This window comes from Enterococcus gallinarum NBRC 100675 (assembly GCF_001544275.1).
Taxonomy (GTDB): Bacteria; Bacillota; Bacilli; order Lactobacillales; family Enterococcaceae; genus Enterococcus_D; species Enterococcus_D gallinarum.
Genome location: NZ_BCQE01000006.1, coordinates 115,343 through 173,013, shown reverse-complemented (window position 1 = coordinate 173,013; position 57,671 = coordinate 115,343). Strand labels below are relative to the sequence as shown.

58 protein-coding genes and 2 other annotated features (2 of these 60 running past the window's edge) are annotated in these 57,671 nt (G+C 37.3%); of the genes, 35 read left to right on the top strand and 23 right to left on the bottom strand.

The features are described 5' to 3' along the window. The 3 genes from EG2_RS04970 to EG2_RS04960 form a co-directional block, all read left to right on the top strand. Nucleotides 1-975: the 3' portion of a sensor histidine kinase gene (locus EG2_RS04970; protein WP_003129153.1), read on the top strand. It extends 210 nt beyond the left edge of the window; 975 of the gene's 1,185 nt are visible here — the last part of the coding sequence; its start codon lies beyond the left edge, outside the window; the stop codon is at nt 973-975. Nucleotides 976-1,015: 40 nt separating this feature from the next. Next, nucleotides 1,016-1,213, top strand: a binding site (T-box leader). Nucleotides 1,214-1,263: 50 nt separating this feature from the next. After that, nucleotides 1,264-2,541 (top strand): serine--tRNA ligase, encoded by a 1,278-nt coding sequence (gene serS / locus EG2_RS04965; protein WP_060813767.1) that lies wholly within the window; start codon nt 1,264-1,266, stop codon nt 2,539-2,541. 134 nt (nt 2,542-2,675) lie between these two features. Continuing rightward, a complete protein-coding gene (locus EG2_RS04960; RefSeq protein WP_060813766.1) occupies nt 2,676-4,226 on the top strand; it encodes a polysaccharide deacetylase family protein in 1,551 nt (516 codons plus the stop codon). 34 nt (nt 4,227-4,260) lie between these two features. On the opposite strand, the gene EG2_RS04955 is transcribed toward EG2_RS04960, so the two are convergent. Continuing rightward, the gene (locus EG2_RS04955) at nt 4,261-4,809 is read right to left on the bottom strand and encodes a TetR/AcrR family transcriptional regulator (RefSeq protein ID WP_082709513.1); all 549 of its coding nucleotides are present in this window, start codon (nt 4,807-4,809) and stop codon (nt 4,261-4,263) included. Between the two features lie 146 nt (nt 4,810-4,955). On the opposite strand from EG2_RS04955, the gene EG2_RS04950 reads away from it, so the two are divergent. Then, a complete protein-coding gene (locus EG2_RS04950) occupies nt 4,956-5,657 on the top strand; it encodes an ABC transporter ATP-binding protein (protein WP_060813764.1) in 702 nt (233 codons plus the stop codon). Nucleotides 5,658-5,667: 10 nt separating this feature from the next. Then, the gene (locus tag EG2_RS04945) at nt 5,668-8,370 is read left to right on the top strand and encodes an ABC transporter permease (RefSeq protein ID WP_060813763.1); all 2,703 of its coding nucleotides are present in this window, start codon (nt 5,668-5,670) and stop codon (nt 8,368-8,370) included. A gap of 85 nt (nt 8,371-8,455) precedes the next feature. Here the strand turns inward: EG2_RS04945 and guaB are convergent, their stop codons facing one another. The 11 genes from guaB to EG2_RS04890 form a co-directional block, all read right to left on the bottom strand. Beyond that, a complete protein-coding gene (guaB, locus tag EG2_RS04940) occupies nt 8,456-9,940 on the bottom strand; it encodes an IMP dehydrogenase (RefSeq protein WP_003129164.1) in 1,485 nt (494 codons plus the stop codon). Nucleotides 9,941-10,147: 207 nt separating this feature from the next. Continuing rightward, complete coding sequence (locus tag EG2_RS04935) at nt 10,148-10,840, bottom strand: DUF1129 domain-containing protein (RefSeq protein WP_003129165.1); 693 nt, start codon at nt 10,838-10,840, stop codon at nt 10,148-10,150. Between the two features lie 73 nt (nt 10,841-10,913). Beyond that, nucleotides 10,914-12,014, bottom strand: coding sequence for a redox-regulated ATPase YchF (ychF, locus tag EG2_RS04930; RefSeq protein WP_003129166.1), 1,101 nt, complete (start codon nt 12,012-12,014; stop codon nt 10,914-10,916). 8 nt (nt 12,015-12,022) lie between these two features. After that, nucleotides 12,023-12,211: a DUF951 domain-containing protein gene (locus EG2_RS04925; protein WP_021148890.1), complete on the bottom strand. Its 189-nt coding sequence runs from the start codon at nt 12,209-12,211 to the stop codon at nt 12,023-12,025. 10 nt (nt 12,212-12,221) lie between these two features. Continuing rightward, on the bottom strand, nt 12,222-13,112 hold the full coding sequence (locus EG2_RS04920; protein WP_003129168.1) for a ParB/RepB/Spo0J family partition protein: 891 nt from the start codon (nt 13,110-13,112) through the stop codon (nt 12,222-12,224). Next, nucleotides 13,102-13,866 carry a ParA family protein gene (locus EG2_RS04915; protein ID WP_003129169.1) on the bottom strand — a complete coding sequence of 255 codons (765 nt, stop codon included), beginning with the start codon at nt 13,864-13,866 and terminating at the stop codon, nt 13,102-13,104. Before EG2_RS04915 ends, EG2_RS04920 begins: the two co-directional genes overlap by 11 nt. A gap of 11 nt (nt 13,867-13,877) precedes the next feature. Continuing rightward, nucleotides 13,878-14,591 (bottom strand): 16S rRNA (guanine(527)-N(7))-methyltransferase RsmG, encoded by a 714-nt coding sequence (gene rsmG / locus EG2_RS04910; RefSeq protein ID WP_060813762.1) that lies wholly within the window; start codon nt 14,589-14,591, stop codon nt 13,878-13,880. Nucleotides 14,592-15,038: 447 nt separating this feature from the next. Then, on the bottom strand, nt 15,039-15,767 hold the full coding sequence (locus tag EG2_RS04905; RefSeq protein WP_060813761.1) for an Asp23/Gls24 family envelope stress response protein: 729 nt from the start codon (nt 15,765-15,767) through the stop codon (nt 15,039-15,041). 19 nt (nt 15,768-15,786) lie between these two features. Beyond that, a complete protein-coding gene (locus EG2_RS04900; RefSeq protein WP_003129173.1) occupies nt 15,787-15,972 on the bottom strand; it encodes a DUF2273 domain-containing protein in 186 nt (61 codons plus the stop codon). 11 nt (nt 15,973-15,983) lie between these two features. Next, nucleotides 15,984-16,553, bottom strand: a complete 570-nt coding sequence (gene amaP, locus EG2_RS04895) for an alkaline shock response membrane anchor protein AmaP (protein WP_060813760.1) — start codon at nt 16,551-16,553, stop codon at nt 15,984-15,986. A gap of 28 nt (nt 16,554-16,581) precedes the next feature. Next, a complete protein-coding gene (locus EG2_RS04890) occupies nt 16,582-17,475 on the bottom strand; it encodes an SDR family oxidoreductase (RefSeq protein WP_003129177.1) in 894 nt (297 codons plus the stop codon). A 248-nt stretch (nt 17,476-17,723) separates the two neighbouring features. On the opposite strand from EG2_RS04890, the gene EG2_RS04885 reads away from it, so the two are divergent. Continuing rightward, nucleotides 17,724-18,176: a DUF2188 domain-containing protein gene (locus EG2_RS04885; RefSeq protein WP_060813759.1), complete on the top strand. Its 453-nt coding sequence runs from the start codon at nt 17,724-17,726 to the stop codon at nt 18,174-18,176. A gap of 14 nt (nt 18,177-18,190) precedes the next feature. On the opposite strand, the gene mnmG is transcribed toward EG2_RS04885, so the two are convergent. Beyond that, nucleotides 18,191-20,092, bottom strand: a complete 1,902-nt coding sequence (gene mnmG, locus EG2_RS04880) for a tRNA uridine-5-carboxymethylaminomethyl(34) synthesis enzyme MnmG (protein ID WP_060813758.1) — start codon at nt 20,090-20,092, stop codon at nt 18,191-18,193. A 20-nt stretch (nt 20,093-20,112) separates the two neighbouring features. Further along, nucleotides 20,113-21,510, bottom strand: a complete 1,398-nt coding sequence (mnmE, locus tag EG2_RS04875; RefSeq protein WP_060813757.1) for a tRNA uridine-5-carboxymethylaminomethyl(34) synthesis GTPase MnmE — start codon at nt 21,508-21,510, stop codon at nt 20,113-20,115. 223 nt (nt 21,511-21,733) lie between these two features. Here mnmE and EG2_RS04870 point away from each other — a divergent pair, with 223 nt between their 5' ends. Then, nucleotides 21,734-22,063, top strand: coding sequence for a heavy metal-binding domain-containing protein (locus EG2_RS04870; RefSeq protein WP_060813756.1), 330 nt, complete (start codon nt 21,734-21,736; stop codon nt 22,061-22,063). A gap of 228 nt (nt 22,064-22,291) precedes the next feature. Here EG2_RS04870 and jag read toward each other — a convergent pair whose 3' ends face one another. The 4 genes from jag to rpmH all read right to left on the bottom strand — a co-directional run bounded on the left by jag (nt 22,292) and on the right by rpmH (nt 24,507). Continuing rightward, nucleotides 22,292-23,056, bottom strand: a complete 765-nt coding sequence (gene jag, locus EG2_RS04865) for an RNA-binding cell elongation regulator Jag/EloR (RefSeq protein WP_060813755.1) — start codon at nt 23,054-23,056, stop codon at nt 22,292-22,294. Between the two features lie 16 nt (nt 23,057-23,072). Continuing rightward, nucleotides 23,073-23,897 (bottom strand): membrane protein insertase YidC, encoded by an 825-nt coding sequence (locus EG2_RS04860; protein ID WP_003129186.1) that lies wholly within the window; start codon nt 23,895-23,897, stop codon nt 23,073-23,075. 18 nt (nt 23,898-23,915) lie between these two features. Continuing rightward, complete coding sequence (gene rnpA / locus EG2_RS04855) at nt 23,916-24,251, bottom strand: ribonuclease P protein component (protein ID WP_003129188.1); 336 nt, start codon at nt 24,249-24,251, stop codon at nt 23,916-23,918. A gap of 121 nt (nt 24,252-24,372) precedes the next feature. Further along, the gene (rpmH, locus tag EG2_RS04850) at nt 24,373-24,507 is read right to left on the bottom strand and encodes a 50S ribosomal protein L34 (protein ID WP_002356012.1); all 135 of its coding nucleotides are present in this window, start codon (nt 24,505-24,507) and stop codon (nt 24,373-24,375) included. Nucleotides 24,508-25,016: 509 nt separating this feature from the next. On the opposite strand from rpmH, the gene dnaA reads away from it, so the two are divergent. From dnaA to EG2_RS04780, 14 genes are all read left to right on the top strand, one after another. After that, complete coding sequence (gene dnaA, locus EG2_RS04845; protein WP_003129244.1) at nt 25,017-26,354, top strand: chromosomal replication initiator protein DnaA; 1,338 nt, start codon at nt 25,017-25,019, stop codon at nt 26,352-26,354. 159 nt (nt 26,355-26,513) lie between these two features. Further along, entirely contained in the window at nt 26,514-27,644 is a 1,131-nt protein-coding gene (gene dnaN, locus EG2_RS04840; protein WP_060813754.1) for a DNA polymerase III subunit beta, read from the top strand. 224 nt (nt 27,645-27,868) lie between these two features. Further along, complete coding sequence (gene yaaA / locus EG2_RS04835; protein ID WP_060813772.1) at nt 27,869-28,108, top strand: S4 domain-containing protein YaaA; 240 nt, start codon at nt 27,869-27,871, stop codon at nt 28,106-28,108. Further along, nucleotides 28,095-29,207, top strand: coding sequence for a DNA replication/repair protein RecF (gene recF / locus EG2_RS04830; protein ID WP_003129248.1), 1,113 nt, complete (start codon nt 28,095-28,097; stop codon nt 29,205-29,207). The genes yaaA and recF overlap by 14 nt, the downstream gene beginning before the upstream one ends. Before the next feature lie 5 nt (nt 29,208-29,212). Then, nucleotides 29,213-31,162: a DNA topoisomerase (ATP-hydrolyzing) subunit B gene (gyrB, locus tag EG2_RS04825; RefSeq protein WP_060813753.1), complete on the top strand. Its 1,950-nt coding sequence runs from the start codon at nt 29,213-29,215 to the stop codon at nt 31,160-31,162. 23 nt (nt 31,163-31,185) lie between these two features. Continuing rightward, on the top strand, nt 31,186-33,663 hold the full coding sequence (gene gyrA, locus EG2_RS04820; RefSeq protein WP_060813752.1) for a DNA gyrase subunit A: 2,478 nt from the start codon (nt 31,186-31,188) through the stop codon (nt 33,661-33,663). 223 nt (nt 33,664-33,886) lie between these two features. Continuing rightward, complete coding sequence (gene rpsF / locus EG2_RS04815; protein WP_003129251.1) at nt 33,887-34,186, top strand: 30S ribosomal protein S6; 300 nt, start codon at nt 33,887-33,889, stop codon at nt 34,184-34,186. Nucleotides 34,187-34,228: 42 nt separating this feature from the next. Then, on the top strand, nt 34,229-34,747 hold the full coding sequence (gene ssb, locus EG2_RS04810; protein WP_060813751.1) for a single-stranded DNA-binding protein: 519 nt from the start codon (nt 34,229-34,231) through the stop codon (nt 34,745-34,747). A gap of 23 nt (nt 34,748-34,770) precedes the next feature. Beyond that, entirely contained in the window at nt 34,771-35,007 is a 237-nt protein-coding gene (gene rpsR, locus EG2_RS04805; protein WP_003129253.1) for a 30S ribosomal protein S18, read from the top strand. A gap of 259 nt (nt 35,008-35,266) precedes the next feature. Next, on the top strand, nt 35,267-36,718 hold the full coding sequence (locus EG2_RS04800) for a GGDEF domain-containing protein (RefSeq protein ID WP_003129254.1): 1,452 nt from the start codon (nt 35,267-35,269) through the stop codon (nt 36,716-36,718). Nucleotides 36,719-36,731: 13 nt separating this feature from the next. After that, nucleotides 36,732-37,184: a 50S ribosomal protein L9 gene (gene rplI / locus EG2_RS04795; protein WP_060813750.1), complete on the top strand. Its 453-nt coding sequence runs from the start codon at nt 36,732-36,734 to the stop codon at nt 37,182-37,184. Nucleotides 37,185-37,305: 121 nt separating this feature from the next. Next, nucleotides 37,306-38,676, top strand: coding sequence for a replicative DNA helicase (dnaB, locus tag EG2_RS04790; protein WP_003129256.1), 1,371 nt, complete (start codon nt 37,306-37,308; stop codon nt 38,674-38,676). Between the two features lie 203 nt (nt 38,677-38,879). Then, nucleotides 38,880-40,172: an adenylosuccinate synthase gene (locus EG2_RS04785; protein WP_021148909.1), complete on the top strand. Its 1,293-nt coding sequence runs from the start codon at nt 38,880-38,882 to the stop codon at nt 40,170-40,172. Between the two features lie 152 nt (nt 40,173-40,324). Continuing rightward, nucleotides 40,325-41,200 (top strand): DegV family protein, encoded by an 876-nt coding sequence (locus EG2_RS04780; RefSeq protein WP_060813749.1) that lies wholly within the window; start codon nt 40,325-40,327, stop codon nt 41,198-41,200. A gap of 62 nt (nt 41,201-41,262) precedes the next feature. Here EG2_RS04780 and EG2_RS04775 read toward each other — a convergent pair whose 3' ends face one another. Further along, the gene (locus EG2_RS04775) at nt 41,263-42,885 is read right to left on the bottom strand and encodes an ABC-F family ATP-binding cassette domain-containing protein (protein WP_060813748.1); all 1,623 of its coding nucleotides are present in this window, start codon (nt 42,883-42,885) and stop codon (nt 41,263-41,265) included. 197 nt (nt 42,886-43,082) lie between these two features. Here EG2_RS04775 and EG2_RS04770 point away from each other — a divergent pair, with 197 nt between their 5' ends. Next, entirely contained in the window at nt 43,083-43,901 is an 819-nt protein-coding gene (locus EG2_RS04770; RefSeq protein WP_060813747.1) for a ZIP family metal transporter, read from the top strand. A gap of 41 nt (nt 43,902-43,942) precedes the next feature. Here the strand turns inward: EG2_RS04770 and EG2_RS04765 are convergent, their stop codons facing one another. Beyond that, nucleotides 43,943-44,146, bottom strand: coding sequence for a hypothetical protein (locus tag EG2_RS04765; protein WP_003129262.1), 204 nt, complete (start codon nt 44,144-44,146; stop codon nt 43,943-43,945). Between the two features lie 143 nt (nt 44,147-44,289). Between EG2_RS04765 and EG2_RS04760 the strand changes: the two genes are divergently transcribed. After that, nucleotides 44,290-44,685, top strand: coding sequence for a DUF4809 family protein (locus tag EG2_RS04760; protein WP_060813746.1), 396 nt, complete (start codon nt 44,290-44,292; stop codon nt 44,683-44,685). A gap of 90 nt (nt 44,686-44,775) precedes the next feature. Here the strand turns inward: EG2_RS04760 and EG2_RS04755 are convergent, their stop codons facing one another. Together EG2_RS04755 and proB are read right to left on the bottom strand one after the other, a co-directional pair. Further along, complete coding sequence (locus tag EG2_RS04755; RefSeq protein ID WP_060813745.1) at nt 44,776-46,020, bottom strand: glutamate-5-semialdehyde dehydrogenase; 1,245 nt, start codon at nt 46,018-46,020, stop codon at nt 44,776-44,778. Then, a complete protein-coding gene (proB, locus tag EG2_RS04750) occupies nt 46,017-46,826 on the bottom strand; it encodes a glutamate 5-kinase (RefSeq protein ID WP_060813744.1) in 810 nt (269 codons plus the stop codon). Before proB ends, EG2_RS04755 begins: the two co-directional genes overlap by 4 nt. A gap of 211 nt (nt 46,827-47,037) precedes the next feature. Here proB and EG2_RS04745 point away from each other — a divergent pair, with 211 nt between their 5' ends. The 12 genes from EG2_RS04745 (at nt 47,038) to EG2_RS04685 (ending at nt 57,357) form a co-directional block, all read left to right on the top strand. Beyond that, the gene (locus EG2_RS04745; protein WP_060813743.1) at nt 47,038-47,547 is read left to right on the top strand and encodes a dCTP deaminase/dUTPase family protein; all 510 of its coding nucleotides are present in this window, start codon (nt 47,038-47,040) and stop codon (nt 47,545-47,547) included. Between the two features lie 52 nt (nt 47,548-47,599). After that, nucleotides 47,600-48,970 carry a DNA repair protein RadA gene (gene radA, locus EG2_RS04740; protein WP_003129268.1) on the top strand — a complete coding sequence of 457 codons (1,371 nt, stop codon included), beginning with the start codon at nt 47,600-47,602 and terminating at the stop codon, nt 48,968-48,970. Between the two features lie 201 nt (nt 48,971-49,171). Then, nucleotides 49,172-50,299 carry a PIN/TRAM domain-containing protein gene (locus EG2_RS04735; protein ID WP_060813742.1) on the top strand — a complete coding sequence of 376 codons (1,128 nt, stop codon included), beginning with the start codon at nt 49,172-49,174 and terminating at the stop codon, nt 50,297-50,299. A gap of 177 nt (nt 50,300-50,476) precedes the next feature. Next, nucleotides 50,477-51,934 carry a glutamate--tRNA ligase gene (gltX, locus tag EG2_RS04730; RefSeq protein WP_060813741.1) on the top strand — a complete coding sequence of 486 codons (1,458 nt, stop codon included), beginning with the start codon at nt 50,477-50,479 and terminating at the stop codon, nt 51,932-51,934. Next, nucleotides 51,931-52,126, top strand: a binding site (T-box leader). It overlaps the preceding gene by 4 nt. Before the next feature lie 67 nt (nt 52,127-52,193). Further along, nucleotides 52,194-52,739 (top strand): serine O-acetyltransferase EpsC, encoded by a 546-nt coding sequence (gene epsC, locus EG2_RS04720; RefSeq protein ID WP_060813740.1) that lies wholly within the window; start codon nt 52,194-52,196, stop codon nt 52,737-52,739. Next, nucleotides 52,723-54,132, top strand: a complete 1,410-nt coding sequence (gene cysS, locus EG2_RS04715; RefSeq protein ID WP_060813739.1) for a cysteine--tRNA ligase — start codon at nt 52,723-52,725, stop codon at nt 54,130-54,132. The genes epsC and cysS overlap by 17 nt, the downstream gene beginning before the upstream one ends. Then, nucleotides 54,129-54,569 carry a Mini-ribonuclease 3 gene (locus EG2_RS04710; protein WP_003129275.1) on the top strand — a complete coding sequence of 147 codons (441 nt, stop codon included), beginning with the start codon at nt 54,129-54,131 and terminating at the stop codon, nt 54,567-54,569. Before cysS ends, EG2_RS04710 begins: the two co-directional genes overlap by 4 nt. Beyond that, nucleotides 54,517-55,344 (top strand): 23S rRNA (guanosine(2251)-2'-O)-methyltransferase RlmB, encoded by an 828-nt coding sequence (rlmB, locus tag EG2_RS04705; protein ID WP_060813738.1) that lies wholly within the window; start codon nt 54,517-54,519, stop codon nt 55,342-55,344. The genes EG2_RS04710 and rlmB overlap by 53 nt, the downstream gene beginning before the upstream one ends. Beyond that, nucleotides 55,341-55,859, top strand: coding sequence for an NYN domain-containing protein (locus EG2_RS04700; RefSeq protein ID WP_060813737.1), 519 nt, complete (start codon nt 55,341-55,343; stop codon nt 55,857-55,859). Before rlmB ends, EG2_RS04700 begins: the two co-directional genes overlap by 4 nt. Nucleotides 55,860-55,953: 94 nt before the next feature. Next, nucleotides 55,954-56,514: a sigma-70 family RNA polymerase sigma factor gene (locus tag EG2_RS04695; RefSeq protein WP_003128971.1), complete on the top strand. Its 561-nt coding sequence runs from the start codon at nt 55,954-55,956 to the stop codon at nt 56,512-56,514. Nucleotides 56,515-56,601: 87 nt separating this feature from the next. After that, nucleotides 56,602-56,847, top strand: coding sequence for a Veg family protein (locus tag EG2_RS04690; protein ID WP_003128972.1), 246 nt, complete (start codon nt 56,602-56,604; stop codon nt 56,845-56,847). 72 nt (nt 56,848-56,919) lie between these two features. Further along, the gene (locus EG2_RS04685; RefSeq protein WP_060813736.1) at nt 56,920-57,357 is read left to right on the top strand and encodes a GNAT family N-acetyltransferase; all 438 of its coding nucleotides are present in this window, start codon (nt 56,920-56,922) and stop codon (nt 57,355-57,357) included. Nucleotides 57,358-57,484: 127 nt separating this feature from the next. Here EG2_RS04685 and mscL read toward each other — a convergent pair whose 3' ends face one another. Continuing rightward, nucleotides 57,485-57,671: the 3' portion of a large conductance mechanosensitive channel protein MscL gene (mscL, locus tag EG2_RS04680; protein ID WP_060813735.1), read on the bottom strand. The gene runs 257 nt beyond the window's last position; only the last 187 of its 444 coding nucleotides appear in the window; the start codon falls outside the window, past its right edge — the gene reads right to left on this strand; the stop codon is at nt 57,485-57,487.

The following is a 57,671-nucleotide window of genomic DNA, read 5'->3' as shown; positions in this document are numbered from 1 at the left end:
ACGGATATTTTTCAAAGTGGCCGCAATTTCATTATTCCTTTGTTCTTTTTATTAGATGTGATTGTTTTGTATTGGCGTTTGATTCGTCGATACCGTCAAATGCAGCTACGGCATATTATTAGTGAGCTTCATTATATTGCAGAGGGAAATTATGATCATCGTATTCCATTTGAACTGCGTGGTGACCTCAATCGGATTGTTTCAAATATTAACGGCTTGGTAGATAGTACCGTCGCCGCCATTGAAGATGAACGAAGGATCGAACAGTCGAAGGATGAATTAATTACAAATGTTAGTCACGATATCCGAACCCCTTTAACTTCTATTATTGGTTATCTAGGCCTGATTGAAGATCGTCAGTATCATTCTGAAGAAGAGTTATTGAAATATACTCATACCGCTTATGTCAAAGCAAAGCAAATGAAATCTTTAGTAGACGATCTTTTCGAATACACAAAAGTAAGACAGCCTAGCGTCCCAATAAATGTCATTTCTTTTGATATGGCGCAATTAGTCGAACAACTAGCTGCAGATTTTGAATTAGAAGCATCTCGTAAAGGAATAAAGATTGAGACTCACACTCGCCCAGAGCACATTATTATGGACGGTGATACTGAAAAGCTTGTACGAGTTTTCAATAATTTATTATCTAATGCTTTAAAGTATGGAAAAGGCGCTGACAAAATCGTAATGGAAGTGGAAAAAGTAGGAACAGAAGCCATTCTAACAGTTAAGAACAATGGACAAATGATTCCCAAACATTCATTAGACTCCTTATTTGACCGCTTCTATCGAGTGGAGGAATCACGTTCGCAGGAAACTGGGGGAACTGGACTTGGTCTTGCCATTGCTCAAAGCATCGTTGCCTTGCATGGTGGCTACATTTTTGCAAAATCTACTCCTGATTGGACCTCCTTTATTATCCATCTCCCATTAAAGAGAAATGATTTATCAAATACCCAAAACTATGGTTGACGAACTAACGCTTTTTCGCTATTCTAGAGAAAATACTTACTAAAAAGCATAGAACCTAGTACATTTTTTACTTTTTCAGAGAACTGATGGTTGGTGAGAATCAGTAATGGAAAGAATGGAATCCAGTTCATTAAAAGTGTATCTTTTGAAAAAAAGATCGTGTGCTCACGTTACGGGCAACAAGGGCAGCGTTATGCTGAACTCGGGTGGTACCGCGAAAGATCTTTTCGTCCCAAGAATAGGGATGAAAAGGTCTTTTTTTATATGAAAAAACAAGGGGGAAGAATTATGTTAGATATTAAAATGATTCGACAAAATTTTGACAAAGTCCAAACAAAATTACAGACTCGCGGAGTAAAAAAAGAAGTATTAGAAGAATTCTTAAAGTTAGATGAGAGGAGACGACAACTCCTAGTAGAGACAGAAGAATTAAAAAAAGTCCGAAATGAAGTTTCTGCAGAAATAGCTCAACTAAAACGAGCAAAAAAAGCAGCAGATGATAAAATTGCCGAGATGAAAGAAGTCGGCACTAAAATCAAGTCTCTTGATGACGAGATTGCAAAAATTGATTCAGAAATCAAATTGATCGCAACGACATTACCTAATCTGCCTCATGACTCTGTCCCAGTTGGAAAAGACGAAGATGACAATGTTGAAGTAAGACGCTGGGCTACACCAAAAGAGTTTGATTTCGAAGCAAAGCCTCATTGGGATATTGCCGAAAACCTAGGAATATTAGATTTTGAACGAGGTGCAAAGGTAGCCGGTAGCCGGTTCGTCTACTATAAAGGATTAGGTGCCCGTCTTGAGCGAGCTTTATATAACTTTATGCTAGACCAACATGTTTATGAACATGGGTACACTGAAATGATTACTCCATATATTGTTAATAGCGATGCAATGTTTGGAACTGGACAGTTTCCTAAATTCAAAGAAGATGTTTTCCAATTAACGGAAACAGATCTTACCTTGATTCCTACTGCTGAGGTTCCTTTAACGAATTATTATAATGGAGAAATATTGGATCTTGACCAACTACCGGTTTACTTCACAGCATTAAGTCCTTCTTTCCGCTCAGAAGCTGGAAGTGCTGGTCGTGATACTCGCGGATTAATTCGATTACATCAATTCAACAAAGTTGAAATGGTCAAACTAAGTGAAGCAGAACACTCGTATGAAGAATTAGAAAAAATGACTGCAAATGCAGAAGACATTTTACAAAAATTACAACTGCCTTATCGAGTAATGGCATTGTCTACAGGTGACATGGGCTTCTCTGCTGCTAAAACGTATGATTTAGAAGTATGGATTCCAGCACAAGAAACATATCGAGAAATCAGTTCATGTTCTAATTGTGAAGATTTTCAAGCACGTCGAGCAATGATCCGTTATAGAGATAACGATGGCAAGATTCATTACATGCATACATTAAATGGTTCAGGACTAGCAGTCGGTAGAACTGTTGCTGCCGTATTAGAAAACTATCAAAATGAAGATGGTAGTGTGACTATACCAGAAGTACTAGTTCCTTATATGGGTGGAGTTACCCGAATTGAAAAAAATTGAAGAACAAGGTAGGATGAGAATTCCTACCTTTTTTCTTTAAATATTCTAAGAAATACCCCCCTATTGTTGAAACTATATTACAATTATGTTACGTTTATTTTACTTTATGATGATAAATGGAGGGATAAAGTCATATGTCTGACAAAAATACCTATGCACGTCGTAGCCAACGTCACAAACAAGAACCTAATACCTGTGAAAATACCAATCAATTGAATGAAGCTGTAAAGCCCAAAACCGGAAACGAAAACAAACAACCAAAAATACCGAAGAAAAAATCTAATTATAGCAAGTATATATTCGCATTGTTTACCGCACTTATTCTAGTAATTGTCGCTACTGGCGGCTATATTGTTTATACATTAAAACAGCAAGAAGCAGAAGCTCAAGCCAAATATGAAACTGCTGCAAAAAATCTCATGGCTTCAATTCAAGAAGAGCAAGACCAAAGTGGAATTTCAACGAAAATAGATACTATAAATGACGGAGAAAATAAGTGCATTGTTTACCGTCCAGTTGATGAAAATACTGTTCCTTTCAAAAATGCAAACCAGCTCTTAGACGAGCTTGCTCAAAAGCAACAAAAAAAGCATCGTGAAAAAGAAGTGCTTACAGTTGCCAGAATAAAAGCAACAGCAATATCTTCTAAAGTTAGTCAATATAGAATTGAAGCAGATAGTTTTATCTGGGATCGCAGTAAGGAAAATTTCAAAAAGCCAGATAGTATTTCTGAGAAAGATATCTGTATTTTCAAAAAAACTGGCAAAGAAATTACAAATAAGGATTTGATTCCAGATGAAGGAAGCCTTTTAGGTATTCAACAGGTAATTCAGCAATCCATACTTGATCAAGCCAAAGAACCTGAAAAAATCATTGATGCTGTATTAACAATGGATAGAATTTCTTATGATAGTAAAATGACTTATACACCTGATGAATTGACTATCGTCTTACCAAAAAATTCAACTGGAACTTCTAAAGTCACTCTAAAATATAAAGATATTGCGCCATTCATTGATACAGATCTGGTTTCGCAAGAAAGTATAAAAGATACATTACCTGCATTAGATGAAAATAAAAAGTACGTCGCTCTTACTTTTGATGATGGTCCAAATAATAGCTCAACACTTGATTTGTTGAATATACTAAAAACAGATAACGTGAAAGCTACTTTTTTCATGTTAGGACAGATGGTGGATCAAAATCCAGATGTTGCAAAACAAGTCCACGACGAGGGTCATGAGGTAGCAAGTCACTCGTATTCTCATCCACAATTGAATACACTTTCGACAGATGAATTACAAAGTGAAATGAATAAAACCAACAAAGCTATTTTCAAGGCTACAGGCGTCTTGCCTCGCAATATCCGTCCCCCTTATGGCGCTATTGATAAAAAAAGTGCTGAAACAATTGGCATGCCAATTATTCAATGGGATATTGACTCACAGGATTGGAAATCAAAAAATCCTGGAACAATCAATAATGTTGTCAAACAGAATGTCTTTAATGGCGCAATCATCTTAATCCACGATATCCATCCTGAATCAGTCAAAGCTGTACCAGGATTGATCACTATGTTAAAAAATGAAGGATACGAATTTGTGACGATCGATCAACTATTGTCAGGAAAACAAAAACCATTGCATCAATATTTTGGTATGAATGATGAACGACTAGTAGAATAAAAGAAAAGCGAACGTATTGGCGTTCGCTTTTCTTTTATTCATAAACATTTGTAGTAAATATTTGAATAAGTAAATCAGCAACTACTTTAGGCTGCATCTCAGAAAAATCTTTCAGCCAGCGTTCAATCAACCCGATCGAACCACAGACAAAATAACTCAAACATAACTCTAATTCTTCTCTTGTTGCATCTTCGAAATAAATAGTAAAGCGTTTAAACGTTTCCGGTCTGATTTTTTCCAATAACAAATCTAATAAATGACTGTTATTAAGCAGGATCAAATGACTTACACTAGGATTTTCTTGCAGTATAAGTAATAATTTTTCTAGCCATAGATCTAATGGGAGATTTTCTTGTTGCAAATTATCTGCAATTTGTTCAACGATTTCTTTCTCAATCTCCTCTAAAAGGTCTGCAGTATCTTTGTAATACTTATAAAAAGTTCCCCGATTGATATCAGCACGCTGGGCAATCTCTGTAATTGTGATTTTTTCAAATTCTTTTTCCATCAAAATCTCTTGAAATGCTTTTCGAATCACTTTTTTTGTATATTGTGTTCGGCGATTTCCAACTATTCCTACCATAACTTCAATCCTTTCTATACAAAAATAACTTAAATGTTTATTTAATAACAGATGAATAAGATTTGAGGATTGCCCCTTTTTTTCTTTCTTAGTATACTAACGCTATGTGATTAAATCAACAGGTGTTCAAAATATGGAGGCGTTATATGAGTTATGTAGAAGTAAAAAATACGTATAAAAGATATAAAATGGGCGAAACCACGATTACCGCTAATGAAGACCTATCCTTTTCAATTGAAGAAGGAGAACTAGTCGTTATTTTAGGTCCAAGCGGAGCTGGAAAATCGACTATTCTAAATATATTAGGTGGGATGGATTCACCTGATGAAGGTCAAATCATTATTGATAATATTGATATTGCACAATTTTCGGATAAACAACTTACAGAATATCGGCGCAAAGACGTAGGCTTCGTTTTTCAATTTTATAATTTAGTTCCAAATCTAACAGCAAAAGAAAATATCGAGTTAGCAACAGAGATATCACCGAACGCACTTGACCCAGCTGATGTGCTTAAGCAAGTAGGATTAGAAAATAGATCCAATAACTTTCCTTCTCAATTATCAGGTGGCGAACAGCAACGAGTGTCCATCGCCCGAGCGCTAGCAAAAAACCCGAAATTACTTCTTTGTGACGAACCAACAGGAGCATTAGATTTTGAAACCGGTAAACAAGTATTGAAGCTGTTGCAAAGCGCAAGCCGTCAAGCTGGAAATACTGTTTTAATCATTACGCACAACAGTGCCATTGCTCCCATTGCTGATCGCGTGATTCGTATTAATGATGCTACCGTGCGCTCTGTAGAAATTAATGACTCCCCTATTTCAATCGATGAGATCGTTTGGTAGGAGGAAATAAATGAAAAATAAGACGTATTTAAAAGCAAGCTTACGAGAAATCAAACAGTCTAAAGGAAGATTTATCGCTATTGTATTAATCATCTTTCTAGGTACTTTTTTGTATGTAGGTGTCAAAGCAACTGGGCCTATTTTGAATCATTCTGCAAGTACTTACGTTGATGAACATAACTTAGCCGATATGCAGGTTACATCAACACTAGGTATCACCGATCAAGATCTTAAAGTAGCTAAAGAGTCAGGGATTCAAGTGGAATCAGGCTACCAATTTTATTATGTAGCAGAAGCAGATGAAGTCGTCCAAATCAATTCTTACAACAAAAACCATGAACAAAACGCATTAATCCTTGAAGAAGGCCATTTACCAAAGAATAGCAATGAAATTGTCTTAGATACACAAGCGAAAGAATATGGCTATCAGTTAAACGATACTTATACTATCGACTCGCAGGATACTATAAAGGATAAAAACTTCAAAATCGTTGGTTTTGCCGACTCTCCCCTATTTATCAGTAAAGCTGAACGAGGCTATGCGAATGTTGGCAGTGGTACAGTAACATATTTTGCTTACCTTCCCGAAAATCAATTTCTGAGTGATGTCCAATCGGTGCTCTATCTGTCTTTTGATAATGTGAAAGATTTAGAAACTTACTCTGATTCCTATCAAGAAAAAATGGAAAAGAATCAAGAAAAAGTAGAAACGCTTTTTGCTGATCGTCCACAAGAACGTGTAGCAGAAATCAAACATGACGCAATGGAAGAATTGAAACCTGCTAAGGAAAAAATTGAAACTGGAAAAGCGCAGCTATTAGATGCACAAACAGAATTAGATGCTGCTAAAGCTCAGATTGAACAACAAAAAAGTGCAATCCTTCTGTTACCGTCTCAACAACAAGCTGGTGCTATTGAACAACTGAAAACTGCTGAATCGACATTGACTAAACAACAAAATCAAATCAATGAAGAAAAAGAGAAGTTAGCTGATGCAGAATCTACATTACAAAAAAAAGAAGATGAAATAAATGAAATGGAAGAGCCTACTTATTTATTTAATCTAAGAAAAGATAATCCTGGGTTTCAAGAATACGGCGGTTTATCTGATCGTATAGCAGCAATTGCAAATGTCTTTCCAGTATTCTTCTTTTTTATAGCAGCTTTAATAACTTTTACCACCATGACTAGAATGGTAGAAGAAAATCGAAAAGAAATTGGCACATTAAAGGCTTTGGGATATGCAAAAAGAGAGATAGCTCGAAAATATATCATCTATGCTCTTTTATCATCTAGTATAGGAATTCTCTTAGGAGCTGTACTAGGTATCGAATTTCTACCTCGACTAATCTATTTTCTTTCTAGTGAACGGTATCTTTTAGGTGGTGTCCGAGTTTACTATGTTTGGGGGCCAATCATTCAAGCTACAGTCGCCTTTATTCTTGCTACTTTAGGTGCAGCCCTTGTTGTCCTCTATCGTGATTTGCGAGAAAAACCAGCGCAACTATTGCAGGCACGTGCACCAAAGCCAGGGAAAAGAATTTTTCTAGAATACATTCAACCACTTTGGTCACGCTTGAGCTTTAATCAAAAAATCAGTTACCGAAACATTTTTCGCTATAAGTCACGAATGATTATGGCAATAATTGGGATCGCAGGATGTGCAGGACTTATGGTCGCTGGAGTGGGTCTAAAAGATTCATTAAGTGCTGTTTCGCAAAAACAATTTGGTCCTATCACTGATTACCAAGCAATCGTCACATTAAAAGATAGTAAAGCAAACAATACCGAAGTTTTTGAAATATTAGAAGAAGATCCAACAATTCAACAATCCCTGCTTGTATTGAATGAAACAATTGAGTTACGGTCCAAAGAACAAGGAAAGCAAAGTCTGTCTTTAGTGGTACCTTCTGATACTGACTCATTTTCGAACTATATGCATCTACACTCTGCCGATGGAAAAAAAATGTCACTAGATGATGGGGCCATCCTAACGATGAAATATGCGGAGCTTTTTGATATCCACATTGGAGATGAGCTAACCTTTTATGATAAGGATCAAACAGCTGTAACAGTGAAGGTAGCTGGCATCGCTGAAAATTATTTAGGTAACTCACTTTATCTTTCTAGAAACGACTATGAAAAAGCAACAAATACAAACTATCAGCCTACATCGCTTCTTATCAAGAGTAAAAAGATGAAACAAAAGCAAGAAGACGCATTAGCTAAAGAACTATTGAAAACAGACCAAGTTCAGAATACTACCTTCCTGTCTAGTCAAATCAAAGCGCAAAATGAGTCCATGGGAAATCTGAATTCCATTGTTCTTATCTTGGTCATTTTATCTGGCGCCTTGGCATTTGTTGTTCTATACAATTTAACAAACATTAATGTATCGGAAAGGATTCGGGAACTCTCTACAATTAAAGTTTTAGGTTTTTACGACAAAGAAGTTACAATGTATATTGTTCGTGAGAATGTTGTCTTTACTTTGCTAGGGATTCTAGCTGGTTATGGAGTCGGATACTTACTGACTGATTTTATTCTCCGACAGGCATCAATGGAAAACATGGTTTTTCCATTAGTGATTAGTTGGGCTGCTTATGCGTTAGCCGGCGGCATGACCATTTTATTTACAATCATTGTTATGTTGGTTACTCATTATAAATTGAAGCATGTTGATATGATCGACGCATTGAAATCAAATGAATAATTTTCTCATACAAAAAATGGCGGTCAGTGTCTTATTAAGACTACTGGCCGCCATTTTTATTTAATGTTTTCACGTGAAACAATTTCTAAGACTTCACAGAATAATTTGGTGCTTCTTTAGTAATTTGCACATCGTGAGGGTGAGATTCTTTCAAACCATTTCCGCTCATTTGGATAAACTGTGCTTCATCTCTTAGTTGTTTTAAGTTCGCTGCTCCAACATATCCCATCCCTGATTTTAGACCGCCGATCATTTGGAATAAAATATCTGCAACACTGCCTTTATAAGCCACTCGGCCTTCAATTCCTTCTGGAACAAGCTTATTTGCTTCATTAACTCCACCTTGGAAATAACGATCACTTGAACCTTTTTCCATAGCTCCTAGTGACCCCATTCCCCGATAGGTTTTGAAACGTCGACCTTGATAAATTTCAAATTCCCCTGGAGATTCATCCGTTCCTGCCAACATACTTCCTAGCATAACTGCATGTCCACCCGCAGCCAAAGCTTTTACAATATCACCAGAGTATTTGATACCACCATCTGCAATAATGGCTTTTCCATATTGTCGAGCCACTGAGGCAGCATCATAAATAGCCGTTAACTGAGGGACACCTACACCAGCGACAACACGTGTCGTACAGATGGAACCAGGACCAATACCAACTTTAACGACATCCACACCAGCGTCGTATAGAGCTTTTGTTCCCTCAGCAGTTGCGACATTCCCTGCAATTAATGTTGCTTCAGGAAAATGTGCTCTGATTTCAGAAATTTTACGCAGTACGCCTGCACTATGTCCATGAGCAGTATCGATTACAATCGCATCTGCTCCAGCGTCTAACAATGCTTGTGCTCTTTCAAAGGTATCACTGGTCACACCTACAGCTGCCGCTACTAATAAACGGCCATGAGTATCTTTAGCCGCGTTGGGGAATTCAATAACTTTTTCAATATCTTTGATCGTAATCAAACCACTTAAAATACCTTCATCATCAACGATCGGTAATTTTTCGATCTTATGTTTTTGCAAGATTTTCTCTGCATCTTTCAAAGAAGTACCAACCGGTGCCGTAACTAATTTTTCTTTGGTCATTACATCAGAAATTGCGATTGAATAATCCGTAACAAAACGCATATCTCGATTCGTGATGATTCCAACTAGTTTACGATTCTCCATTGTTTCAACAATAGGGACCCCGCTGATTCGGTATTTACTCATAAGGTGTTCTGCATCTGCTACTAGATGACTAGGTGTTAAGAAGAACGGATCAATGATTACGCCACTTTCAGAACGTTTTACTTTCCGCACTTCATCTGCTTGAGCAGCAATACTCATATTTTTATGAATGACCCCTAATCCACCTTGACGAGCCATTGATATTGCCATTTTACTATCAGTTACTGTATCCATACTGGCACTCATGATCGGTATATTTAACGTAATATTTTTTGCAAGCTGCACATGCATATCCACATCATTTGGCAACACATGACTTTCTGCAGGTATCAATAATACATCATCAAACGTTAACCCTTTTTTTACAAATTTGGTTTCCCAGTTGGACATTTTTGTAACCACTCCTTAAAGTTAATATGTATTTTTAAAAAAATAGCAAATATTTTTTCATAAGTCAACTATTCGGAAAGCTTTCTTATTTATTCCTGTGTAATCTGAGAAAACAGCCACAATCACAAAAGATTTCTATTTTCTCCCTCTTGTATGACACATAATAAAAAAGACCCACACGCATTAATGACATGTGGGAACTTATTATTATCCTCTAGGAACAGATAAGCTACTAATAATATTGTATTTCTTCTTCAAGTAATATTTAGCTGCTAGTGCCACAGCCCCAATCACAATTTCGATTAATGGGTCGACCTGTGGATTAAGTGGTGGTTGAAGCATAGCAGAAAGTGAGATAGTCACGATCCATACTAAGAAAGCTCCAACTAAAATCAAAATAATTTTCCACATTTTCGGACGTTTACTTTTATCTGCGCCTGGACGTTCATATTGATACATGTACTTGTACATTAAGTAGAAGACCCAACCAGCTAACATGGCCATTAAGAAGAGGGTCAACAATCCGTAAGGCTGTGCTTGACCTTTTGTAAATACCCCCATCACGCCGAGCATTAATCCAAAAATACCTAAAATAAGCAACGTATTGTCTAACCACATCAAGAATGGACCTGATTCTTTTTGTTCAACTGGCTTCGTGATGATTGCTTCCGTACGTTCAGAGACTGTCCCAAAAAGTTGTCTAGCGGTTTTACCACCTTTTTGTTCTTGAACAAGAATCGGTAACATCTCATGTAATGCGACAGTTTTTTCTTCTTCAGAAAGATTAGCTGCCTCCAAAGATTTTTTTAAATCAAAAATATATTGTTGGTTACGTTTTGTTAGTTGTTTTTCTAATTCACGATTTTCGGAAACATACGAGCGCAGAGTTTCTGGTTCCATAAATCATTTCTCCCTTCTGCGTGATTTCTTCACAAAGGACATTTTACCATATTTTTTTTTGGAAGAAAGCCTTTTATACATTAAAACGGAATAACATAACATCGCCGTCTTGAACGACGTATTCTTTTCCTTCTAAACGAACACGCCCAGCTTCTTTTGCTGCATGCATATTGCCATACTTATCCAAATCTTCAAAGGAAACAGTTTCTGCACGGATAAACCCTCGCTCGAAATCTGTATGAATAATTCCTGCAGCTTGAGGCGCTTTGATTCCTTTTCGGAAAGTCCATGCACGAACCTCTTGTTCCCCAGCTGTAAAGTAAGTGGCTAATCCTAATAAATCATAGGCCGCACGAATCAGTTGATCTAAACCAGATTCTTCAATGCCTAAAGCTTCCAAAAATTCTGCTTTATCTTCATCATCCAATTCAGCGATTTCTTCTTCTGCTCGAGCACTAATGACGATCACTTCCGCATGTTCACTCTCGGCAAATTCTTTCACACTTTTAACATATGGATTCTCTTCTGCATTTGCCACATCATCTTCTGCAACGTTTGCTACATATAGAACAGGTTTTGTTGTCAGCAAAAACAATCCTCTAACGATTTTTTGTTCTTCTTCGGTAAATTCGATAGAACGTGCGGATAAACCTTCTTCTAAAACAGGTTTAATTTTATCTAAAACTGCTAATTCAGCTACAGCATCTTTATCTTTTGTTTTCGCAACTTTAGCAACACGTGCATAACGTTTATTGATAGATTCTAAATCAGCCAAGACTAATTCTAAATTGATAGTATCGATATCCGCTAGTGGATCTACCCGTCCTTCAACGTGTGTAATATTGTCATCATCAAAACAACGGACTACATGACAAATAGCATCTACCTGACGGATATGACTTAGAAATTGATTTCCTAGTCCTTCTCCTTTACTAGCTCCGCGAACGATTCCTGCGATATCCGTAAATTCAAATGTTGTCGGTACAGTTTTTTTAGGATGTACTAATTCCGTCAAACGTTGTAAACGCCAATCAGGGACTTCAACCATCCCTACATTTGGATCGATCGTAGCAAAAGGATAGTTTGCTGCTTCTGCTCCAGCTTTCGTTATAGCATTAAATAAAGTAGATTTACCTACATTAGGTAGTCCAACGATTCCAGCAGTTAAAGCCATTTATTATTTCACTCTTTCTCTTTTTTTTCTAGGATTTTTTTCATTTTTTTGTCGAACTCACGGCGAGTAAGCATAACAATATGGCCACAGTTCGTACATTTTATTTTGATGTCCGCACCCATACGGATAATTTCCCAACGGTTTGCTTTACATGCATGGGGTTTTTTCATTTCAACAATGTCACCAAGATCATACATATTTATCACCTCAAGCTTCATCAAATTGAATATTCAATAAATCAAGGATTCGTGTCAAATCTTTCTGTGAAAGGTACTCAATCTCTATTTTCCCCTTACCTTCCTTTTCATGGATTTCAACATTTGTCCCAAACTTGTCCATTAGTCGTTCTTCACTTTCCCGCAAATAATAGGGTTTTTCACGAATCAAACGAGGAATTTTCTTCTTCTCATTTTTGGCATCATTCATTTCAGACACTAATTGTTCTAACTGGCGAACAGTAAGATTTTCTTTTACACAGCGATTAGCTAATTTTAAAATCAGATCTTTGTTTTTTAACCCTAGCAGTGTGCGCGCTTGTCCCATTGATAAGCGTTCATCTTGTACCATCTCTTTTACCAATTTTGGCAATGATAATAGACGAAGATAATTTGCAATATAAGGACGACTTTTGCCTAATCGTGTTGCCACTTCTGCTTGTGTTAATTTAAGATTTTTCATCAGCATTTCATACGCTTCAGCCTCTTCTAAAGGATTTAAATCTTCTCTTTGCAGATTCTCTAGAACAGCTACTTGCATCATTGCTTCTTCATCAAAATCACGAATAATTGCAGGTATCGTTTCTTTTTTTGCTAACTTGGATGCACGAAAACGTCGTTCACCAGCAATGATTTCATAGCCCTTTACAGTAGATTTTCTAACAATAATCGGCTGAAAAACACCTGCGTGTTGAATTGAATTAGCTAGTTCTTGAAGTGAGACTTCATCGAAGGTTTTACGTGGCTGGTAAGGGTTTGGTCTTAATTCATTTAAAGGGAGCTCAACCACTTCCTCTGTTTTGATATCTACTTCTTCTAAGCCTTGAAGATCTTGAAATAGTGCATCGATCCCCCGTCCTAAACCTTTCCCTTTATTTTTCACGAGTTAACACTTCCTTTGCTAATGTCTGATATACTTCAGCACCCTTTGAACGTGGGTCATAATCAATAATAGATAGACCATGACTTGGGGCTTCTGATAAGCGTACATTACGTGGAATAATTGTCTCATAAACTTTTTCTTGGAAATAACGACGAACTTCTTCTACTACTTCAGCACCTAGATTTGTCCGTGCATCGTACATTGTCAACAAAACACCTTCAATTTCTAATTCAGGATTAAAGTGCTTTTGAACTAGACGCACGGTATTCAATAACTGACTTAGTCCTTCCAATGCGTAATATTCACATTGAACGGGTATTAAAATAGAGTCGCTGGCTGTAAAAGCGTTGATCGTCAAATGTCCAAGAGAGGGGGGGCAATCAATAAATATATAGTCATATTGATCTTTAATTTCATTCAATGCCGATTTCAAACGAGATTCCCGAGCCATCATTGAAGTTAATTCAATTTCAGCACCAGCTAATTGAATCGTCGCAGGAACAATATCTAAATTCTCACGACTACTTGGCAATATTGCCTCTACGATTGGTGTTTCATTCACCAATACATCGTAGATATCTTTATCAACATCTGGTTTACGAATTCCTACTCCACTCGTGGCGTTTCCTTGAGCATCAATATCTACTAGTAAGACTTTTTTACCTACATAGGCCAAACAAGCACCCAGATTGACTGTAGTTGTTGTTTTGCCTACGCCGCCTTTTTGATTTGCCACCGAAATAATACGTGCCATTCTGCTTCCTCCTACTTGATTGGTTGTTTCGCCGGCAAACCAGGTTTGCGCGGGTATTTTTTTGGCGTTTCTTTCGTTTTTTTGATGATCAAAAGATGCCGTTCATCATTACTAACAGGCAATGTCAATTTTTTTTCTTCAATAAACTTACCACCAAGTAATGCGATTGCTGATTTTGCTTCTATTAATTCTTCTTCGCTTTTTGTTGCTTTTAAGGCAAAGAAATACCCATTCTTTTTAACGAGGGGCAAGCATAGTTCCGTTAAAATATTTAAACGAGCCACTGCTCGAGCAGTGACATAATCAAAGGATTCTCGGAACTCTTTTTGACCAAATGTTTCTGCTCGATCGTGAAACAAGTAAACATCTTTTAAACCTAAATCTGCCACTAAAGTTTGTAGAAAAGTAATCCGTTTATTCAGTGAATCAACGATTGTTATCTTTAGTTGTGGGAAGATGATTTTCAATGGAATACTAGGAAAACCTGCTCCAGAACCGACATCACATAAATGTGCATCTTCTTTGAATGCTGTCACAAAAGCTAAAGAAATCGAATCATAAAAGTGTTTCAAATATACTTCTTTTTGATCGGTAATTGCAGTGAGGTTCATTTTTTGATTCCATTCAATCAACCGATCATAGTAAGTAGCAAATTGCTTGAGCTGTTCAGATGACAACTCAATTCCTTGAATAGATAATTGTTTTTGAAATTCTTCTGGCAGCATAATGAATCCTTTCTATTTTTGTGAAACAGAAAAATGTTTCACAGACTAATTCCTACTTTAACGCAAAAAGTTTTGAGATGCAATAGGAATACATTGCTTTCAAAGAGATTTTAATTTTTCCCCGACGGTTTTTATTTAATTGTTTATGGTTAGTTTATGGCAAAAATTTGAACTTGTACTCAAACAAAAAAATGCATCATTTTCCATGACCGGTAAATACTAACTCACTATACTTAAAAAATACAATTACAAAAGTGTGTCTGTATTCTGATGAAATTGTTACTTGTATGAATAGACAATAAGCAACTATAAAAGTGTATTATCCGTTCTATCAATTTTTTAGTTAAATAATATAGAAAGAAAGAATCTGTTTTTCAAAAAAATTTATCGATAAAATAAGAGCTATCCTTCAACATGAAGGATAGCTCTTATTTTTTCTATTATTAATTAATGAACGCGAGATTCATTATTTTCTTGCATACGATCAGATGTTCGTTCTACTGCACCTTTAGCTTTTTCTGTTTGTCGAGAAGCAAAATCTCCTGTTTTTGATGCCGCGTTGGAGACTTTATCTTGAACTGTCTCGCTATCTTCTTGATACTCAGCTTCTGACTTAATGTCGACCACATTGATATTGACTTCAATTACATCTAGCTGAGTCATATTGGCTACTTCTCTATGAATCACTTCTTTAACTTTCTCAGCAACTTCTGGAATATTTCGTCCGTACTCTACCACAATATCCATATCAACAGCGACTTGTTTTTTGCCAACTTCAGTATTGATCCCAGAGGTTACATTATCTGTATTTACTAATTTCTCTGCAATATTTGAGAAAAACCCTCCATCAACTGTTAACAGACCATCAACATCTTCCAGAGCGATACCAATATTTTTTTGAATAACTTTATCATCATAGGTCAAAGAACCATTTACTGCTGTTTCTCCAGTAGGACCTTGAAATCCACTAGGTTTTTCTGTCTGATTATGATGTTGGTTTCCAACTGTTGCTTGGTGCTGTTCAACCGCTTCTTTCGCATGAGGTACAACTGGGTCTGGTGCTTCTGTCATCGGAATATCGTTTTCTTTTGTCGTATGATCCGTGTTTGGTACGACTGGATCTGGATGTGCACTTACTGGTTTTTCATTTTTTAATTCGTTTTTTTCGTTATTCATTTAAATTCCTCCTGAGTTCTTATTGTTTTAGAAATTGATCTAACATTCCCGTTCTCTGTACGTACATCCCTAGGGCAAAGCCTAATCCTGTGAGCACAATGATCAGTAGTGTTTTGAAAAAGCCAATGCTGACAAATAGTAAAGCTAACACTAATCCAATCGCTCCAAAGATAATAGGGATCTTATATTGTTCAAGCTCTTTCATTGATAGACCTCCTATTCTACACGTGGATTTTCTGTAGTGTTCTGTTCTTCGTAGTTCGTATAAGAAACATCGACTTTGACTTTGTCACTTGATCCTAACGTTCTCTGCAAATCTTGCTGGATCTCAGTCATCAAATTTTCTGTTTTACCTACCAATGCAGAAGTACGTTTCAATTTTCCTTTGATTTTTACGCTGATTCGATTTTTAGTTGCTTTAACATTCACTTTAGGTCCATCAACGAATTCTTTTTCACTAACCTTTGTTCGTACTAAACCTTCAATTGCCTTTTTATCGATCGACAATGTTCCTTTATCCTCTTTCAAAACAAAAGTAGCTTTTGTTCTAGGATAGAAGATAATAACTAGAATGACACAAAGGAAAAAGATAATTAGAACTGCTGCTGCCCAAAAAAGATATTGTTGTAGGAAATAATTCGTGAAAAAGAAGGAAATAAATCTTTCTTTTCGATCTAAGCCAAACGGTAAACTAAAATAAGGATTGCCCAATAATAATATTGGCAATAACACAGTAATAAAAATCAATGAAACTACAATCGCTAAAGTTTTCCATCCTTTATTCATAAGACACCTCCTAATATTTGATCACTTCTTATAGATTGATTGCTTCTCCACCAGTTACTCCATAAATTTGAGCTGTTACATAGCTTGCTTTGTTCGACGCCAGAAAAACATACACAGGTGCTAACTCGGCTGGTTGTCCTGCACGTTGTAACAATGAATTTTGGCCAAATTCAGGTAACTGATCCTGAGGTTGTCCATGATCCAACTGTAAAGGTGTCCAAATTGGACCTGGTGCTACACCGTTTACTCTAATTCCCTTTTCAGCAAACTGTTTTGCCAAACTAACTGTGAAACTAGCAATAGCAGCCTTAGTTGCAGCATAATCCATTAAATGAGCACTTGGACTAAAAGCTTGAACAGAAGTCGTTGTCACAATGGCCCCACCTGCTGGGAGATGAGGTTCTGCAGCTTTAACTAAAGCAAACATGGATAATATATTCACCATGAACGTATCTTTTACTTGCTCAAAGGGTAATTCTGAAATAGAGGGACGTGTGATTTGTTGCGCAGCGTTCAAAACAAGCGTATCCAAACCACCTAGCCCTTTTACTGCTTTTTCAACGATTTCTTGAGGAGCTGCTTCATCTCTCAGATCATATGGTAATAGGATAGCTTTACGTCCAGCTTGTTCGATATAGTGAGCAACTTCCTCGGCATCTTTTTCTTCTCCTGGAAAAAAATGTAAGGCGATATCGGCCCCTTCTCGTGCAAAAGCAATGGCTGCCGCTCGACCAATTCCTGAATCTCCACCCGTAATCAGTACCCGTCGATTTTCTAATTGATTTGTTCCTTCATATGTCTCTTCTCCACAATCCGGCTCAGGCATCATTTCTTCTTGCAAAGCAGGAGTATCTTGATCCTGTTTTTTAAATTTACCTGTTTGATAAAGTTCGCGCGGATCATTCAAAATAGGTTCACTCATCTTACATCCTCCTTTTGTCTATATCAAAATTCTAAACCATTAAATTTTTTTTTGGAAATATAACGCTTATTTAATTTTAAAATCAAAAATAATTTCAATAAAAAATGAGCAAAGAAAGCGTACACAAAGAGGATTTTAATAAGAATATAGAAGGTAAAATAATTTATTTCTCTTTCCGTACTGAAATTCAATTTTTTCCATATTTTGGCAAAAGTAGGTAAACTAAAAGAAAAAAGGGGGAGTACAAAATGCCTTGGAATATGAAAGATTATCCTGCTTCAATGAAAAACTTGGATCCGTTGGTTCGAAAAAAAGCAATTGATATTGCAAATGCTTTGTTGAATGATGGCTATACAGACGATCGGGCAATTCCTATTGCTACTAGCCAAGCGGAAAAATGGCTAGAAAATGCCAGTGAAGAAGAAAAGAAAGAATTTCATAAGGAAAAAAATCCTCAAAAAGATGATCCGCATACCAAAAATAAAAATGCAAAAAAGCTTCTGACAGCCAATGTTCAAGTAAAATTTGAAGAAGATAAATGGATTGTTTTATCTGAAGGCGCTAAACGAGCTAGTGATCATTTTAATATTAAGGAAGATGCCATTGCTCGGGCAAAAGAAATCGCTGAAAATAAAAAAACTGGTGTAGAAGTATTTAAAAAAGACGGTAGTCATCAAAAAGATTACGACTTTTCCGAATAAAAAAACCAGCCTTTTTAGGCTGGTTCTGTTATTTTCACAATTTTTCCTTGTTCGATATAAACCATCAATATACTTATGTCGGCTGGATTTACGCCACTAATTCGGCTGGCCTGAGCGATGGTTTCTGGTTGTATTTTTTGTAATTTTTGTTTTGCTTCAGTTGCAAGACCATTGATTGCTTCATAATCAATGTTTTCAGGAATCCGTTTTGCTTCCATGCGTTTTAGTTTTTCCACTTTTTCAAGGGCTTTTTTGATATATCCTTCATATTTGATCTGAATCTCTACTTGCTCAATTTCCTTCGGCTTTAATGCAGGGTTTGCTTCGATAAACTGCAAGAGTTCTTGATAATTTACTTCTGGACGGCGTAGAAATTCATTTGCTAGAACACCATCTTTTAATGGAGCGGTTCCTTTCTCTTTGAGGAAAGTTTGAACAGATGGTGTTGGTTTGATACGTACTTTTTTTAGACGTTGGATTTCCTCTTCTACAGCTACTTTTTTCGTTAGATAGGCTTGGTATTGTGGCTCTTCCACTAAGCCAATTTGGTGTCCGACTTCTGTTAGACGAAGATCCGCATTATCGTGACGCAGCAACAACCGATATTCTGCTCTCGATGTCAACAGACGATATGGCTCATTAGTCCCTTTTGTTACTAGATCATCGATCATTACTCCGATGTATCCATCACTACGTTTCATAATAAAAGGCTCTTTTCCTTGAATCTTAAGAGCAGCATTTATGCCAGCAATCAATCCTTGACCCGCTGCTTCTTCATATCCGCTCGTTCCATTTGTTTGTCCTGCTGTAAAAAGGTTAGCGATGACTTTTGTTTCTAACGTTGGTCGCAACTGATGTGGTACTACAACATCATATTCAATAGCATAACCTGTACGCATCATCTCAACTTTTTCAAGCCCGGCAATCGAATGGAGCATATCGACTTGGACGTCTTCTGGAAGAGAAGTTGAAAGCCCTTGGACATACACTTCTTCGGTATTTAAACCTTCTGGTTCTAAAAATAATTGGTGGCGTGATTTATCGGCAAAACGTACGATTTTGTCCTCGATCGAAGGGCAATACCTTGCTCCAACCCCTTCAACGATTCCAGTAAACATTGGTGCACGATGAAGATTATCATTAATGATTTGATGTGTATGTTCATTGGTATAGGTTAACCAGCAAGGCTCTTGATTGGTTTTGTATTGGCTATCTGGTGTACTGTAACTAAAGTGATTAGGGGCTTCGTCACCGGGTTGGATCTCAGTTACATCATAGTTGATGGTACTTGACTTCACACGTGGCGGGGTACCAGTTTTGAAGCGCGCAATTTCTAAACCTAACTCTTTTAAATGATCAGCAAGTCCAATGGATGGTTGAGAATTATTAGGTCCCGAAGAATATTTTAGTTCACCAATAATAATTTCCCCACGTAACGCAGTTCCAGCAGTAATGATCACCGATTTTGCTTGGTAACGAGCTCCAGTTGCAGTAACAACGCCTTTACAAATACCATCCTCAACAATCAGTTTCTCTACAATACCTTGGCGTAATGTCAAATTTTGCTCCATTTCAATGGTTTTTTTCATTTCAGAAGCATAGGCATGTTTATCTGCTTGTGCACGTAATGCACGCACAGCCGGTCCTTTACCTGTATTCAACATTCTCATTTGAATGTATGTTTTGTCGATGTTCTTCCCCATTTCGCCCCCGAGAGCATCAATCTCTCTAACAACTACACCTTTAGCAGGACCTCCTACTGATGGATTACAAGGCATAAATGCAACCATATCTAAATTGATTGTTAACAATAATGTTTTACACCCCATACGGCTAGCTGCAAGAGCAGCCTCAGATCCAGCATGACCTGCACCAACTACTATGACTTCATATTCTTCTGCTTGATATTCTTGCATCGTATTCTCCTTCGGTAATTTTATTTTCCTAAACAAAATTGACTAAATAACTGCGTAATTAATTCATCTTGAACACTATCTCCAACAATTTCGCCTAAATAATCCCAGCAACGAGTCATGTCGATTTGCACAAGGTCAACAGGCATTCCACTTTCAATTCCTTGAATCACTTCTGCTAATGAATGTTCTGCTTTTTCCAATAATGCAATATGACGAGTGTTTGAGAGATAAGAGGCATCTTTATCTCCTGTATTTCCACCAAAAAACAAGTCAGCTATTGCTTGTTCAAGTTGATCCAATCCTTCACTCGTTAATACCGAAATAGGAAAAGCAGGTTCATTCTCTAAATAGGGCACTAAATCTTCTTGATTGATTCTTGAAGGTAAATCTGTTTTATTTAGCAAAATGATTCGTTTATTTCCAGATGTAATATCCAATAATTGTTTATCCTCTGGCGTGAGTGACTCACTTTGATTTAGTACTAATAAAATCAAATCCGCTTCACTGAGTGCTTTGCGACTACGTTCAACACCAATTTTCTCAACGATATCTTCTGTTTCACGAATTCCTGCGGTATCAACTAACTTTAAAGGCACACCACGTACGTTTACATACTCTTCAATAATATCTCTAGTAGTACCTGCAATATCTGTTACAATTGCTTTCTCTTCCCGTAATAAGTGATTTAGCAGACTTGACTTGCCAACGTTTGGCCGACCAATAATTGCTGTACTGAGACCTTCTCGTAAAATTTTTCCTTGTTGTGCTGTCTGTAAAAGAGCTTGTATCTGTTTCTGGACTTGATTTGCCTTTTCTAATAATAAACGTGTTGTCAATTCTTCGACATCATCATATTCTGGATAATCGATATTTACTTCTACCTGTGCCAATGTCTCTAAGATCTCTTGTCGTAGTTGTCGGATCAATCTTGAGAGGTTACCATCTAATTGGTTGATAGCGAGATTCATTGCTTTATCAGTTTTTGCACGAATCAAATCCATCACTGCTTCAGCTTGAGATAAATCAACACGTCCATTAAGAAAAGCACGCTTTGTAAACTCTCCCGGTTCAGCCAACCGTGCTCCTTGACGCAAAACTAATTGCAAAATTTGATTAACGACAACAATCCCGCCGTGACAATTGATTTCTACTACATCTTCTCTAGTAAAAGTTTTTGGTTTTCTCATGATCGATACCATAACTTCATCCATCATTTGATACTTCTCAGGGTCAAAAATATGGCCATAATGTATCGTGTGGCTACTCACATCTATTAGTTTTTTCTTTCCTGATTGAAAGACAGCATCTGCTATGGAAATTGCTTGTTCACCACTTAATCGAACAATACTGATCGCTCCTTCACCAGGGGGCGTAGATATTGCTGCAATCGTATCAAATTCCTGCGTAATACTCACCATACTAAAGCTCCTCCTAATTTTTCGCATAAAAAAAGCGCCCACTCCACCCGTCAAACTCATAACGGATAGACTTAGCACTTTGACTGCTTGTCATATAAAATTCTGGGAATAGATTAGCATACTTTTTATTTTGTCGCAAGTCTACTTGGTAAACTTTTAATCTTTTGCATCAAACACTAAAAACATTTAAAATAAAGGAAACAATAAGAAATGAGGGATTTTTATGGATACGTCCAAAAAAATAGATACTTCTTCTCGCATCAAGGAAATCATTCTTTCTACCGGAAATGTCAATCGGCCATATATTGTTCGCGATATTGTCTTTGCCGCAGATAAAATTGAAGTAGATTTATTTGATCCTGAAATCGATTTGAATGAGCTTCTCTCTGATGTTGCCTTTCGTCTGAAAGAAAAAGCGCACAGTTATGGTGCTAATGCTGTAATCAACTGCCATTTTGAACATGATCGGATCGTAGAAAACGGGAAAACTTTTTTAGAAATTTTTGCTTATGGAACAGTTGTACAGTTTACACAATCTACAATCGGCGGCTAATTTCCCTCAACAATAAACAGCTAAACCTCGATACTACCAATACAATTAATATAAAAAAAGAGTCCGTGGCAAACGGACTCTTTTTTTCACCAAAGTAAGAACTACTCATCGTATGTTTACTTTGATAAGAATGATTTCTAGTCAAGAATACTTGGTTTCAAATATCTTGTCAATTCCTTTTTCTCCATGATAAAAGGAATGACCTGAAATCAGGTCATTCCTTTAGACTTAAAAGTTTTTTTTCGCTGGTTCAACCACCAAATACCGATAAGGCTCGTCACCTTCAGAGTGTGTTTGTATTTGGGCATCCTTACTTAATGCAGAATGGATTTGCTTTCTTTCAAAAGCTGGCATAGGTTCTAAAAAGACTGGTCTACCTGTGCGTTTAACTTTTTCTGCTGTTCTATTGGCCAGACGCTCTAAAATTGCCTGACGCTTTTCACGATAATCACCTACATTAACAACCACAGATAGCTTATTTGCTGCGATTCGATGAATATATACTTGTGCCAGATATTGTAAAGCATTTAGTGTTTTTCCATGTTTTCCAATCAGGAGTCCTTGTTTTTGTGTATCTAGATGAAAAACGATCAAGCCATCTTCTCGTGCTGTTTTTACAAGGGCTGGTGCATTCAATGCTTTAGAAATGTTAGTCAAATATAAAGCAAGATGAGTAAGTGCTTCATCATCAGAAAGATCCTTTGCGTTAGGTTTTTCTTCCGTATCTGCTTGCGATTTTGCAGTAAGCACTGATTCCTCAAGTTCAGGTTCTAAGATTTCTTCAATTATTTCAGTTACTGATTCTGTGATGATTTTTGATTCATCCGCAGCACTTCTTTCAATTGATACGCGGGCATTCTTTTTACCAATACCCAAAAAACCTTTTTTCCCCTCATCCAAAACATCGATCACTGCTTGATCCTTGTTTAAACCTAAAGCATACAATCCTTCTTGGATAGCTTCATCTACTGTAAGACCTTCATAAATCGGCATTATCTGCAACCTCCTTTTATTTCTTACGTTTTTTCTTAGGACTCATTGCTTTCTTCAGCGCTCTTTCTCGTTCTCTTTCTTTTCGAGCAGCTTCTTCTCTTTCTTGACGAATCTTGAATGGATTATTCAAAATCAACGTTTGTACTACTTGGAATGCATTGGATACAACCCAGTATAAAGATAAACCACTAGCGATATTGATCCCCATCAATAAAATCATCAATGGCATTGCAAAATTCATGATCTTTAAACTAGCATTTGATTCTATTTGACTCATACTAGACAAATAAGTACTTGCAAATGTAAATAGTGCAGCTAATATAGGTAAAATAAAGTAAGGATCTCGGTCCCCTAGTTGTAACCACAAAAATTTTCCTTCTTGTAAAGCTGGAACTCGCGAAATCGATTGCCATAATGCCATCAAAATTGGCATTTGGACAAGTAGCGGCAAACATCCGGCATAAGGATTCACATTATTTTCTGCATAAAGCCGTTGCGTTTCTGCACGTAATTTATTTTGTGTTTCACTATCTTTCGATGCATATTGTTGTTGCAGAGCTTTTAATTTTGGCTGCAATTCTTGAGTTTTTCGCATACTCTTTGTTTGAAAATGCATTAAAGGCATGAGGATAATCCGAATGATCAGAGTAAATAGAATGATCCCAATCCCAGCATTGCCAAAAGATAGCATCTTGATCGCTTCAGCAAAGTAATAAACGATATAACGATCCCATAATCCTGAACTTTGCGCATTCACTTCCCCAGTTGCGCTACAGGCAGACAAGACAACTACCAATGAGACGATCCCCAAAAATAGTAAGATACGTTTTCCTTTTTTCACTTAAATAATTCCTTTCCGTTAGTTAATGATTTTAGCAAGCTTTAACACATGCTCTAAATTCGAGTATACTTCTTGAGAAGAGCAATTCGAAACACTTGGACGAGCAATTACGATGAAATCGAGTGTAGGTTTAATTCTAGGTTGCATATCCGTGAGACTTGCTCTGATTTTTCGTTTTATCTCATTTCGTTTAACAGCATTTCCTACTTTTTTTCCTACAGATAATCCGACACGAAAATGTGGCTGATCTTTCTGCAGAACATAGACAACAAATTTACGGTTTGCAAAAGACTTTCCTTTCTGAAAAACCTTTTGAAAGTCCTGTTCTGTTTTTACGCGATATGCCTTTCTCATCTTGGTTCCTTCATTTCTTTCTACTTTGGTTACTCACCTGTCAATAATACCATATTTAGTAAAAGGGATTCACTATATTCCTTAAAAAACGGCATAAAAAAAACCACTGGCATTCAGTGGCTTATGCAGAAATAACCTTTCTGCCTTTACGACGACGACTTGCTAAAACACGACGTCCATTTTTTGTACTCATACGTTTACGGAATCCGTGAACTTTTTGACGTTTACGTTTATTTGGTTGATAAGTTCTTTTCATTTAGTGACACCTCCATCAAAATAATGATTATGCGCATAGACATACTTTGATAGTATAACGAGTCAGACAGTGTTTTGTCAATATAAAATTCACCCACTTTACCGTCTTGTTTTCCACATAAACGAAATTAACTGTGTGTTACTTGTGGATTTTGCATTTTTGTGGATAACTTATTTCCACAAGTTTTTCCTGCTTTTTCCACAAATAAACACCCTTCTAAAAAGTTATCCACAAACACTTTTCTAGCTGTGCATAAACCTTGAAAATGCTTTTATATCAACGACTTTGATTAACAGTTACTTGTGGATAAACAAGAGAACATTGTAACAATCCACAAACACTCACCCTCTGTGGATAACCGAAAATTTGATAAGTGAATTTCTCCTGTTCTTTTTTTCATAAATGTGGAAAAGTATTTTTTTCTAACCTTTTTTATTATAATCTGTGGAAAACTTCTTCCATCCGTGCTAAATTAGTATTATCTATTCTTAGCTATAGGAGGACAATTTATGTCATCTGCTGATTCCATTTGGCGAGATCTTCAGAAATCTTTTAAAGAAGAACTTAATCCAGCAAGTTACAGTGCTTGGATCGAAACAGCCAACATATTATCTTTTGAAAAAAATCAGTTATTGATTGAAGTACCCAGCGATCTTCATAAATCTTATTGGGAAAAAAATCTAGCTGCAAAAATTGTTGAGATGGGCTTCATGAAGACCGGTGAAGAACTAATTCCTAGTTTTGTCACTGCTGAAGAAGCAGAAGCTCTGCAAAAATCGCCTTCTGTTGAACAAACAGTTACTGAAAAAGCAGAAAAAAAAGGAAAAACCATTCTAAACGAAAAATATACTTTTGATACATTTGTTATAGGTAAAGGAAATCAGATGGCTCATGCTGCAGCTTTAGTTGTAGCTGAAGATCCCGGCTCTATCTATAATCCGTTATTCTTCTATGGTGGTGTGGGTCTAGGAAAAACTCACTTGATGCATGCTATCGGACATCAAATGCTGTTAAAAAGACCAAATGCAAAAATCAAATATGTGAGCAGTGAAAACTTCACTAATGATTTTATTACTTCGATCCAAAAGAATAAAATGGAAGATTTTCGGAATGAATACCGAAATGTTGATCTCTTACTTGTTGATGATATTCAGTTTTTGGTCAATAAAGAAGGGACACAAGAAGAATTCTTTAATACATTTGAAGAGCTTTATCGAAATAACAAGCAGATCGTTTTGACAAGTGATCGCTTGCCAAATGAAATACCTACGTTACCTGAACGATTAGTTTCACGGTTCGCATGGGGGTTATCTGTAGATATTACACCTCCAGATCTAGAAACTAGAACAGCGATTTTAAGAAAAAAAGCAGAAGCTGAACGTCTCGAAATCCCCGACGATACACTGAGTTATATCGCAGGACAAATTGATTCGAATATTCGGGAATTAGAAGGCGCATTAGTACGTGTACAAGCATTTGCAACTATGCAAAATTCGGATATTACAACAAGCTTAGCTGCAGAAGCAATCAAAGCATTAAAGTCAAGTCATGGAAGCACTCAGGTTTCTATATTGCAAATCCAAGAAGAAGTTGCAAAATACTACCATATCCATATAAATGATCTCAAAGGAAAAAAACGTGTTAAAGGAATTGTCGTACCTCGGCAAATCGCCATGTTTCTTTCTCGTGAACTAACGGATAATTCTTTACCTAAAATTGGAGCTGAATTCGGAGGTAAAGATCATACTACAGTCATTCATGCTCATGAAAAAATCCAACATCTCTCAGAAACAGATCCTACTATTAAGAATGAAATTTCAGAAATCAAAAATATTCTCTTTAGTTGAGTTGTGGATAAAGCAAAAACATGTCAAAAAGTTATACACAGGTTATACACAGGCGTTTTCGTTCATGTATCAAGGATATTTTCTAGTTATCCACAATACTAACAAGCCTATTACTACTATTACTTTATTTAATAACTATAAATAAAAGGAGTGCTCCTAATGAAAGTAACTTTAAATCGAACAGAGTTCATGCAAGAATTACAAACCGTTCAACGTGCCATTTCATCAAAAACAACCATACCGATCCTTACAGGTGTTAAATTAGTTCTAACGGATAAAGGTTTAACTCTGACAGGAAGTAATGCTGATATTTCAATTGAGACTTTTTTAAGCGTAGAGAAAGAAAAAGTTCAAATGAAAATTGAACAAACAGGAGCAATTGTTTTACAAGCACGATTTTTTAGTGAAATCATTCGTCGCTTACCGGATAATACTGTTACGCTGGAAGTGATAGAAAATAACCAAGTGGCAATAACTTCAGGGAAAGCTAACTTTACTGTAAATGGATTAGATGCTGATAGTTATCCACACTTACCAGTTGTCGAAAGTCAAGATCGCATCGAAGTTCCTGCTCACATTCTAAACAAAATTGTTAACGAAACAGTTTTTGCTGTTTCACAGCACGAAAGTCGTCCAATTCTAACCGGTGTTCATTTTGTTCTTGAAAATAAGAAATTATTAGCTGTAGCTACAGATTCCCATCGATTAAGTCAACGAGTAATTCCATTAGAAAGCGGGGATGCGAATTTCAACATCGTTATTCCTGGGAAAAGTCTGACTGAATTGTCCCGTTCTTTAACAGATGAAGAAGAAGCTATTCAAATCAGCATCATGGATAATCAAGTATTGTTCCAAACCAAAACAATGAAGTTCTATTCACGCCTATTAGAAGGGACTTACCCAGATACAAATCGTTTGATACCATCAAGCTTTAACACAGAAATTGAATTTTCAGTTCCAGAATTGTTGTCAGCCATCGAACGCGCATCTTTACTTTCACATGAAGGAAGGAATAACATTGTTCGTTTGTCAATAAATGAAGATTCTGTTATTTTATATGGGAATTCTCCTGAGATTGGTAAAGTAGAAGAGGATCTATCCTACGAGCAAGTTTCAGGAGAACCATTGGAAATCTCTTTCAATCCTGATTACATGAAGGCAGCTTTAAGAGCTTTTGGAGATACAAGCATCACGATTCGCTTTATTTCTGCTATCAGACCATTTACTTTGGAACCAACTGAAAGTCAAGGAAGCTTTATTCAATTGATTACACCAGTCCGCACAAATTAGAATTTTTCATGTTTATTGTAAATGCATGAAACAAACGACTGAAAATACAAAAATAGTTTAGAAGGGCTTAAAATCGATTTTAAGCCCTTCTTTTTGTTTTGGCTTATTTTTTATCTAAAACAATCAAAACTTCTCAGAATGAAAATTATACGGATAAATTTGTTTTATTCCTTAAAAAAGAGTATAATAATGGTATACGTTCTTCTATAGAATCGAGGGATAATATGAAAATGCAAATACCTTTAGAAACTGAATATATGACGTTAGGACAAATGTTGAAAGAAGTCAGCGTAATCAGCAGTGGTGGACAAGCAAAATGGTTCCTAGCTGAACATACGGTACTTGTAGACGGAGAGCAAGAGAATAGACGAGGCCGCAAATTATATGCGGGAATGAGGATTGAGATACCTGATGAGGGTACTTTTTTTATGGTAAAGAAGGAAGCCTCAGATGCGTCTGAATAATCTTCAGCTAAATAATTATCGCAACTATGAATCTTTGGAGTTATCTTTCGATAAAAATCTTGTCATTTTTTTAGGCGAGAATGCCCAAGGAAAAACCAACGTTTTAGAAAGTATTTATGTTTTAGCGATGACAAAAAGTCATCGAACTACAAGTGAACAAGAGTTGATTCGTTGGGATACAGCTGGAGCTCAAGTTAGCGGAGCTGTGTCTCGAGGGCATTCTACCATACCATTAGAATTATTTTTAACTAAAAAAGGTCGTAAAACGAAAGTCAATCATATTGAGCAAAAAAAACTTAGTAGTTACATAGGGCAATTGAATGTCATTCTTTTTGCCCCCGAAGATCTTTCACTTGTTAAAGGAAGTCCTCAAGTAAGAAGAAAATTTATCGACATGGAAATTGGACAGATTGATCCGATTTATTTGTATGATCTTGTGCAATATCAAAGTGTTTTGAAACAGCGAAATCAGTATTTGAAGCAATTATTTGAAAAAAAGCAAAATGATGAGCTCTATCTCACTGTGTTGACTGAACAATTGATTGAATTTGGCAGCAAGATCATTTTTGCACGACAACGTTTTGTAAAACGATTAGCATTTTGGGCCAATCAGCTCCATCAAAAAATAAGTGATGAAAAAGAAGTTTTACAAATAGAATACTTGTCTAGTGTTGGTACTGTAAGTGCGTCTCTAGAACAAGTTCAACAACAATTCAAAGATGCACTGGATCAAGTGAAAACACGGGAAAAAATGAGACAGATTTCTCTAGTAGGTCCACACCGAGATGATCTCAACTTTTTAATCAATGATAGGAATGTTCAAACATTCGGATCTCAAGGTCAACAGCGAACCACTGCACTAAGTGTAAAATTGGCAGAGATTGATTTGATGAAAGAAGAAACGGGAGAATATCCGGTTCTTTTGTTAGATGATGTCATGAGTGAATTAGACGATTCTCGCCAGTTACACTTACTAGAAACAATTGAAGGAAAAGTTCAAACATTTATTACTACAACCACACTTGAACATGTAAAAGATAAAATGTCTGTTGAAGCAGAGATTTTTTACGTAGACAAAGGACACATAAAAGGAGAATAGACTGAATGACAGAAGAAGAAAAAAGCTTAGTTGAACGTGCCAAAGAATATGACGCCAGTCAGATTCAAGTCTTAGAAGGTTTAGAAGCGGTACGCAAGCGTCCAGGAATGTATATCGGATCGACCAGTTCAGAAGGGCTCCACCACCTTGTGTGGGAAATCGTAGATAATTCGATTGATGAAGCACTTGCTGGTTTTGCTACAGCGATTCAAGTAATTATCGAAGAAGACAATAGTATTATTGTTGTCGATGACGGTCGGGGAATTCCTGTAGATATTCAAGCAAAAACTGGCAGACCTGCTGTTGAAACCGTATTTACTATTCTTCATGCAGGAGGAAAATTTGGCGGTGGCGGATATAAAGTTTCAGGGGGCTTGCATGGTGTAGGTTCTTCAGTGGTAAACGCATTATCTACCACATTAGATGTTAAAGTATACAAAGAAGGCAAAGTTTATTATCAAGAATACCATCGGGGAGCTGTTGTCGAAGATCTAAAAGTGATTGGCGAAACAGATCGTCATGGGACCACTGTTCACTTTGTACCGGATCCTGAAATATTTACAGAAACTACTGTTTTTAACTTTGATAAGTTGGCTACACGTGTTCGAGAATTAGCTTTTCTGAATCGCGGCTTAAAAATTTCAATTGAAGATAAACGAGAAGAACATCCTGTTCTGAAGGAATATCATTATGACGGCGGAATTAAAAGCTACGTTGAACACTTAAATGCAAGTAAGACAGTTATTTTTCCTGAACCAATCTATCTTGAAGGGGAACAACAGGGCATCACGGTTGAAGTTTCTCTACAATACACAGATAGCTATCATAACAATTTGCTAAGTTTTGCTAATAATATTCATACGTATGAAGGTGGGACACATGAGTCTGGATTCAAGACAGCTTTGACTCGGGTTATCAATGACTATGCACGTAAGTCTAAGCTAATGAAAGAAAATGATGAGAATTTAACAGGTGAAGATGTTCGAGAAGGTCTTACAGCGGTTATTTCCATCAAACATCCAGATCCTCAGTTTGAAGGACAAACAAAAACAAAATTAGGGAACTCAGAAGTGCGGACTGTAACTGATCGTTTATTTTCAGAACATTTCACAAAATTTTTGATGGAGAATCCAGCAGTTGGGCGCCAAGTAGTTGAAAAAGGACTGCTAGCCTCTAAAGCACGTCAAGCAGCTAAGCGTGCGCGAGAGATGACTCGACGTAAAGGTGCTCTTGAAATTAGTAATCTGCCAGGTAAGCTAGCAGATTGTTCAAGTAATGATCCTGAGAAATGTGAATTATTTATTGTCGAAGGAGACTCAGCTGGAGGATCAGCTAAACAAGGACGAAGTCGTGAATTCCAAGCGATTCTGCCTATTCGAGGGAAAATTTTAAATGTCGAAAAAGCAAGCATGGATAAAATTTTGGCAAATGAAGAAATCCGTTCACTATTTACAGCGATGGGCACAGGATTTGGAGCAGACTTTGATGTTTCTAAGGCACGTTATCATAAATTAGTGATTATGACTGATGCTGACGTCGATGGCGCGCATATCCGAACATTGCTATTAACTTTATTCTATCGCTACATGCGACCAATTGTTGAAGCTGGGTATGTTTATATTGCTCAACCACCACTTTATGGGGTAAAACAAGGAAAAAATATCCATTATATCCAACCAGGAAAAAACGCAGAACAAGATTTGAAGAATACAATCGAGTCATTGCCTGCAACGCCTAAACCAAGTGTTCAACGATACAAAGGTTTAGGTGAGATGGATGACCATCAGCTTTGGGAAACAACAATGGATCCGGAAAACCGGATGATGCTCCGTGTAAGTGTAGACGATGCAATTGAAGCAGATCAAATTTTTGAAATGCTAATGGGCGATCGTGTAGAACCAAGGCGTGCCTTTATTGAAGAGAATGCACATTATGTTAAAAATCTTGATATTTAGCCAATCGTAAAGGAGGAAATAGCTTGAGTGAAGCAAAACAAAATATTCATGATGTCAATCTGACAAGTGAAATGCGTGAGTCCTTTATCGATTATGCGATGAGTGTTATTGTTGCAAGGGCCTTGCCAGATGTTCGAGATGGACTAAAACCAGTTCATCGTAGAATTTTATATGGAATGAATGAATTAGGGGTTACACCAGACAAACCTCATAAAAAATCAGCCCGTATCGTCGGTGATGTAATGGGTAAATATCACCCTCATGGTGATAGTGCGATTTACGAATCAATGGTGCGGATGGCACAACCGTTTAGTTATCGTTATATGTTAGTGGATGGTCATGGTAACTTTGGTTCAGTCGATGGTGATGGTGCTGCCGCGATGCGGTATACTGAAGCCCGCATGAGCAAATTAGCAATGGAAATGCTAAGAGACATTAATAAAGATACCGTCGATTTTCAAAGTAATTACGACGATACTGAAAGAGAACCTGCAGTATTGCCTGCTCGTTTTCCTAATCTCTTAGTCAATGGTACAACAGGTATTGCGGTAGGTATGGCAACGAACATTCCACCACATAATTTGAATGAAGTAATTGCGGCTATTGAGCTGCTAATGGAAAATCCTGAAGTAACAACGAATGAATTGATGGAAGTTTTACCCGGACCTGATTTTCCAACGGGCGGCCTAGTTATGGGTAAATCAGGTATTCGACGGGCCTATGAGACAGGTAAAGGGTCCATTACGGTACGAGGAAAAGTTGAAGTTACTGAGATGCCTAATGGTAAAGAAAGAATTCTAGTTACCGAATTGCCGTACATGGTCAATAAAGCAAAATTAATTGAGCGGATTTCAGAACTTCATCGAGACAAACGAATCGAAGGTATTACGGACTTGCGCGATGAATCTTCTCGAGAAGGTATGCGTATTGTGATCGATGTTCGTCGTGACGTTAGTGCTTCGGTTATTTTGAACAACCTTTATAAAATGACGGCTCTTCAATCATCTTTTGGCTTTAATATGCTGGCGATTGAAAAAGGCGTACCAAAAATTTTAAGTTTGAAACGAATTTTAGAAAATTATATCGAGCATCAACAAGAGGTAGTAACGCGTCGTACTCAATTTGACAAAAACAAAGCAGAAGCACGTGCTCACATCTTGGAAGGGTTACGGATTGCTCTTGATCATATTGATGAAATCATTGCATTGATTAGAGCATCTAATTCAGATGATGAAGCAAAAAACACAATGATGGAACGTTTCAGTCTGTCAGATCGACAAGCGCAAGCGATTCTAGATATGCGTTTGCGTCGTTTAACAGGATTAGAAAGAGACAAGATTGAAAATGAATATCAAAGTTTGTTGGAATTGATTGCTGACTTAAAAGATATTTTAGCTAATCCTCAGCGAGTTTTAGAAATTATCCAAACAGAATTGCAAGAATTAGGTCAACGCTTTGGTGATGAGCGCCGAACAGAATTACTTGTTGGAGAAGTATTGAGTCTTGAAGATGAAGATTTGATTGAAGAAGAAGAAATTGTCATTACGCTGACAAATAATGGGTATATCAAACGAGTAGCAAATTCTGAATTTCGGGCTCAACGTCGTGGAGGTCGTGGTGTTCAAGGCATGGGGATTCATGATGAAGACTTTGTTAAAACGTTGATTTCTTGTTCAACTCATGATACTTTACTTTTCTTTACTAACATGGGGAAAGTTTATAAAGCTAAAGGATACGAAATTCCTGAATACGGACGAGCTGCTAAAGGTATTCCTGTGATCAATCTTTTAGGTATTGATTCAAACGAACGCATCGAAGCGATTATCCCTGCTTCTGGAGGACCTCAAGAAGGACGTTATCTGTTCTTCACGACACGGCTAGGTATAGTAAAACGTACATCAGTTACTGCTTTCTCCAATATTCGGGCCAATGGATTGATTGCTATTGGGTTACGCGAAAATGATGAATTAGTTAATGTAGTAGAAACCAATGGGCAAGATGTGATGATTATTGGTACACACAATGGTTATTCAGTTACATTTAAAGAAGAGCTGGTTCGAGATATGGGACGAACTGCTGCAGGCGTTCGAGGCATCCGTTTAAGAGAAGATGACTATGTTGTCGGCGCTTCTGTGATCAAAGAAGATAGTGAAGTATTAGTTATCACAGAGAATGGCTACGGAAAACGTACAAAAGGTTCAGAATACCCAATAAAAGGGCGTGGTGGTAAAGGAATAAAAACTGCGAATATTACTGCGAAAAATGGACCTTTAGCTGGATTGACTACAGTTTCAGGCAAAGAAGATATCATGCTAATTACAGACAAAGGTGTCATTATCCGATTTAACGTTGAAACAGTATCTCAAACTGGACGTGCAACTTTAGGTGTTCGCTTAATGAAAATGGAAAACGGAGCGAAAGTAGTCACGATGGCTACTGTAGATCCGGAAGTTTCTGAAACAGAAGAAGAAATATCTTCTGAAAGTCAGAATGAGGAATAGTAATGTAACTCCAACACGATGTTGTTGGAGTTTTTTTAATAAATGAAAATATTTAGTGCGTACTTATTGATGCAAGCAATTTTACTGTCAAAAGTCAAAAAATTAATCTTGTATTATGGATGAAAAAAATGTATAATTGGTATTTGTGAGTAGTCTAATCAGGCGACTCTCTCTGCTCCTAGAATATACTAGGGGCCTAAGACCACAGGGAGGTGAATAATCAATGGAAAATACGAAATATGAGATCTTATACATCATTCGTCCAAACATTGATGAAGAAGCAAAATCTGCATTGATCGCACGTTTTGACACGATCTTGACAGATAACGGAGCTGAAGTTATCGAGTCTAAAGATTGGCAAAAACGCCGTCTAGCGTATGAAATGGATGGATTCCGTGAGGGTATCTATCACATCGTTAAAGTTTCTTCTCCATCAAATGCAAGTGCAATCAATGAATTTGACCGTCTTGCTAAAATCAATGACGATATTATCCGTCACATGATTGTCAAAGAAGAAGAATAAAATTGTTTCACATGAAACAAAGCGATGAGGAGATGATGAACTTTGATTAATAATGTTGTATTAGTAGGAAGATTAACCAAAGATCCTGATTTACGATACACTGCTAACGGCACTGGCGTCGCGTCTTTTACATTGGCTGTAAATCGTAATTTTACGAACCAAAGTGGAGAACGTGAAGCTGATTTCATCAATTGTGTGATTTGGAGAAAGCCTGCAGAAACACTGGCTAATTATGCTCGTAAGGGTACATTACTTGGTGTGACTGGAAGGATCCAAACACGTTCTTATGACAATCAACAAGGACAACGTGTATATGTAACTGAAGTTGTAGCAGACAATTTTCAATTGTTAGAATCTCGTAGTGCTTCTGAACAACGACGCACTACCGAAAGCGGTGGAAATACTTCGTATAATACTAGTGGTTCTTCTGGATTCGGAAACAATAGCACAAATCAAAATCAATCCTCTCAACCATCAGGAATGCCTAACTTTGATCGAGATAATTCTGATCCGTTCGGAAACTCGTCAATTGACATTTCAGACGATGATTTACCATTCTAATAAATTGATAGGAGGGAAATAGAATGGCACAACAAAGAAGAGGCGGACGTAAACGTCGCAAAGTAGACTATATTGCTGCAAATCATATCGAACATATCGATTATAAAGATACAGAATTGTTAAAACGTTTCATTTCTGAACGTGGAAAAATTTTGCCACGTCGTGTAACAGGTACAGGGGCTAAAAACCAACGTAAACTAACTGTTGCAATTAAACGCGCACGTATCATGGGATTACTTCCATTTGTAGGCGAAGAATAATTTTTACTATTCAAAAGTTGACAACTGTTTTTGACAGTTGTCAACTTTTTTTGTATATACTATTGCTAAAAACATTTAGTGCATTTGTTATTTAATTCTATCTTTAAATAACACAAAGATCTTTGCTGATATTTGATTTGTGGTTTCCTAAATAAAGTTTCACGTGAAACTTTATTTAGGAAATCGCTTATTCGTATAAGATGTGGTAAAATATAAAAGTGTTTAATATTTCTATAGCAGTTTATTGAGGAGTTAAATTATGTCAGCAATCGGACTTATTTCAATTGATAACTATGATGATCTAATTGACAAAAAAGATGACAAACAAATATCCTACTTGAACTCTTTGATTACGACGCTGATTTCAGATTGGGCCAGTGAAAATCATATCTTTTATAAGCGGATTAATTCTGAACGCTTTCTTTTTGTTGCCAAGATTGAAGATATTGAGAAGATGAAAAAAGGGAATTTTGAATTTTTGACACGTGTTCGTAATATTGCTGAAAAGAATGACTTAGCCTTAACCATTAGTATGGGAATCTCTTACGGAGAAGAATCGCTAGAGACAATAGGCGAAGTAGCTCAAAATAATTTAGATATCGCCTTGGTACGTGGTGGGGATCAAGTGGTACTGAAGAAAGCTGATGAAGAAGCAAAACCACAGTTTTTTGGGGGAAATACAGATGGTACACCCAAGAGAACTCGTGTTCGCTCTCGGGCTATGAGTACTACATTAAAAAAAATATTTGCTGATAATAAAAAGGTATTTATCATGGGACACAGGTACCCTGATATGGATGCTTTAGGTGCAGCCTTTGGGGTTGCTTATATGGCAATGATGAGTGAACGTGAATGTTACATCATTTTAAATCCTAAAGAAATTACTGCGGATATTGAACGGGTATTAGAAGAATTGAAGAAATATCCTGATTTAGAACGAATTGTTATTTCAGGTGAGGAAGCTGTAACTTTATCCAATGAGGAAAGTGTCTTAGTAATGGTTGATTATCATAAACCGTCTATGTCAATCTCACAAAAAGTTTATGATGTATTTGATAAAATTGCTGTAATTGATCATCACCGTCGCGGAGATGAGTTCCCAGATAAGCCGTTGTTGACTTATATTGAATCAACAGCATCTTCGGCATCAGAGTTAGTCGCTGAGTTGATACAATATCGTTCTACTCGCAAAACACAAATTCCCAAATTTATCACTACTTCTTTATTGGCGGGAATTTACGTCGATACAAAGAATTTCTCTGTTCGAACAACTGGTAGAACTTTTGATATAGCTGGATACCTCAAAAATCAAGGTGCGGATACTTCACTTGTTCAATATATGCTTAGTACGGATTTAGATTCCTATTTAATGATTAGTGAACTAGTTTCTAAAAGTAAACATTACAAAGAAGATATCGTTATCGCAGTAGCTGATGATAAACGAGTATACGACAGTGTGACAGTCGCTAAGGCAGCGGATACGCTTTTATCAATCAACGGGATTCATGCTGCTTTTGTGATCACAAGGCAGCCTAGTAAGTTGATCGGTATTAGTGCTCGAAGCACTGGCAAAATCAACGTGCAAGTTTTAATGGAAGCACTTGGTGGAGGAGGCCACTTCACAAATGCAGCCACTCAAATCAAGGATAAAAGCTTGGATGAAGTCAAAAAAATGTTAATTCAAGAACTTAACAAGTTAGAAAGAGAATGAGGAGTGACCACAGATGAAAGTTATTTTCTTGCAAGATGTTAAAGGAAAAGGAAAAAAAGGAGATATTAAGGATGTACCAAATGGGTATGCACAAAACTTCTTAATTAAAAACAACTTAGCTAAACCAGCTAATAATGAAAGCATGGCCGAATTAAAAGGAAAACAAAAAGCACAAGAAAAACATGAAGCGGAATTACTGGCGGAGGCTGAAGAACTAAAAACAGTTCTTGAAAAGGAAGAAACAGTTGTTAAAATTAAAGCGAAAGCAGGAGAAGACGGTCGATTGTTTGGTTCTATTCCATCAAAACAAATTGCTGATGCTTTGAACAAACAATATAGTATAAAATTGGACAAGCGGAAAATTGAGTTAGAACAACCCATTCGGGCATTAGGTTATACAAAGGTGCCCGTCAAATTACATTCTAAAGTAACTGCTACAATTACCGTCCAAACGGTACAAGAATAAAAAGTTTCCCAACAGTAAAATGTTGGGATTTTTTAAGCGGATATTTTTGTAATCGAGGTTCTCTTGTGCTTTGATTTGATATCCTGTAGAATAAATGAACACTAGATTAGGAGCGAAAGTCATGAATGAAGTATGGCAAAATCAAATTCCGCCTCAAGACATTGAAGCTGAGCAAGCGGTTTTAGGAGCAATCTTTTTAGACGCGGATTCAATTATTGATGCGATGGAAATTATTGAACCACAAGATTTTTATCGGCGCAGCCATCAGATTATCTTTCAAGCGATGATTCAACTCAATGATCGTAATGAATCCATCGACCTAATCACATTGAAAGCAGAAATAGAAAAAAGTAATAGTCTGGAAGATATCGGCGGGCTTACTTATTTAACAGAACTTAGCCAAGCTTCTCCTTCGGCAGCTAGTATTGCTTATTATGCAAAAATCGTGGACGACAAAGCGACTTTACGCAACTTGATTCAAACCGCTAGTCGTATCGTGACAAAGGGGTTTGAACAAGATGAAGATGTTCAATCGATTGTCGATCAAGCAGAGAAAAGCATTTTAGAGGTTTCAGAAAAAAGAAATAGTAACGGATTTCAGTCTATTGCTGATGTGTTAAATCGAACAATTGAAAATATTGATCAGTTAGCGCAAAATAACGAAGAAATTACCGGATTGCCTACTGGCTATGCAGCTTTAGATAAAATGACAGCTGGACTTCAAAAAGAAGAGCTGATTATTTTAGCAGCACGTCCTGCTGTTGGTAAAACAGCTTTTGCACTAAATATAGCACAAAATGTAGGAACAAAAACAGATCGTTCTGTCGCCATCTTCAGCTTAGAGATGGGTGCAGAATCATTAGTCAATCGAATGCTATGTGCGGAAGGATCTATTGAAGCCAGCCACTTACGGACAGGTCAACTGTCAGAAGAAGAGTGGCGCAATTTGATCGTGGCCATGGGAAGTTTGTCGAATGCTAGTATTTATATTGATGATACACCTGGAATCAAAATTTCCGAGATTCGAGCACGTTGTCGTAAATTAGCACAGGAAAAAGGGAATTTGGGTTTGATATTGATTGATTATTTGCAATTGATTGAAGGTACAGGAAGAGAAAACCGTCAACAAGAGGTCTCTGAGATTTCTCGGCAATTGAAGAAATTAGCCAAAGAATTAAAAGTTCCAGTTATTGCGCTTTCTCAATTATCACGAGGGGTGGAACAACGCCAAGATAAACGTCCAGTTTTAAGTGATATTCGTGAATCTGGATCTATTGAGCAAGATGCAGACATTGTTGCATTTCTCTATCGAGACGATTACTATCAACGTGAAGGTGACGAAGAGGATGGCGGTGAAGAGCCGCAAAACAATAATGTCATTGAAGTGATTATTGAAAAGAACAGAAGTGGAGCACGGGGAACAGTTGAATTATTGTTTATTAAGGAATACAATAAGTTTTCCTCTTTATCTCCAAGAGTTGAGTTTGCATAGGATAGGTTGCGACTGGTACTATTGCCGGTCGCTTTTTTTATTCGTATTTAGCTTTGTATAAAAAAAAATAAATAAAATATAGTTCGTTTTTTTCTGCTTTTTTTTATTTTAATCGATTCAATCATTCGATTTTAGATTGAATCCATGATCGAATACTGGTACAATACTCATGGAGTGCAATATATAAAGAAAGAGGTCATTAAATGTCATCTGTAGTAGTAGTAGGTACCCAATGGGGCGATGAAGGAAAAGGGAAGATTACCGACTTTTTGAGTGAAAATGCGGAAGTGATTGCACGTTATCAAGGTGGAGATAATGCAGGACATACTATTAAGTTTGATGGAGTGACATATAAATTACACTTGATTCCATCCGGTATTTTTTATAAAGATAAAATTAGCGTGATCGGAAATGGCGTAGTTGTGAATCCAAAATCTCTTGTTAAGGAACTTGCCTATCTAAAAGAGAATAATATAATAACAGATAATTTGAAAATTTCTGACCGTGCCCATGTTATTTTACCGTATCATATCAAATTAGATCAGTTACAAGAAGATGCTAAAGGTGACAATAAAATCGGAACAACGATCAAAGGGATTGGTCCAGCTTATATGGATAAAGCCGCTCGTGTAGGTATTCGAATTGCTGATCTTCTTGATAAAGAAATTTTTGAAGAAAGATTACGTATCAATCTTGAAGAAAAAAATCGTCAATTTGTTAAAATGTTCGATGATGAGCCGATTGCTTTTGAAGATATTTTTGAAGAGTATTATGAATATGGTCAACAAATCAAGAAATATGTAACGGATACTTCAGTTATTCTAAACGATGCGCTAGATCAAGGGAAACGCGTACTGTTTGAAGGTGCTCAAGGAGTTATGCTAGATATTGATCAAGGAACATATCCGTTCGTAACATCCTCAAATCCAGTAGCTGGTGGAGTAACCATTGGTAGTGGAGTGGGTCCTTCTAAAATCAATAAAGTAGTTGGTGTTTGTAAAGCATATACTTCAAGAGTTGGTGACGGCCCATTCCCAACAGAACTTTTTGATGAAACAGGCAATCAAATTCGTGAAGTTGGCCGTGAATATGGTACGACAACTGGTCGTCCACGTCGTGTTGGTTGGTTTGACTCTGTTGTCATGCGTCATTCAAAACGTGTTTCTGGTATCACGAATCTGTCTTTAAATTCAATTGATGTTTTGAGCGGCTTGGAAACTGTAAAAATTTGTACTGCTTATGAATTAGATGGAGAATTGATTTATCATTATCCTGCAAGTCTAAAAGAATTGAATCGTTGTAAACCAGTCTATGAAGAGTTACCAGGCTGGTCAGAAGATATTACTGGATGCAAAACATTAGCTGATCTTCCTGAAAATGCACGTAACTATGTACATCGTATCTCTGAATTAGTTGGGGTTCGTATCTCAACATTTTCAGTAGGGCCAGATCGTAATCAAACGAATATATTAGAGAGTGTTTGGGCACAAATCTAATCAGTGGGTAGAATTAATTAGTAGAATTGAATAGTAGAAAGAACAAGGCCGAGTATTTTAGAAGAAAATCGATGATTTTCCCGTCTTCAAGTATGATTTCTTCTGCCTTGTTCTTTTTTTGCTATAATAAGGTTATCAAAGGGGGTGTACCTATGTATCAAATCATTACAGATTCATGTTGTGATCTACCAGCAAAAAGATTAGCTGAATTGGGTGTTCAATACATATCTATGACAATTGAACTTGAAGGAAAAGAATATATCGATGATATGGGTGAACAATTTGACGCCAAGTGGTTTTTAGAAAAATTAAAAGAGAATGCACAACCGACAACTTCTCAAATCAACGTCGGACGTTATGTTGAATTTTTTCGTCCATATGTAGAATCGCACACACCGATACTTTATTTAGGTTTTTCGTCTGGAATGAGCGGTTCTTTTCAAAGCGCTGTTCAAGCTGTTGCTATTCTTAAAGAAGAATACCCTCATGCTGAAATCACACTCATTGATACAAAATCTGCTAGTTTGGGAGAGGGTTTTTTAGTAGCTGAAGCAGCCAAAAGACAAAGTGAAGGTTGGTCTCTTCATGAGGTCAGCCAGTGGGTAGAAGAACATAAATTATCTCTAGATTCTTGGGTGACAGTTGATGATCTTCGTCATCTTGAAAGAGGCGGTAGAATATCTAAAACAGCAGCGGCCATTGGCGGACTATTAAATGTTAAACCAATTATTACTGTAGATACAGAAGGAAAGTTGAAAAATGTCGATAAAGTGAGAGGTCGAAATAAATCAATTCAAAAAATTGTTGATAAAACAGTAGCGAATCTGCGTGAATCTCAAATAGAGACGGTTTATCTTGCAAATGCAGGTGATGACGAAGCAGCAGAAAAAGTGTTAAGACTCTTGAAAGAGCAATTTCCAGCATTAATTATTTATCATTATCCTTTAGGTCCAACAATTGCCAGCCATACAGGATATGGTTGTTTGGCACTTTTTTCATTCGGAAAAACACGTTTGATCAGTGATTGATTTTCTCTTAAATATAAAAGCCAAATGCAAGAGTTCTTGCATTTGGCTTTTTCATTTGGAGATCAATTATATAATTCTTGAATTCTTTGTTGTACATCTTTGTTGTCTAAGAACTCATCATAGGTAGTCTCTGCACGATCAACAACACCTTTATTTGAAACGGCGATAATTCGATTTGCGAGCGTTTGAATAAATTGATGGTCATGAGAGGCAAAAAGTAAAGAGCCGGTAAAAGCCATAAGGCCATCATTCAATGCAGTGATCGATTCTAAATCTAAGTGATTTGTTGGATCGTCTAAGACAAGAACATTAGCTTTTGATAGCATTAGTTTTGATAACATACAACGAACTTTTTCGCCACCCGATAGAACATTGACTGGTTTTAAGACTTCATCACCTGAAAATAGCATCCGACCTAAGAAACTACGTAAGAATGTATTATCATCTTCTTCTTTACTAGCATATTGACGCAGCCAATCAACGATTGGTGTATCTGTATCAAATTCACTAGTAGTATCTTTTGGCAAGTAAGCGTGTTGTGTAGTAACACCCCAGCGGACGCTACCAGTATCCGGCACGATCTCGCCCATAATGACTTTGAATAGGGTAGTCGTTGTGATGTCGTTATTGGCAATAAAGGCAACTTTGTCATCTTTGTTCAAAGTAAAAGAGATATTATCTAAAATCTTTTTACCATCAATAGTCACACTGACATTATCTACTTGTAATAAATCATTACCGATTTCACGTTCTGGTTTAAATCCTACAAAAGGATAGCGGCGTGAAGAAGGTTGAATATCATCAAGAGTAATTTTATCCAACATTTTCTTTCGAGAAGTGGCTTGCTTTGATTTTGACGCATTTGCACTAAAGCGAGCAATAAATTCTTGCAGTTCTTTGATTTGTTCTTCTTTTTTCGCATTTGATTGTGATTGCAATTTTGCTGCTAATTGACTTGATTCTAACCAAAAATCATAGTTTCCGACATATAGTTTGATCTTCCCAAAATCTAGATCTGCCATATGGGTACATACTTTATTTAAGAAGTGACGGTCATGGGAAACTACGATAACGGTATTATCAAAGTTGATTAAAAATTCTTCTAACCAGTTAATAGATTGGATATCCAATCCATTAGTCGGCTCATCCAAGAGCAAGACGTCTGGTTTTCCGAAAAGAGCTTGTGCTAACAACACTTTCACACGTTGACCAGCTGTTAATTCTTTCATTTGGACATGGTGTAATTCATCAGGGATATTCAACCCTTGTAAGAGAACTGCGGCTTCAGGTTCAGCTTCCCAACCATCCAATTCAGCAAACTCTCCTTCTAGTTCAGCAGCACGGATACCATCTTCGTCACTAAAGTCTTCTTTCATGTAGATCGCATCTTTTTCTTTCATTACGTCGTATAATCGTTTGTGACCCATGATAACTGTTTCAATAACTGGATATTCTTCGAAGTCAAAATGATTTTGTTTCAAAACAGCCATTCGTTCATCGGGTCCTAATGAAACATTTCCTGTAGATGGTTGGATTTCTCCAGATAATATTTTTAAGAAAGTTGATTTACCAGCACCATTTGCACCAATCAAACCATAGCAATTGCCAGGCGTAAACTTAATATTAACATCGTCGAACAGTTTGCGATCTGAAAAATGCAAACTTACATCACTTACTGTAATCAATTCTTTTCCTCACTTTATATATATTGACATTGAGTCTCCTAGCATTATAGCGATGAATGTTGAAAGTTTCAAGTAAACTCAAGGATTTCCCTACAATCAAACAAGGAGTTTAGAATTATTTTGAGTAAAACAAAAGGCTAGAATCAAGCGTTTTCCTATGCTAGAGTAAAGGGAGAAGATAGGAGGAGAGAAATGTTTTGGTTGAATGGTTAATGCAACTGTCCCCGTGGCAGCAGGCTTTGTCTGGTACTTTATTTACATACGCCATGACTGCTCTAGGTGCGGCACTTGTTTATTTTTTTAAGGATATCAATAAAAATGTTCTGAATACGATGTTGGGATTCGCTTCTGGTGTAATGATTGCTGCGAGTTTTTGGTCATTACTAGACCCTGCTATCGCTCGTGCGGAAGAAAATGGGGACATCCCATGGCTTGTGGTTAGTATTGGCTTTGGATTGGGTGGACTATTTTTATATGCTGCAGACAAAACATTACCGCATATGCACTTTGGTCCTAACCATGAAACAGAAGGCTTTCCAAGCCATTTAAAACGAACGATTCTGTTGGTTTTCTCCATCACATTACACAATATTCCTGAAGGCTTGGCAGTTGGTGTGGCTTTTGGAGCAGCCGCCAGCTCGGAAGATCCTCGGGCAGCAGTTTTGGCAGCTATTTCAGTAGCTATTGGTATTGGGATCCAAAATTTTCCCGAAGGAGCTGCTGTATCCATTCCTTTAAGACAGGAAGGGTTGAGTCGTAATAAGGCCTTTGTCTATGGACAAGCTTCTGGGATCGTTGAACCGATTGCCGGTGTTATAGGCGCTTTGCTGGTAACAAGTATGACAGCCGTTTTGCCATATGCTTTAGCATTTGCAGCGGGAGCGATGATTTATGTAGTGGTAGAGGAACTAATACCTGAAGCACAACAAACAGCTAGTAGTCGACGGCATTTTGCAGTTTTTGGTGTTATGACAGGCTTCATTCTAATGATGGTTTTGGATGTTGCTTTAGGATAATCAAAAAAGACTTGGAACAGATAATGCTCCAAGTCTTTTTGTTAGTTATAGTATTTTTTTGGTCGTTGTCGAACGTTTGTCAGCCACCGGACAATTAGAACAGCTAACAATAAAGGAATACCAAAACGAAAAATTAAGCCAATCAATCCGCCAATTAATCCTAAGACGAGAGATAAGAGCAATGAAGCCAGAACTAAAACTGCTACAACAGTTACGATTTTACCTAACAAACTTTGTGTATTCATAATAAATCCTCCTATGCCTTTTTCTTAAATTCATTTTATCAAGAAAGAAGAGGTGGAACATCCATCTTAAGGCGGAATTTTTTCTCCGTCGGTAGTCAAAGAGATGTTAGTGAGGTAAACTGGTAAAAAAAGCAGGTGAGAATATGAAAGCAATTATCAAAAGTAAACATTTTATTACGGAAGGAGGGTGCAATGCTTGCCAGGCCTTTGAGTTAGAAACGTTTACGATGCACTTAGAGAATGGTAAAGAAGTTTCTGTAGAAAATCTGGACGTAGCATCTTTAGTAATGCCACTTATCCAAAATGAGCAATGGCAGACAGCGCTATTATTAGACGAAGAAGAGGGCTACATTTTTCGAAAAGAGAATCAAGAAGTAAAATTTGTGGATAATGATGCTACACAAGTATTTGTTTCAAAAGAACAAAGAATTGTTTGTCAGAAAAAAGCCTGTGATCAGGAATTGTTTACAGAAGCAAATACAGTTTTGCAGCAACTCTTCGCTATGGAACCAGTTGAATTTGTAATTGAACAAGCATAATCAATCAGAAAAGCAGCTTGAAAAAAGAAACTTTCAATCAAAAGTGAAAATCACTTAAAGATTGAAGTCTCCATAATCAAGCAGCTTTTTTTATTTACGTATTTGACCTTCTCCATAGATAATATATTTGGTGGAAGTCAGAGCTTCAAGTCCCATTGGGCCTCTAGCATGCAATTTCTGAGTTGAAATGCCGATTTCTGCTCCAAACCCAAAAACAAACCCATCCGTGAATCGTGTAGATGCATTGACATATACTGCAGCAGCATCTACTTCTTGTAAGAATTTTTGAGAGGCAAAGTAGTTATCCGTGACGATAGCTTCAGAATGCTTAGTGTTGTAATGATTGATGTGGGCAATTGCTTCATCGATGGAATCTACAACTTTGATGGCTAAAATATAATCTAGAAATTCGGTTTGCCAATCTTCTTCAGTAGCAGGTTGCGCATTTATTAAATAGTTACGCGCATTCGTATCAACACGCAACTCTACTTTATTTTTCAGTTCTTTTTCTAGTAAAGGTAGAAATTCTGCTGCACAACTTTTATGAACGAGGATCGTTTCGATTGCATTGCAAACAGAAGGTCGCTGAGTTTTGGCATTGACAACAATGTCGACAGCCATCGGAAGTTGTGCATCTTTGTCAATAAAGATATGGTTGTTACCAGTTCCTGTTTCAATGACAGGAACTGTTGCTGTTTCTTTGACACGACGAATGAGGTTAGCACCGCCTCGTGGAATCAATACATCCAAGTACTTGTTCAAGCGCATCATTTCATCAGCCACTGCATAACTGGTGTCATCAACAAATTGAATAGAATAGGGTGAATATCCATTGGCGCTTAATGTTTCTTGTAAAAGATTTACAAGGATTTGATTTGAGTAGAAGGCTTCTTTACCTCCTCGCAAAATGACAGCATTTCCAGATTTGAAACATAGACCGGCAGCATCTGTAGTCACATTGGGTCTTGCTTCATAAATAATTCCCACAACACCTAACGGTACACGTTGTTTACCAATTAAGAGATTATCACTATTGCGCCACATTTTGTCCACGATTCCAAGTGGATCAGAGAGCTGAACGATTTCTCGAATACCAGTTGCCATCTCCTTGATTCGTTCATCAGTTAATTCTAGGCGATCAATTAAAGTTGGATTTAATGCATTTTTTTTTGCAGCAGCAAGGTCTTTTTTATTTTCTGTTAAAATTCGTGAACGATTTCTTTCAAGTGTATCGGCCATAGCTGATAGTAAGTGATTTTTCTCAGTAGCGGTTAGTAAGCTAAGTGAAGCCGCACTCTTTTTTGCTTGCTTTCCCAATTGCATTAAATCGATCATAATGTTTCCTCCTTGTAAAAGTAAGTGCCAACCTTTTTGCCAGCTAAGATATCAAAAATGATTTTAGGCTCTTTCCCATTCGCCAAGATCATTGTGGCATCTGTTTTGAGAATACGATCCGCAGCTTTTAATTTGCTTGACATGCCACCAGTTCCATACGGACTTCCTTTTCCGGTTGCTTGTTTCATTAAATCAGGTGTAATCTCAGTAATTTCATCATAAAGTTTAGCAGTTTTGTGATGTAGCGGATTAGCAGTATAAAACCCATCGATGTCGGATAGCATAATCAGCAGATCCGCATGGACTAACTGCGCTACAATTGCAGATAATTGATCATTATCACCAAATTTAGTAAGATGGTCCAACTCATCTATGGCAACTGTATCATTCTCGTTAATTATTGGGATAATTCCCATCGCTAAGAGCTGCTCCAATGTATTACATACATTTTCTCGACTTTGAGGAAACTCAATAATATCTCGAGTCAACAATAATTGAGCAGTTTTTTGATTGTAAACTTGAAAACGGTGATTGTAAATATTCATTAATTCGGCTTGCCCCACGGCTGCAACAGCTTGTTGCTGGGGGATTTCTACAGGACGTTGTGGAATGTTTAGTTTATTCATCCCTACACCAATAGCACCAGAAGAAACGAGAATAATCTCTTTGTTTTGATTCTTTAGATCGGACAGAACAAAAGCCAGTTCATCAATACTCGAGAAGTTGATATTTCCATTGGGATAGACCAGGGAACTTGTCCCAATTTTGATAACGACTCGATTCGCTTTTTTTAGTTTCTCTCGCATGGATGTAACCACCTCTTCTGAATTCAGTAAATAATATTTTTTCCATTGTACTAGCAAAATAGCCTTTCGTCATGTCCTTTTTCTATTTTCTTCGTTTTTTTGACTGCGGAAGCGAAGAAAATATAAAGAGTTTCTGATAATTTTGTTTTCATTAAAGAAAACAAGGGTTACTATGCTAAAATGACTATATGTTTATTAATTGGAGGAAAAGATGAAGACACGTGGATTTGAAATTGTTTCAACATATGCAGATAAGGATATAACTCTTCCGCAACGCGCAACACACCATGCGGCAGGGTATGATTTTGAAGCGGCAGAAGAAGTCGTAATACCTAGTATATGGAAAGCGGGATTGATGAATGGCATCCAAGCGTTGACAGCTAAAGATGTTCAAAAAGCAATCAAACCGACACTGGTTCCGACTGGAATCAAATCATATATGGGAAAAGAAGAGTATTTACAATTAACGAATCGTTCGAGCAATCCTCTCAAACGTTTTTTGTTACTAACAAATGGTGTCGGAGTAATTGACAGTGATTATTACAATAATTCTGATAATGAAGGGCATATCATGTTTCAATTTACGAATTTTGGTCCCAGTGATTTGACCATCAAAAAAGGTGAACGAATTGGTCAAGGGATCTTCTTGCCGTTTTTAAAAGCGGATCAAGATGTAACTAGTCAATCACGCTCTGGAGGATTTGGTTCCTCAGATCTGTGATTGTTCGATATACGCATGGAGTCAGTCCTAGATAACGAATTGGAGGTTTGCAATGGCTAAGAAAGCAAAGAGTCAGTTTGTCTGCCAAAATTGCGGATATTCTTCACCAAAGTATTTAGGGAAGTGCCCTAATTGTGGTAGTTGGAATTCGATGGTAGAAGAAGTGATTCAAGAAACAACGGATCGGCGAGTACGGACCACTCTTACGGGACAACGGATGCAACCAACAAAAATTGCTGATGTTATACCAAAAAAAGAACCACGAGTACAGACCAAGCTAGCAGAGCTAAACCGAGTTTTGGGTGGTGGTGTTGTTCCGGGATCATTGATTTTGATTGGTGGTGATCCAGGGATCGGCAAGTCGACTCTTTTACTGCAAGTCTCCCAGCAGCTTGCAGCTATTGGCGGCAAAGTATTGTATGTTTCGGGTGAGGAAAGTGCAGAGCAGATAAAAATGCGTGCCCAGCGTTTAGGAGCCATTGATACGGAATTTTATTTATATCCAGAAACGGATATGTCTGAGATAAGCAAGGCAATCGAAAATCTAACACCGGATTATGTCATCATAGATTCGATACAAACGATGACACAACCAGATATCACTAGTGTGGCAGGAAGCGTGAGTCAGGTTCGAGAAACGACTGCCGAACTTCTAAAACTGGCTAAAACCAATGGGATTGCTATTTTTATTGTGGGACATGTAACCAAAGAAGGTTCAATTGCTGGTCCACGAATGCTAGAGCACATGGTAGATACCGTTTTATATTTTGAAGGTGAAAAGCATCACAGCTTCCGTATTTTGCGTGCCGTCAAAAATCGATTTGGTTCGACAAATGAGATTGGGATTTTTGAAATGGAAGCAGGCGGATTGAAAGAAGTAGCCAATCCCTCTCAAGTCTTTCTCGAGGAGCGATTAGAAGGCGCTACGGGTTCTGCCATCGTTGTTGCAATGGAAGGCAGTCGACCGATTTTAGTAGAGATCCAAGCTTTGGTGACACCAACTATGTTTGGTAACGCTAAACGCACGACTACCGGATTGGATTTTAATCGTGTTTCATTAATCATGGCGGTCCTTGAAAAACGGGCTGGGTTGCTTCTACAGAATCAAGATGCTTATTTAAAAGCAGCTGGTGGTGTAAAATTAAATGAACCTGCAATCGATTTAGCAATTGCAGTCAGCATAGCCTCAAGTTATAAGGAAAAAGGTACGAGTCCTACAGAATGTTTTATCGGTGAAATTGGGTTGACTGGTGAGATTCGACGTGTCAATGCGATCGAACAACGGGTAAAAGAAGTGCAAAAATTAGGATTTACTAAAGTATATTTACCTAAAAATAATCTTACTGGGTGGCAACCGCCCAAAGGTATCGAAGTAGAAGGTGTGTCAACTTTATCGGAAACCCTACGAAAAGTTTTTCGTTAATTCTGATAAGGTGTTAGTTAAAAAAAGAATAAATTCGAAGATGAGACGAAAATAACGAAATTATCAGAACAAGAATGAATGAAGACTGTTTATTGAGAACTATTTACATCACAAGGTGCTATCTTTGCCCAGTTCTTTCTAAAAAAGATTTTTTCGTTTATGAGTCTCAGCTTCGTACTAAATTAGTTTGGAGGAACGTGTATGCAGAAACGAGTCATTACTGCGCTAATGGTTCTTGCTGGAGCAAGTTTAGGTATCTCATTAATGCCTGTTGCATGGCAAACCATTGGTCAATCAAAAAATGAATGGCTGAACAATAATATCACTAATAGCTTGCTTGGAGCCCTTATTTTCTTTTTATTATCTTTGCTATTAGCGAAATATATTGCAGCTGGAATTCGTAAAATTGAAGAAAAATTGAGCGAATTGAGTCTAACATACTTATTATTTGGAGCAATCGGATCAATTATTGGTTTAATGATCGGGGTCATTGTATCGATTCCTTTTTATAATTGGGATATTCCTTTTATTAACGGAATCGCGCCGATTTTAGTAATGGCGTTGTTGGGATATCTTGGCTTTCAAATTGGCACGACTCGAATCGAAGAATGGAAAAAAATCTTTTCTTCTAAAAGCAAGAAAACAGAACCTGTTGAAGAACAACAGATGCTTGATCGTAAAATAGCTGATCATTTTCATAAGTATAAAATTCTCGATACGAGTGTTATCATCGATGGACGTATCTACGACATTGCTAAGACAGGTTTTCTTGAAGGGGTCCTATTAATTCCCAATTTTGTTTTATATGAATTACAATATATTGCAGATTCAGGAGACAGCTTGAAACGTGTCCGAGGTCGACGTGGATTAGATATTTTGAATGCTTTGCAAAAAGAAGAAGGTATCGCTGTTGAAATGTATGAGGGTGACTTCGATGATATTTCTGAGGTCGACAGCAAATTGATCAAATTAGCAAAGATCCTTGATGGTATTGTGGTTACAAATGACTATAATTTAAACAAAGTTTCAGAATTTCAAAATGTTCCTGTGTTAAATATCAACGCTCTTGCGAATGCAGTTAAACCAGTAGTGATTCCTGGAGAAACAATGAATGTACTTGTTGTAAAAGCTGGAACGGAAAGACAACAAGGTGTCGCTTATTTGGATGACGGGACGATGGTTGTTGTTGAAGATGGACAGCATTACATGAATGAACATATCCAAGTAGTTGTTACAAGCGCACTGCAGACAGCTGCGGGACGAATGATATTTGCTAAACCGGCTCATTCAAGTCGTGGAATCGATAATCAGGAAAACACAAAAAATTAGCAATAATCAATGGCAATTGGCGGATTTTACGCCGGTTGCCTTTACTATTTTGCTTAATGATTGTACAATTCTAGCTGAGCGAACTATTTTATTATCGGAGATTTTCCCTATAAGCTAGAAGGTAAGAACCGAACAGCAAAGGATTGTTTGCAAATCAGATGAAGGAAGAGGAAAAAGATGACTAAAGTGCGAGTACGTTATGCTCCAAGTCCAACTGGACATCTACACATCGGAAATGCCCGAACAGCATTATTTAACTATTTATTTGCACGTCATAACGATGGCGAATTTATTATCCGTATTGAGGATACGGATCAAAAAAGAAACATTGAAGATGGTGAGAAGAGCCAGCTAGAGAATCTCGCTTGGTTGGGTATTGATTGGGATGAATCCCCTGCAAACCCTGGAGAGTACGGACCGTACCGCCAATCAGAACGCGGTGAGTTGTACCAACCATTGATCGATCAGTTGCTAGCAAGCAATCGTGCCTATAAATGTTATTGTACAGAAGAAGAGCTAGAAGCAGAGCGTGAAGAACAACGCGGACGTGGCGAAATGCCTCATTATGGCGGAAAATGCGCTAATCTAACACCAGAGGAGCAAGCGGAAAAAGAAGCACAAGGTATCCAACCAGTTATTCGTTTCCGAGTTCCTAGAAATACAGAGTATAAATTTCATGACATGGTAAAAGGTGAGATCGTTTTTGAGTCAGATAATGTAGGCGGCGATTTTGTCATTCAGAAGCGCGATGGGATGCCAACATATAACTTTGCAGTGGCAGTTGATGATCATCATATGAAAATCACACATGTATTGCGAGGCGATGACCATATTGCTAATACACCAAAACAATTGATGATCTATGAAGCTTTTGGTTGGCAAGCGCCACAATTTGGACACATGACACTGATCATCAACAGTGAAACTGGTAAAAAACTAAGCAAACGCGATGAATCAATTTTACAATTTATTGAGCAGTATCGTGAATTAGGATACTTACCAGAAGCAATGTTCAATTTTATCGCATTGTTGGGTTGGTCCCCAGTAGGAGAAGATGAGTTATTTTCTCAATCTGAATTGATCCAAATGTTTGATCCAGAACGCTTGAGCAAATCACCAGCGACTTTTGATGCCAAAAAATTGGAGTGGGTCAATAACCACTATATGCGTCAAATGGACCTGGATCAGTTGACAGAAATGTGTTTGCCATATTTAGTCAAAGCAGGTCGAATTGAAGAAGAGCCTTCCGCAGAAAAAAGAGAATGGCTGAAAAAAATCGTCTCACTATATCAACCACAAATGAGTTATGCTGCACAAATTGTGGAAGTTTCTGAGTTATTCTTTAATGAACATCCTGAATTGGATGCTGCTGCGCAAGAAGTCTTGGCGGGTGAAACTGTTCCAACTGTACTCAATGCCTTTAAAGAAAAATTGACTGCAATGACTACCGTTGACGCACCAACAGTAAAAGCTGCAATCAAAGAGATCCAAAAAGAAACAGGGATCAAAGGTAAAAACTTGTTTATGCCAATTCGTGTTGCTGTCTCAGGACAAACGCACGGACCAGAATTACCGGATACAGTAGAATTACTAGGAAAAGAAAAAGCACTTGATCATTTAAATAATGTATTATAAACACGAAGAATAGACGAAGTACTTACCTTTTTTTTGAAGAGAGATCACGGGTGGTGAGAGTGATTAAAAAAAGTAAGGAAATGCACCTAGGAGTGGTTTTGGCGCAAGTCAAAAACGGAAGCAGACGTTACCTGCATCAAGGCAGAAAATTCTGTGAACAAAAGTGGAACCACGTGGTTGAGCGTCTTTTGAATAAGGAAACTTATTTGAAAGATGCTTTTTTGTATGTAAGTAATCAATAGGGGAAGCAGGTGAGAAGATGACTTGGACCCAAAAAGCAATTGCAGCAGCGAAAAAAAATGACCCTTCAGCTCGATCAACGCTGGAAATCGTATTGTCTTATCCGGGCTTTCACGCATTGTTTTGGCATCGCTGGTCACATTTTTTGTTTCAAAAAAAACTCTTTCTTCTAGCTAGACTCACATCCCAGTTTTGGCGTTTTCTGACAGGCATCGAGATTCATCCTGGTGCTCAGATTGGCGAAGGGGTTTTTATCGATCACGGGATGGGTGTTGTAATTGGAGAAACAGCTATTATTGAAGATGACGTCGTATTATTTCACGGTGTAACACTAGGCGGGACAGGTAAAGAAAAAGGGAGACGCCACCCGACCATAAAAAAAGGGGCATTCATTTCAGCTCATGCACAAATTCTAGGTCCCGTCACAATAGGGGAAAGTGCCAGAATCGGTGCTAGTGCAGTGGTTCTTAGTGATATCCCAAATGAAGCGACTGCTGTAGGAATACCAGCCAAAGTCGTAAGAATCAAAGGAAAGAAGGTTAGCCAAGATGATCAAAATTTATAATACGTTGACACGTAAAAAAGAAGTTTTCCAACCTCTCGAACAAGATAGGGTGAAAATGTATGTTTGCGGGCCAACAGTTTACAATTATATCCACGTCGGCAACGGACGTAGTGTAGTATCTTTTGACACAATTCGCAGATACTTAGAATATAGAGGGTATGAAGTCGATTACGTAATGAACTTCACCGATGTTGACGACAAAATTATTCGGACCGCCAAAGAATTGAAAACTTCTGCTCCAGAAATAGCAGATCGTTTTATCGAAGCATTCAATAAAGATACTGCGGCTTTAAATGTTCAACCAGCTACATTAAATCCGCGAGTAATGGATCACATCGAAGACATTATTGCGTTTATTCAAGTATTAGTAGATAAAGGATACGCATATATGGCAAATAATGATGTGTATTACCGTACACGTAAATTCAAGAACTATGGTCAGTTGAGTGATCAATCAATTGATGAATTAGAAGTTGGGGCCAGTCAACGAACGGGTGAAGAACAAAAGATCAAAGAAGATCCGTTAGATTTTGCTTTGTGGAAAGCGGCTAAGGAAAACGAAATCGCTTGGGATTCACCATGGGGACTAGGACGTCCCGGTTGGCACATCGAGTGCTCCGTTATGGCAACCAAGCATTTAGGAGAAACAATAGATATTCATGGAGGTGGACAGGACCTGACTTTCCCTCATCATGAAAATGAAATTGCACAGAGTGAAGCGAAAACGGGTAAGACGTTTGCTAACTATTGGATGCACAATGGTTATGTCACGATTGGTGAAGAAGAAGAAAAAATGAGTAAATCTTTGGGCAATTTCGTTACTGTCCATGAAATGGTTCAAAAAATTGATCCTCAAGTTTTGCGCTTCTTTTTGGCTACAACCCAATATCGGCGTCCAATCAAATACAGTGAAACAACATTGAAAGAGGCAGAAACAAATCTGCAAAAATTGAGAACAGCCTTAGAAAATGCACAATTTCGTTTGCAAAATAGTAAAGAAGGATCCCTAGAAGGAACCGACCATGCTATCTTAGCAGAATTTGAACAGCGTTTTGTACAAGAGATGGATGACGATTTTAATGCAGCAAATGGTATCACAGTAGTATATGAACTTGCAAAATGGTTGAACACTTACAGCGAAAGTGCTTCAATCGATATAGAATTATTGACTGCTGCAGTTGAAAAATTCAAGGAATGGCTAGCCATCTTTGGGATATACTTTGTGGGTGAGGAACTTTTAGATGAAGAGATCGAACAACTAATCGAAGAACGTATCCAAGCAAGACAAGCAAGAGATTTTGCCCGGAGCGATGAAATCCGGGATGTGCTAAAAGAAAAAGGGATTATCTTGGAAGACACGGCGCAAGGTACCCGGTGGAGAAGAGACGCATGAGAGATTACAAACAGTTGAACGGACTAGCGTTAGCCTATATTGGGGACGCGGTTTATGAAGTATACATTCGGGACTATTTGATTGAACAAGGACAAACAAGACCTAATCAGCTTCATCATATGGCGACACACTATGTATCAGCAAAAGCTCAGGCGGCATTGATCCAAAAGATGCTTGATGAAGAAATAATGACTGAAGAAGAATATGATTTTTACCGTCGTGGACGAAATAGTAAAAGCCATACCAGTGCGAAAAATGCTGATGTAACCACCTATCGCATTGCTACAGGCTTTGAATCCTTAATTGGGTATCTACACTTAACAAAGCAACAGGATCGTTTAGACACGCTCGTAGCGTGGTGTATCAAGAAAGTAGGGGAAGAAGATGAGGGAAAAGAAACAAAGAAAACCGTCGCGTCAAAACACGGTAAAAAATAAACAGCACACTAGAAAAAATTTTCGTGAAGAAACAACTGAAATGATAGATGAGAATTTTGTATTCGGTTATCATGCGGTGATTGAAGCGTTGAAAGAAGGACGCGGGAATAAATTATTTATGGCAGAGGATGCCAGAGGGGAAAAAATCGATGGGTTAAAAGAAGCTGCTCGCGCACAGTCTGTCCCAGTCAAGTGGGTGCCAAAACAAAAGCTCGATCAGATGAGCAATCAAGGCGTCCATCAAAGTGTGATTTTAGCGATCACCCCTTATGAATACCTATCTCTGAATGAATTATTGGCACAAACAAAAGAGCAGTCATTCTATTTGATTCTAGACAATTTAGAAGATCCACATAATTTTGGTTCAATCCTGAGAACAGCGGATGCTAGTGGGGTAGACGGAATCATTATTCCGAAACACCGTGCAGTAGGAATCACTCCTGTAGTCGTGAAGACTTCTACTGGTGCTGTAGAACATATTCCGATTGCTCGTGTCACCAATTTAAGCCAAGCGATTCAACAACTAAAACAAGCTGGTTTTTGGATTTTTGGAACGGATATGAAAGGAACTGATTACCGTTTGTGGAATGCTCAAGGGGCAGCGGGATTGATTATCGGCAATGAAGGTCGAGGAATGAGTGAAGGATTGAAAAAAGAAGTTGATGAGATGTTAACGATTCCGATGACTGGTCATGTACAAAGTTTGAACGCTAGTGTGGCAGCTGGGTTATTAATGTATCAAGCTTTTACTATTCGAAATGGGGCGCCGCAATGAAAACGCCCCTGCTAATCGTCGATGGCTATAATATGATTGGTGCTTGGCCTGAATTAGTCTTATTAAAAAACCAAGATCGTTTAGAAGATGCAAGAGAGGCGTTATTGCATCGATTATCCAATTATTCAAAATACGAAGGATTAGAGATTATTGTTGTATTTGATGCGCAATTGGTTCCCGGTGTTACTCAAAGCTATAGTAAATATCAGTTACAAGTCATCTTTACTGAAGAAGGTGAAACTGCTGACAGCTATATCGAACGCATCGCTGGAGAATTGAATGACCGTTTGACTCAAGTAACAGTTGCAACGAGTGACTTAGCAGAACAATGGGTTGTGTTTTCTCAAGGTGCGTTGCGAACTTCTGCTCGAGAGCTTTATAAAAGTATTGAAAAAACAGAAGAAGCAATCCATCAGCATCAAACAGACATCAAATTTGAAAATTTTCGCAGAAACTCTCCTTGGACGCCTGAACAATTAGCTGAATTAGAAAAAAAACTGCATGATTTGAGTTAGGGACAAAGTTGGTTCGTTAAATGAGAAACTAATGAACAAGAATATGTTACGCTCTTTTTGTACCAAAAATTAAGCATAAAAGGAGCGTAACAAAATGAAATCAAACGAATCAATCAGTAGGAGTTCAGAAGAATTTGAAGCAATGTTTTTCAAGTATCGCCCTATCGTCGAGATTATGTACAAAAAATATTATCTCAAAGATTATGATTTAGATGATTGGATGCAAGAAGGCCGTATTGTTTTTAACAAATGTCTGCAAGCCTATGATGAAAACCGTGGAACAACATTAGGAGTTTTGTTCAAACGCTCGTTTGAAAATCGCGTCTGCAGTTTATTACGGTTGCAACAAGCACAAAAAAGAAAAGCACAATTAAATTCTTCTTCTCTTGAAGAAAAAATTTCTCATGAAGGACCAAATTTTCTCTCCGATCAAAATGAACAAACTGAAAAAGCGGAGAAGTATTTAATGCTTCAAGAAACTATGAATAAATACGATTCGCCATTTTCGAAGTTAGAGCAAATCGTTATAATGAATTACTTGAAAGGATTAGAACTTGAACAAATCGCAGAACAAACAGAACTTCCGCTGCAACAAATTAAAAGCGCTTACAACCGTGGTAAAAAGAAATTGAGAGCGCTTCTTATGAACCCTTAGAGAAAATCTTATTGAAAGAATAATTATTTTATGGTAAACTTGAAATTTTCTGTAAATTATAGTATACTGTTGCTTGAGGTGAATGCGATGCCAACAACTTTAGCAACAATCAAAAAAGATTTAGAAGGTCGTATAGGCAGTGAAATCATGCTGGTTGCTCAAACTGGGCGTAAACGTCAAACGGAACGCCGTGGTGTTTTGACAGAAACATACCCTTCTGTGTTTGTCGTGGATTTAGATCCAAACGAAAATTCGTTCGAACGTGTTTCCTATAGTTATTCGGATATTCTTACTCGAACGGTTGAGATTGAATTTTTAACAAAAGCTGTTTGATCAGAAAAGGGCTGACAAAATGTTAGCTCTTTTTTTGTATTTTTTATTATAGATTAGTTAGGAGATAGTAGAATGATTGTTATGATGAAAGAGTTGCATGAGATGACCGGATTAGAATTTCACCAAATCGCTGCTTTACGTACTCAAGTGTTTGTCGTAGAACAAAATTGTCCCTATCAGGAAGTAGATGCAATTGATTTGATTGCTAAACATCTTTGTATTTTTGATGAACAGCAACAACTTGTTTCTTATGCAAGGATATATTTTATCGAAGACACAGTTCATTTTGGTCGAGTTTTAGTAAATCCTCTGTTCCGTGGACAAGGGCATGGGGATCAATTGCTACAAGAAATTATCAAACAACTAAATCGTTTCTATCCAAATGCTCCGGTTGAAATCGAAGCTCAAGCGCATTTGCAGAAATTTTACGGGAAATATAATTTTGTCACTGTTTCCGATCCTTTTGATGAAGATGGAATTTTACATGTGGTTATGAGAAAAGAGAAATAAAAGCAGTCATTACTTATAAAAAAAGATGAACAAATCATGAATAACTCTCTGCTCTGACATGTATTTGCCAGAGCTTTTCTGATTTCAAGAGCTATCCATTATTGTTCGAATCATTCTAAAAAACTATCTAGTTAAAAGGATCACGGTTTATATCATTAGTTGTGATATTGGTGCGGGATTCTGTTTGTACTTTCAATAAGTCACGAATTTCTTGAAGATAGTCTTCGGCAGTAACTTCTGGTTCTTCTTCTTCAACTGGTTTTTGATGAAGATTGCGCAATTTATTCACAGCTTTAACGATTAAGAATAGAACA

Coding starts and splice junctions, on each gene's coding strand:
- serS (WP_060813767.1), top strand. CDS start 1,264: ATGTTAGATATTAAAATGATTCGACAAAATTTTGACAAAGTCCAAACA.
- EG2_RS04960 (WP_060813766.1), top strand. CDS start 2,676: ATGTCTGACAAAAATACCTATGCACGTCGTAGCCAACGTCACAAACAA.
- EG2_RS04955 (WP_082709513.1), bottom strand. CDS start 4,809: ATGGTAGGAATAGTTGGAAATCGCCGAACACAATATACAAAAAAAGTG.
- EG2_RS04950 (WP_060813764.1), top strand. CDS start 4,956: ATGAGTTATGTAGAAGTAAAAAATACGTATAAAAGATATAAAATGGGC.
- EG2_RS04945 (WP_060813763.1), top strand. CDS start 5,668: ATGAAAAATAAGACGTATTTAAAAGCAAGCTTACGAGAAATCAAACAG.
- guaB (WP_003129164.1), bottom strand. CDS start 9,940: ATGTCCAACTGGGAAACCAAATTTGTAAAAAAAGGGTTAACGTTTGAT.
- EG2_RS04935 (WP_003129165.1), bottom strand. CDS start 10,840: ATGGAACCAGAAACTCTGCGCTCGTATGTTTCCGAAAATCGTGAATTA.
- ychF (WP_003129166.1), bottom strand. CDS start 12,014: ATGGCTTTAACTGCTGGAATCGTTGGACTACCTAATGTAGGTAAATCT.
- EG2_RS04925 (WP_021148890.1), bottom strand. CDS start 12,211: ATGTATGATCTTGGTGACATTGTTGAAATGAAAAAACCCCATGCATGT.
- EG2_RS04915 (WP_003129169.1), bottom strand. CDS start 13,866: ATGGCACGTATTATTTCGGTGGCAAATCAAAAAGGCGGCGTAGGCAAA.
- rsmG (WP_060813762.1), bottom strand. CDS start 14,591: ATGCTGCCAGAAGAATTTCAAAAACAATTATCTATTCAAGGAATTGAG.
- EG2_RS04905 (WP_060813761.1), bottom strand. CDS start 15,767: ATGAATAACGAAAAAAACGAATTAAAAAATGAAAAACCAGTAAGTGCA.
- EG2_RS04900 (WP_003129173.1), bottom strand. CDS start 15,972: ATGAAAGAGCTTGAACAATATAAGATCCCTATTATCTTTGGAGCGATT.
- amaP (WP_060813760.1), bottom strand. CDS start 16,553: ATGAATAAAGGATGGAAAACTTTAGCGATTGTAGTTTCATTGATTTTT.
- EG2_RS04890 (WP_003129177.1), bottom strand. CDS start 17,475: ATGAGTGAACCTATTTTGAATGATCCGCGCGAACTTTATCAAACAGGT.
- EG2_RS04885 (WP_060813759.1), top strand. CDS start 17,724: ATGCCTTGGAATATGAAAGATTATCCTGCTTCAATGAAAAACTTGGAT.
- mnmG (WP_060813758.1), bottom strand. CDS start 20,092: ATGCAAGAATATCAAGCAGAAGAATATGAAGTCATAGTAGTTGGTGCA.
- mnmE (WP_060813757.1), bottom strand. CDS start 21,510: ATGGTGAGTATTACGCAGGAATTTGATACGATTGCAGCAATATCTACG.
- EG2_RS04870 (WP_060813756.1), top strand. CDS start 21,734: ATGGATACGTCCAAAAAAATAGATACTTCTTCTCGCATCAAGGAAATC.
- jag (WP_060813755.1), bottom strand. CDS start 23,056: ATGCCGATTTATGAAGGTCTTACAGTAGATGAAGCTATCCAAGAAGGA.
- rnpA (WP_003129188.1), bottom strand. CDS start 24,251: ATGAGAAAGGCATATCGCGTAAAAACAGAACAGGACTTTCAAAAGGTT.
- rpmH (WP_002356012.1), bottom strand. CDS start 24,507: ATGAAAAGAACTTATCAACCAAATAAACGTAAACGTCAAAAAGTTCAC.
- dnaA (WP_003129244.1), top strand. CDS start 25,017: ATGTCATCTGCTGATTCCATTTGGCGAGATCTTCAGAAATCTTTTAAA.
- dnaN (WP_060813754.1), top strand. CDS start 26,514: ATGAAAGTAACTTTAAATCGAACAGAGTTCATGCAAGAATTACAAACC.
- yaaA (WP_060813772.1), top strand. CDS start 27,869: ATGAAAATGCAAATACCTTTAGAAACTGAATATATGACGTTAGGACAA.
- recF (WP_003129248.1), top strand. CDS start 28,095: ATGCGTCTGAATAATCTTCAGCTAAATAATTATCGCAACTATGAATCT.
- gyrB (WP_060813753.1), top strand. CDS start 29,213: ATGACAGAAGAAGAAAAAAGCTTAGTTGAACGTGCCAAAGAATATGAC.
- rpsF (WP_003129251.1), top strand. CDS start 33,887: ATGGAAAATACGAAATATGAGATCTTATACATCATTCGTCCAAACATT.
- rpsR (WP_003129253.1), top strand. CDS start 34,771: ATGGCACAACAAAGAAGAGGCGGACGTAAACGTCGCAAAGTAGACTAT.
- EG2_RS04800 (WP_003129254.1), top strand. CDS start 35,267: ATGTCAGCAATCGGACTTATTTCAATTGATAACTATGATGATCTAATT.
- rplI (WP_060813750.1), top strand. CDS start 36,732: ATGAAAGTTATTTTCTTGCAAGATGTTAAAGGAAAAGGAAAAAAAGGA.
- dnaB (WP_003129256.1), top strand. CDS start 37,306: ATGAATGAAGTATGGCAAAATCAAATTCCGCCTCAAGACATTGAAGCT.
- EG2_RS04785 (WP_021148909.1), top strand. CDS start 38,880: ATGTCATCTGTAGTAGTAGTAGGTACCCAATGGGGCGATGAAGGAAAA.
- EG2_RS04780 (WP_060813749.1), top strand. CDS start 40,325: ATGTATCAAATCATTACAGATTCATGTTGTGATCTACCAGCAAAAAGA.
- EG2_RS04765 (WP_003129262.1), bottom strand. CDS start 44,146: ATGAATACACAAAGTTTGTTAGGTAAAATCGTAACTGTTGTAGCAGTT.
- EG2_RS04760 (WP_060813746.1), top strand. CDS start 44,290: ATGAAAGCAATTATCAAAAGTAAACATTTTATTACGGAAGGAGGGTGC.
- EG2_RS04755 (WP_060813745.1), bottom strand. CDS start 46,020: ATGATCGATTTAATGCAATTGGGAAAGCAAGCAAAAAAGAGTGCGGCT.
- proB (WP_060813744.1), bottom strand. CDS start 46,826: ATGCGAGAGAAACTAAAAAAAGCGAATCGAGTCGTTATCAAAATTGGG.
- EG2_RS04745 (WP_060813743.1), top strand. CDS start 47,038: ATGAAGACACGTGGATTTGAAATTGTTTCAACATATGCAGATAAGGAT.
- radA (WP_003129268.1), top strand. CDS start 47,600: ATGGCTAAGAAAGCAAAGAGTCAGTTTGTCTGCCAAAATTGCGGATAT.
- EG2_RS04735 (WP_060813742.1), top strand. CDS start 49,172: ATGCAGAAACGAGTCATTACTGCGCTAATGGTTCTTGCTGGAGCAAGT.
- gltX (WP_060813741.1), top strand. CDS start 50,477: ATGACTAAAGTGCGAGTACGTTATGCTCCAAGTCCAACTGGACATCTA.
- epsC (WP_060813740.1), top strand. CDS start 52,194: ATGACTTGGACCCAAAAAGCAATTGCAGCAGCGAAAAAAAATGACCCT.
- cysS (WP_060813739.1), top strand. CDS start 52,723: ATGATCAAAATTTATAATACGTTGACACGTAAAAAAGAAGTTTTCCAA.
- EG2_RS04710 (WP_003129275.1), top strand. CDS start 54,129: ATGAGAGATTACAAACAGTTGAACGGACTAGCGTTAGCCTATATTGGG.
- rlmB (WP_060813738.1), top strand. CDS start 54,517: ATGAGGGAAAAGAAACAAAGAAAACCGTCGCGTCAAAACACGGTAAAA.
- EG2_RS04700 (WP_060813737.1), top strand. CDS start 55,341: ATGAAAACGCCCCTGCTAATCGTCGATGGCTATAATATGATTGGTGCT.
- EG2_RS04695 (WP_003128971.1), top strand. CDS start 55,954: ATGAAATCAAACGAATCAATCAGTAGGAGTTCAGAAGAATTTGAAGCA.
- EG2_RS04690 (WP_003128972.1), top strand. CDS start 56,602: ATGCCAACAACTTTAGCAACAATCAAAAAAGATTTAGAAGGTCGTATA.
- EG2_RS04685 (WP_060813736.1), top strand. CDS start 56,920: ATGATTGTTATGATGAAAGAGTTGCATGAGATGACCGGATTAGAATTT.